The organism is Streptomyces sp. CB02959 (assembly GCF_002803155.1).
GTDB lineage: Bacteria > Actinomycetota > Actinomycetes > Streptomycetales > Streptomycetaceae > Streptomyces.
The window spans coordinates 1-57,039 of the sequence record NZ_NNBP01000036.1 but is presented as its reverse complement, the minus strand read 5'-3'; the positions used below and the strand labels follow the sequence as shown (position 1 = coordinate 57,039).

Below are 57,039 nucleotides of genomic sequence, written 5' to 3'. Positions count from 1 at the left end.
ATTCTGCGGTTCGTGACCCTGTCCGCTCTGCGTCACCGGGACTCCTACCATCGTGCAGACCTATGGAATCGTCGGCTGCACGCTACCGGTTCGCAGCAACGTTCGACCATGTGTCCTGGTCACCGCCCCGGTCCCCGGCCCGGAGCGGCACCGGTGCCGTCGAGCGTGCGGCGGGCGGGCCGGAAACCCGGCCCGCCCCGGCAGCGCACGGCCGAAAGCGCCTCGGCCCCTTCCTCCTTCCGCCCGTTCGCCGGCCTCCGTCGTCACGGCTCTTGAGGCGTTTGTCACGCCGCGGCGGCGCGGAGTTCCATCCGTGCGGTGAATTCCCTTACGACGGGTTCGTCCTGATACGGCTCCAGACGTTGCCGGAAGTCCTCCAGATACTCCGCACCGCGGTCCGAGCGCACCCCGCCCAGCAGCTCGATCGCCTGGGTCCCCGTATGGCACGCCAACTCGACCTCCCGCTGCTGCACCTGGGCGCTGGCCAGCAGCACCAGCCCGATGGCGCGGCGGCGCGCCCGGCCCACCGGATGCCCGTCCAGCGCCTCCTGCGCGCGCTGCGCGGCCGGGGCCGGCTGCCCCAAGTCGCGGTGGCAGTGGGCCAGTTCGTCGGCGAGGTAGGCCGGGTCGAAATGGGCGATCCAGTCCGGGTCGTCGCCCGTGTCGGCGGCCGCGTCGGCGCGCTCCATCGCGGAGAGCGCACGGCCCGCCACCGACTGGAAGGCCCGGGCGTCGCCCAACAGGGCGTGGCCGCGCGCCTCCGCGGCGAAGAACATCGCCTCCGCCCTGGGTGTGACCTGCCCCCGCGCACCCTCCTGGGCGGCCCGGGCCAGCTGGGCGATCTCCCGCGGATTGCCCAGGGACGCGGCCAGGTGGCTCATGCTGGCGGCCAGTACGTAGCCGCCGTAGCCGCGGTCGCCGGCCGCCTGCGCCAGCCGCAGCGCCTGGATGTAGTAGCGCTGCGCCAGGCCCGGCTGCCCGGTGTCGACGGCCATGTAGCCGCCCAGCTCCGTCAACCGGGCCACCGCGGCGAAGAGTTCCCGCCCCACCGCCTCGCGGTACGACCCCGCCAGCAGCCCCGAGACGACGCTGTTGAGGTAGTGCACGACGACCGGCCGGACGTGTCCGGCGCCGAAGCGGTGGTCCAGTTCGCTGAGCGCCGAGGTCATGGCCCGTACGGCTGCGACGTCCGAAACGCCCACCCGGGCACCGGCGTTGCGGGACACCTGGCTGTCCGCCCCGGTGATCAGCCAGTCCCGGCTGGGTTCGACCAGCGCGGAGGCGGCGACCGTGGACCCGTTGAGGAAGTCCCGCCGCCCGACGTCGCTGCGCCACAGCTCGCAGACCTGCTCGATGGCGCCCAGGACGGTCGGCGAGAACTGCAGCCCCACCCCGGACGCGAGGTTCTTCCCGTCGGCCATCCCGATCTCGTCGATGGTGACCGTGCGGCCCAGTTTGCGGCCCAGCGCCTCGGCGATGACGGCCGGCGCACGGCCCCGTGGTTGCTGTCCCCGCAGCCAACGGGCCACGGAGGTCTTGTCGTAGCGCAGGTCGAGGCCGTGTTCCGCGCCGCACATGTTGACGCGGCGGGCCAGCCCCGCGTTGGAGCAGCCGGCTTCCTGGATGAGCGCCTGCAGCCGTTCATTGGGCTGGCGCGCGACGAGTGGCCTGGCGGCCATGGTGTGTACCCCCTGTACTGCTGCTGCGCGTTCACCGGCGAACGCCGTCCTCGTGATCAATTCCCCGTACATATCCCGGATATCCGAGACATCCGGGATATGCGCGGTACGAGCCAGGGAGACGCACTTCGCAGTGGATGCCCGGGTATACGTGCGATGCGCCCGATGCCCGTGCATCGTCGTGCGGAGCGCGGCGTCCTGAAGTCCGCACTGGGAAGGGCTGGTCCACGAGGAGGGTGGCGCGCGGTGTCCGTGCACCGGTCGCGGCGTCGCGGCGCAGGGCTCCCCTGGTGCTCCGCGACCGACCGCCGGGCGGCCTCTCCGCCCGTCACGCAGGTGGCTACCCGCTCCCCGGGCCCCATCCGCACACGCGCCCCCACTGGTGCATCCATGCGCCCCACGTGCTGGAACGGTGCGCCGGGGCAGTCACCCATTCGGCCGTAACCCTTGGTGACAAGGGGAGTTGTCATCTCCGTGGAAGAGACCATCGGAGTCACAGGAGCCCCGCAGATCCCCAAGCAGCGCGGCGAGCAACTCATCGACACTGCGGTGCGTTACGCGGAGGAGCGCCATTGGGAGGTGTTCCCCGGCGCATGGCTGGAGCACGACGGCGACCGGCCGCGCTGCTCGTGCGACACCGTCAACTGCCCCCAGCCCGGCGCCCATCCGATCGCGCCGGGCTGGGCCGGCACGGCCACCGGCAGCGCCACCGCGGTCCGCCGGATGTGGGGCAGGCATCCGCGGGCCTCGATCCTGCTGCCGACGGGCCGGACCTTCGAGGCCCTCGACGTTCCCGAGATGGCGGGCTGCCTGGCGCTGGCCCGGATGGAGCGGCTGGGCGTGGCCCTCGGCCCGGTGACCCGCACCCCCGACCGCCGGATGCTCTTCCTCGTCCTCCCCGGTGCCTCCGCGAAGGTCCCCGACCTGGTGCGGAACCTCGGCTGGGCCCCGGCCGCCCTGGACCTGATCTGCCGCGGCGAGGGCGAGTACATCGCCGCGCCGCCGACCCGGGTGGGGTCGCACGGCGCGGTGCAGTGGGCGCGCCGCCCCACCGCCAGCAACCGCTGGCTGCCGGACGCGGAAGAGCTCATCAGCCCGCTGGCGTATGCCTGCGCGTGCGACGCGGCGGCACTTCGCACCCGCTGACGCGGTGCCGAGGCGGTTTGTCAGTGCCTGCCCGTATCGTGGGATGTCGGACGGGGGCCACGACCCGGCCCCTGCGGGGACGTCGAAGGGCAGGCCGTGGCCGGCGAACTGGAGAAGAAGCAAGAGCAGGACGGGTCCGTCGCGACCCGGGGCGGTGCCGTGAGCGGCCCGCCCGCGGTCCGCATCGAGGGCCTGTGGAAGAGGTTCGGTGAGCAGACCGCGGTCCACGGCATCGACCTGACGCTGCCCGCGGGCCACTTCATCGGCCTGGTCGGCCCCAACGGCGCGGGCAAGACCACCACGCTCTCCATGGTGACGGGCCTGCTGCGGCCGGACTCCGGTCTGGTCGAGATCGGCGGGCACGACGTCTGGCGGGACCCGGTGGCGGTCAAGTCCCGGATCGGTGTGCTGCCCGAGGGCCTGCGCCTGTTCGAGCGGCTCTCCGGGCGGGAACTCCTCGCCTACATAGGCAGGTTGCGCGGCCTTCCGGGCGCCGAGGTGGACAAGCGGGCCGGCCAGCTGCTGGACGTGCTCGACCTGTCCGGCTCGCAGCACAAGCTCGTCGTGGACTACTCCACGGGCATGCGCAAGAAGATCGGGCTGGCCGCCGCGCTGCTGCACAACCCGGAGATCCTCTTCCTGGACGAGCCCTTCGAGGGCGTCGACCCGGTGTCCGCGCAGACCATCCGCGGCGTCCTGGAGCGCTACACCTCCTCCGGGGCGACGGTGATCTTCTCCAGCCATGTGATGGAGCTGGTCGAGTCGCTCTGCGACTGGGTCGCGGTGATGGCCGCCGGGCGGATCCGCGCACAGGGCCCGGTCGCCGAGGTGCGCGGCGCGGCGCCCTCGCTCCAGAACGCGTTCCTCGAACTGGTCGGCGCGAACGGCCGCGCCGCCGGGCAGAACCTCGACTGGCTGGGCGGCGGCGCCCGATGAGCACCGAAGCCACCGCCACCCCCTCCTCCTCACTGGTCCCGGTCTTCGTCCGACTGAAGCTGACGCTGCTGCGCAACGGCCTGCGCCAGTCCCCCGGACGCACCGCGGCCTACGTCGTCTCGGCCGCCGCCGGCCTGGTCTTCGCCGCCGCCGCCGTCCTCGGCCTGGTGGCGCTGCGCGGCAATCCGCACGCCGGGACGCTGGCCGTCGTCCTCATCGGGATGCTCACCCTGGGCTGGGCGGTGATGCCGCTGTTCTTCCCCACCGGTGACGAGACCCTCGACCCGACCCGGCTGGTGATGCTGCCGTTGCGGCCCCGGCCGCTGATCCGTGCGCTGCTGGTGACGTCGCTGGTCGGCGTCGGCCCGATCACCACGCTCGCCCTGGTGACCGGCGCGGTGATCGCGGTCGCGGACGGGGCGGCCGCCGCGCTCGTCGGCGCCCTGGCCGTCGTCCTGGTGGTGCTGGTGTGCGTCGCCCTGGCGCGGGCCGTGGCCACCTCCTCGACGCGGCTGCTGACCAGCCGCCGGGGCCGCGACCTCGCCGTGCTGGGCGGTCTGTTCATCGCGCTCGGCGCCCAGGTCGTCAACATCGCGGCCCAGCAACTGGGCCGCCCGGACGGCCTGTCCGTATTGGAGCCGCTGGGCGGGGTGCTGCGCTGGGTGCCGCCGGCCGCCGCGCTCGGCGCCGTGGAGGACGCCGGGCACGGCGCCTACGGGCGCGCCGCCGCCGGCCTGGCGCTGACGGTGCTGGCCCTGGCGCTGATCCTGTGGTGGTGGCAGCGGACCCTGACCGCCCTGATGACGTCGCCGGACTCCTCCACCCTCCAGGCCGTGGAGAAGGACAGCGCGCGCCGGACCGGCGGCGAGGAGCTCGGGCTCGCGCGGCTGCTGCCCGGCGGGCGGACCGGCACGGTGATGCTGCGGACGCTGCGCTACGCCTGGCGCGATCCGAAGTCGAAGATGTCCTGGGCGATGGCGCTCGGCATCGGCCTGCTGCTGCCGATCGTCTACGCCGCCCAGGGCAACGGCAGCATCTACAGCTCCTTCTCGGCGTCCGCGCTGCTCGGCATGCAGATGTACAACCAGTTCGGCCAGGACACCTCGGCGTTCTGGATGGTCGCCTCGACGATCTCCACCCCGCGGGACGCCTTCGAGGAGCTGCGGGCGCGGGCGCTGAGCCTGGCACTGGTGGCCGTCCCGTACGTCACGCTGGTCGTCGTCGGCTCCGCCGCGTTCATCGGCCCGTGGTCGGCCTTCTTCCAGGTCTACGGGCTCTCGTTGGGCCTCCTGGGCGGGCTGCTCGCCACCGGGGCGATGGCGTCGGCGCTGTTCCCGTACTCCATCCCGTCGGAGGGCAACAAGAGCGTGGCGCCCGGCCAGGCCGGGATCGCCTGGATCAGCCTGTTCGGCGGCTTCCTGACGGCCGCGGTGTTGACCTCGCCGCTGCTGGGGCTGACCATCTGGCTCCATGTGGCGGGCCTGCAGAGCCTGTTGTGGGTGCTGCTGCCGGTCGGCGCGGTGTACGGAGTGGGCATCGCGACGCTGGGGCTGCGGCTGGCGGCTCCCCGGGTGGTGGCGCGGCTGCCGGAGATCCTGGCGGCGGTCAGCAAGGGGTGACGCGACGGCCCTCGGGGCCGACCTCGACCGCTTGACATCAAGTTTGGTTGAGGTTTGAGGGTATGGGGTGCCGGCCGGTGAACGGGTCGGCACCCCGACTCGTCTCTCCACTACGGGAGTTACCCATGCCGCCGACCTCTGCTCGGGTTCCCGGCCCGGCCTCCGCCTCCGCCTCCTCCTCCGCCACCGCCGCCGTTGCCGCCCCCGGGGCCGACGGGGCGGGTCCGCCCGGCCGCCGGCCGGACCCCGGCGACCGGCCCGCGCGAAGCGGCGGCCGGACTCCCCGTATCGCCGCCCTCGCCTCCGTCGTGGTGCTGGGCTCCCTGATGACCGTGCTGGACACCACGGTCGTGAACGTCGCGCTCAACCGGCTCTCCACGGACTTCCACGCACCGTTGGCGGCCATCCAGTGGGTGGTCACCGGCTACACACTCGCGCTGGCCGCCGTCATCCCGCTCACCGCCTGGGCGATCGGGCGGTTCGGCACCAAGCGCCTGTACTTGCTGGCGATCGGCGCGTTCGCCCTCGGGTCCGCGCTGGCCGGGCTCGCCTGGAACACCGAGTCGCTGATCGCCTTCCGGGTGCTCCAGGGGCTGGCCGGCGGCGCCGTGTCGCCGGTCGGCATGACCATCCTGATCCGGGCCTCCGACCCGGCGCACCGCGGCCGGATCATGAGCATCCTCGGCATCCCCGTCCTCGTCGGCCCGTTGATCGGCCCCGTCCTGGGCGGCTACCTGGTCGACCAGGTCTCCTGGCGCTGGATCTTCCTGATCAACATCCCGATCGGCCTCCTCACCCTCCTGCTCGGCGCCCGCCTCTTCCCCCGGGACACCCCGCAGCCCACCCGCCGGCTCGACGTGCCCGGCCTGCTGACCCTCTCCCCCGGTCTCGCGCTGCTGATCTACGGGCTGAGCACCGGCGCCGAACGGCACGCCTTCACCTCCCCCGCCGCGCTGCTGCCGCCCCTGCTCGGGGCCGTCCTCGTGGCCGCCTTCGTGGTCCGCGCCCTGACCGCGGCCGAGCCGCTGCTCGACCTGCGGCTGCTGCGGCACCGGCCGTTCGGCACGGCGGTCGCCACCCTGGCGCTGTTCACCGGCGGCTACTTCGGCTCGATGCTGCTGCTGCCGCTCTACTACCAGGTCGTCCGCGGCCAGAGCGCGACCGGCGCCGGACTGCTGGGCATTCCGCAGGTGCTGGCCACCGGCATCACGATGCAGTTCGCCGGCCGGCTCGGCGACAAGGTGGCACCGGGCAGACTCGTGCCCACGGGCGTGGCGCTGGCCGCCACCGGCTTCCTCACCTTCACCACCCAGGTGGCCGCCGACACCCCGTACGCGGTGCTGATGGCCGCGCTCGCCGTGATGGGCGTCGGCGTCGGGATGACGATCATGCCGACCATCGCCGCGGCGACCCGGCGCATCGACGGCGACCGCATCCCGGCCGCCTCGACGACCTTGACGATCGTTCCGCAGCTCGCCTCCTCGGTGGGCGGGGCGCTGATGTCCGTCCTGCTGGCCGGTGCGATGGCCGACCGCCTCCCCGGCTCGCTCTCCGGCGGCCTGGAGGCCGTTCACGCCCTGCCGGCGGCCGCGGTACGGCCCCTCGCGCCCCAACTGGCCGACGCCTTCCAGCACACGTATGGCTGGGCGGTGGCGCTGGTGGCTCTCGCCGTGCTCCCGGCGCTGTTGCTGCCGCGGCGGCGGTAGGGGGCGGGGGTTGCGGGACGGGGGTCGTGGGGCGGGGCGCCGCAAAGCCGCCCCGGCACCCACCGCACAGAGCGGCGGCACGGGCGCCCCGCCCGGCAAAACCCCAGGCCACACCGCAGGTCACACCGCAGGTCACCGGCTTTGCCCGGACGTTATCCACAGGGTTCCCCGGCCGGCGTACAAGCGCTGTAGCGTCATGGCGAGAACGCGAACGAGGGGTGGTGGGGGCGGTGCGGCACGCCGGAATGGTGCTGGTGCTGGGGTGGTTGGCGGTGCTGTTCACCGCCGGTGCGGCGCAGGCCGCGCCCGCGGGGCCGGACACCGCGAGCCAGTCCGCCTATCTCGCCGGGCAACTTCGGCACGACCCGGTCTACATCAGCGATCAGATGCCGCGCGTGGTGCCGCGCTCGACGGCCCCCGCCTTCGCCGCGGAAGCGAAGCGGCTGCACGTGCCGGCGTACGTCCTCGTCCTGCCGTCCGCCTCCTCCGGGGGCATGGGCTCCGGTCTGCTCGCCGGGATCCACGACCGCCTGGGCCGCAAGGGGCTGTACGTCACGGTGTCCGAGTCGGGCCTGTCCGATGTGCAGACCTACGGCGTGAGCCTGCCGGGCGCCGCGGACGCCAAGACCGCCACCTTGTACGAACTGCCCTACGACGCCACGCCCCGTGAGGTGTTCCGGCACTTCGTCGATGTGCTCACCTCGGGGCAGGCCCACCGGCGCGCCGAGGCCGCCCGCGCCACCTACGGCGGCGCGTACAACACCCACGAACCGCCCACCCTGCACACCACGCAGACCGACCGGGAGAACCAGAGCTTCCTGACCGGCACCGTGGTCGCCGGAGTGCCGCTGAGCGCGTTGCTGATCACCAGCCACGCGCTGCGCCGACGCCGGGTCCGCCGCCGGCCCGACGTCCCCGGCCCGGCGGGCGGAGCAAAGGACGGCAAGCGGAAGGACGGCACGGCGAAGAACGGCCGCACCCAGAAGAACGGCCGCTCCGTGAAGGGCGGTCCGGCCACGGCGGTCGGCGGGCCCGGGCCCGGGTCCGCGCCGCGCCGCGGATGGCTGCTGCCGCTCGGCGCTCTGGTGCTCGCCGGACTGCTGGCCTTCACCGCCTCGCGGGTCTTCTCCGACACCAGCACGGGCGACGGCTCGGTGCCGACCGCCGCCGATCTGCGGACCCGTGTCGACCGGGTCGCCGAGGGCCTGCGGCACGACCCGCTGTACGTCGATCCCGAGAGCCAGTCCCCCCTGGACTCCGCCCAGCGCGCCCAGTTGCACGAGCGGCTCGGGTCCCTGCCGGTCCCCGTCCTGATCGCCGCCCTGCCCAGTTCGCCGGACGACGAGTCCGGCGGCAACGCGGACCTGCTGGCCGAGTCGCTGCACAACCGGTTGCACCGCGACGCCCTGTTCGTGATCGCCGACTTGCCGAGCGGCTCCCTCTCGGTCGTCAACTACGGCACCCGTGTGGACACCAGCGCCCTCTACGGCGCGTCCCGCGAGCCCGCGGCCGGCTACCGCGACGCGAGCACGCTCGGCCCGTGCCTGGACAGACTGCTCGCCTCCGTCGCCAAGGCGCCGACGTCCAGGACGGCCGGCGAGCCGTTGCCGCCGTTGCCCGCGAAGTACCTCCTCGCCCAGCAGAAGCTGCCCGGCCTGTTCACCGGGGACTTCCACCCCGGGCTGTTCATCGGCGCACTCGCCGCGCTGCTGCTCTTCGGGCTGGTGGTGGCGGTGTGGGCGATCGTTGCGCGGCTGGGCCGCCGGGGTGCCCGGGCGATGGCCGAAGCGGCGGCGCCGGTCGAGCCCCGGCAGTCCTGGCTGCGGCGCACCGCGCGACAGGAACTCGCCGCGCTCACCGCCGAGTTGGAGTCGGCCGGTGATCTGCCGGAGGAGGCCCGGCGGCGGGCCTGGGAGTGCCTGGACGCCGCCGCGCTGCTGATCGACGGCGACAGCGACGGCCGCATCGACGACGACGCCACCCCCGCCGGCCTCGCCTGCGCGATCACGCTCGCGCGGGTCGGCCGGACCGCGGCCCGGGAGCCGTCCGCCGCGACGCATGTCTGCCACCGCAACCCGCTGCACGGCGCGGCCGCCGGGCAGACGGCGAAGCGCCCCGCCGGCAGCCGCAAGCCGCTTCCGCGGCCGGTGTGCGCGGCGTGCCAGGAGACGCCCGGCGAGATGCTGCGGCTCTACGGTTCGGACGGTTCCGGACGCCGGGGCTACAGCCCCTATCCGGTCCATCCCGGTCCGCTGGCAGCGCTCGCCAAGGGCGCCGGCACAGACCAACTCACCCGCGAGGTACGGGAGTCCTTCGGTGTCCAATGACCTTCGTCACCGCCGTTCGCTGCGGTCCGTCCTTGCCGTCGGCGCGGCCTCCGCCGCGCTGCTCTGCGCCGCCGCGGGGCCCGCCGCGGCCGCGCAGAGCCCGGGACAGAAGATCGCCGACGCGCTGCGCACCTCACCGGTGTACGTCGACCCGTCCCTCTCCGCGGCGGTCGACGCGGCCGACCAGCGGGCACTGGTGCAGCAGATCCAGCAGAGCCACCTGCCGATCCGGGTCGTCCTGGTCCCGCTGGTCGAGGGGGACAACTGGGCCGGCAAGCCGGAGCAGCTGACCGAGGTGGTGCACGACCGGATGGGGGGCGGCCCGGCCATCCTCATCACCCCGGGGGGCTTCACCGACGACATCGAGGCCCGCGCCTGGCCCACCCACTCCCACCAGGCGGAGAACGCCGCCGCCTCGGTCTACTTCGACGACTCGATGAAGGGCGCCGGGCTGGCCAAGCGGATCTCCCGGGCCATCGACGTCATCAAGGCCGGCAACGGCGACCAGGTCTACCAGCGGCTCACCGCCCACCTCGGCACGCCGAGCAGCAGGCCGTCGGGCAGCGGCACGCCGAAGTCCCCCACGGGGCAGGCGACTTCCCCGGTCGTGCGGATCGTGGCGCTGGCCGCCGGTCCGGTGCTGGTGGTCGCCGCGGGCTGGCTCCTGCTGCGGCGCCGCTCGCGACTGCGGGACTTCGGGACGCCGTTCGCGCTGCCCCGGTCGGTCTTCGCCGCCGCGCACAAGGCCGATGAGGACGGGCTGCGCGAGCGGGCCGGCGAGGAGGTGGTGCGGCTCGGCGAGGAGTCCCGTGCCGCCACCGGCGATCCGGCGGCCGTCGAGCGCGCCCTGGACGCCTATGCCGCGGCCGGCACGGTGCTGGACCGCGCACGCGGTGTCCCGGACCTGGCGGGCGTGTTCGCGCTGGTGGCCGAGGGGCGCGCGGCGCTCTCCCCCGCCCCGGCCGCGCTGCCGCTGTGCTTCTTCCACCCGCTCCACGGCCCCGCCGCCCGCCGCATACCCTGGCGGCCGCTGGGCCGCCGGGAACAACTCCGCGTCGCCGCCTGCGACACCTGCCTCCGCGCGGTCCGCGCCCGTCGCGCGCCGGAGGTCCTCACGGACCGTCTGGACGGCCATGTGGTCCCGTACTTCGAAGTGCCGGCGGAGCAGAGCCTCTGGGCCGCCACCGGCTACGGCTCCCTGCTGGCCGGCGACTCGCTCACCGTCCGGGTGCAACGCGGCGACTTCACCCGCACGTTGCCCTGACCGGGCCGGCCCCGCGGGACGGAGCGCCTCCGTCCCGCGGCACCCTCGCCCGGCTCGTCCCGGCGGCGGAGCCCACCGCGGAATCCCCGCACAAATTTTGTCCGGGCATTACCATTCGAGGGCGACGAGGCGACAATGCGGCTGAATTCAGCCCCAATTGGGCAGGTCCGGCGGCGGAATCCGCCGGCCGGTTTGCAGGAATTACGGTAAATCGACCGGGACGCTCCCAAGCCGCCTGAACAGAAGGCGGCGGACGCGTGCATTCCACGTTTCGACACGGGCGAAAGCGCGCTCTTATGCTCCGCTCTCACAGCCGTTCGCGAGCACTGGGCAACGGTGCTGCGCAACGGGGGAGAGCAAGAGCCGGGAGAACGCTTTGCTGCACACCAGGACCGCATGGCTGCGCGCCGCCGCGCCGGTTGCCGTACTGGCACTGGCGCTGACCGCCTGCGGTGGGAAGAAGGACGCGTCGGGTTCCGCCACCGGTTCCGGAGCGGACGCCGGGAAGAACGCCGTGGACACCGTGGCGAAGACCGACGAGAAGCCGACCGATCCGGTCGGCGGCGGTGCCCTGGAGTCCGGCCAGAGCGGCACCGGGCAGTACAAGGAAGAGTCCGGGAAAATCACCTACGAGGTCGTCGCGCAGAAGGTCCACGTCGGAACCGAGGACGAGGCGAAGAAAATGGTCCAGGCCGCCAATGGCCTGGTCCCCGCGACCGCATATGTGAAGTACACGAACAAGGGCCCCGCCGTCGTCAAGGGCCTGGCAAAGGTGGCCAACGGCACCGAGATCTATGCGGACGGCCAGCGCGGCGGCATGCTCATCGGCGCCCCGGACGACCTTCCCGGCTGCCAGGACCCGGTCGACTTCGACAACTGGCAGGTCGGCGAGAGCCACGTCATCTGCCAGACGTACATGATCCCCAAGGGCGCCAGGTCCCTGGAGGTCCGCTGGGGCGACGAGAGTGCCGCCGACCCGCTCGTCTGGAAGTTCGCCGACGCCGGCTGAGGACGGCCCGCGTCGGCGGCGCGGAAAGCCGGCCGACGGAGCCACCCGGCCCCACTCCGCGGAGCAGTCGGTCACCTGATCCGACGGGGCGTCAATTTGCTTGATTCACACGGTGGTTGCGTAGGCCCGGGCGGCGCCGGTCCTCCGCGGGAGCGCCGTGCCGAACGGGCCGGTGGCGGTCAGGGGTGGGCCGTCAGTGCACCGAGGAACGGCTCGATGGCCCGGCACCAGGCGTCGGGCTGCTCCCAGGGCAGCAGATGGCCGGCTTCGGGGATCTCGGCGTACTCGCCGCGGGGCAGCACCCGGACCATCTCCTGGGCCTCGGCGCGGCCCAGTTCGGCGTCGAGGCCGCGGACGACGAGGGTGGGGCAGGCGACCTGGGCGAGCTCCTCCCAGTGGGCGTCGTACACCCAGGTCTCGCGGGCGCTGAGCATCTGGCGGCGGGAGAAGACCGGGCGCCAGCCGTCGGCGCGCTCGGCCATCACCTCGGCGAAGAACTCCCCGCGGGCCGGCCGGGGACGCTCCAGGGTCGGATCGTCCTCCCCGAACCACTTGCGGACGTCCCCGAGGGTGGCGAACGGCACCGGCCAGGAGCGGAACCACTCCGCCCACTCGCGCTGCGAGGCCGCCCCGAGCGCCGAGGCCCGCATATCGCAGATCACCAGCGCGCTGACCAGGTCCGGGCGTCTGGCCGCCACCTGCCAGGCCGTCAGGGCTCCCATGGCATGGCCGACCAGGGCGGCCGGGCCCAGCTCCAACTGCTCAAGGGCGGCGATGGCGTCCTCGACGTAGGCGGTGCGGTCCAGGGGGCCCTCAAGGGGCTTCTCGCTGCGGCCGTGGCCGCGCTGGTCGAGGGCGACCGCGCGGTGCACCGCGCTCAGCCGGCGGGCGGTGTCCGCCCAGTGCGAGGCGCGTCCCATCAGGCCGTGGAGCAACAGCACACCGGGGCGCCGCCCGCGCTCCTCCAGCCCGCCGCCGCTCTTGGGCGGGTCGGTGAATTCCCAGGCCGCGAGCCGCACACCGCCGGATCCCGTCACATCGATACGCCGCACCATGTGCCCTGGCACCCCCAATCTTCCCCTGACCGGCCCCGCACGCCCCACACTATCGAACCTATATTCGAACGGATCGCTGCCGCGCCCAACACCCCACTTTCGAGTGACCTTGCTGCGGGATTGGCCACGCCCACCACGGGGAGACATCTGCCGGGAGGCGGGCCCTTCCGGGAAGGGGGCCCGTGGGGAACGACCCTGAGAGCTCGGGGCTCCGGGTCGTGACGGGGGGACATGGGGAGGCAGGGCCCCGGCTGCTCGCAGCGCCGGGGCCCTGACCGTCCTCGACCGGAACCACTGGACGCATCCCAGCCCCCTCGGCCGTCAGCGCATCACGCGGGAGTGACGACGCATGGCCATGCGTCAGCGCCAGAGTGACACGAGACCGGCCGATCCGCACGGATTCGCACAAGACCGTTCATCGCACCGAAAGTTGACGAGCCCGCCGGCGTGCGCATCGGCGCAGCTCAGCGGGCTCGTGGGGAGGTCGGCGGAGAGCAGGAATGTGCCGGCGGTCGATGCCGCGCGGGTCGTGCGCCGCTCAGCGCCCGGCGGCGCGGGGCTCAGCGCACGGTGACGCGGGGCTCAGCGCGCGGTGGCGCGGGGCTCAGCGCTTGGCGACGAAGACGTGGCTGGCGATCTCGGCGTCCAGCTCGGCGGCCTCGCCGCTGCTGCCGACCAGCACCCCGGCCGGGGACTCGGTCACGCTGACCACCGCGCCCGGCTGCACCCCGGCCCGCCGCAGCGTGTACATCAGCTGGGCGTCGGCCTGGATGGGCTCGCCGATCCGGCGCACCACGGCCGTCTTGCCGTCGGAGCCGGCGTCCAGATCCATCAGGCTCACCATGCCGGCGTCGAGGAACGGATCGGCCTCGGCCTTCTCGCCCAGCTCCTCCAGGCCCGGGATCGGGTTGCCGTACGGGGACTCCGTGGGGTGGCGCAGCAGTTCCAGGACGCGGCGCTCCACCGCCTCGCTCATCACGTGCTCCCAGCGGCACGCCTCGGCGTGCACCTGCTCCCACTCCAGCCCGATGACATCGACGAGCAGGCACTCGGCGAGGCGGTGCTTGCGCATCACCCGCGTCGCCAGTCGGCGGCCCTCCTCGGTCAGCTCCAGGTGCCGGTCGCCCGCCACCGTCAGCAGGCCGTCTCGCTCCATGCGCGCCACGGTCTGGCTGACCGTCGGGCCGCTCTGCTCCAGCCGCTCCGCGATGCGGGCGCGCATGGGGACCACACCCTCCTCTTCCAGTTCGAGGATGGTGCGGAGATACATCTCCGTGGTGTCGATCAGTCCGGACATGCGTGCCCCTCGATATGTCGTGCGGTGGCCCTGGATTCAATTCTGACGCATCCCACCGACAACGGTGCGTCCTCGTCCGCGCAGCGGACGCTCCGCGGACGGTTCGACGGGCGCGTTGCCCGGCGTATTGACAGCGCACTGGTCCAGACCGCAACGTGATCCGGGCCACTGATCCACGAGGCGGCGGCCGGGCGCCGACGACCGGTGCCGGCCCGCCGCAGATCCCACCCAGACGCGATGAGAGGGGCCCGCGGCCATGGCTGAGAGCGACCGGAGCGAGGGGCTGGCCGGGCGGTACTTCGACGCCGCGATCGACCTGTTGCGGCAGGTCCGCGACGCGGAGGGGGACCGGATCAGCGCGGCCGGACAGCTGATCGCGGACACCGTCGCGGCGGGCGGCCGGGTCTTCTCCTTCGGGGCCGGGCACTCGTCGCTGCCGGCGCAGGACACCGTGTACCGCGCCGGCGGCCTGGCGATCATGAACCTGCTGTCGGTCCCCGGGGTCGTCGGGGTGGACGTCCGGCCGGCGACGCTGGGCAGCGCACTGGAGCGGGTCGACGGGCTGGCCGGGGCGGTGCTGGACACCAGTCCGTTGGAGCGCGGCGACGTGCTGGTGGTCATCTCGCTCTCCGGGCGGAACGCGCTGCCCGTCGAGATGGCGATCAACGCGCGGGCGCTCGGCATCAAGGTCATCGGCCTGACGTCGGTGGCCTACGCGGACGAGACCCGGTCCCGGCACAGCTCGGGGACGTACCTCAAGGACCACTGCGACATCGTGCTGGACAGCCGGATCCCGGTGGGCGACGCGGAGCTGACGCTGCCCGGCATCGAGGCGCCGTTCGCCCCCGCCTCGACGGTCGTCACCAGCGCGATCATGCAGGCCGTGGTGGCGACCGCGGCCGGTGCGCTCGCCGAGCGCGGCGGGCAGCCGCCGCTGCTGCGCTCGGGCAACGTGGACGGCGGGCACGAGTGGAACGACCGGGTGATGCGGGGGTACGCGGACCGGATCTTCTACCGGCACTGAGGCGGAGCGGCCGGCGGCGGCGCGGGGCCGGTCTCCCGCCCGCCCGTGCGCGCCGGCCCGCCTCACGCCCCCGCCGCCCCCGCGAGGTCCAGGGCCGCGGCGATCCGGGCGGCGACCTCCTCGGCGTAGTCGGCGTCCGCGCGGTCGAAGGGGCGGCGGGCGGGCGTCCGCAGGAAGGTGGCGACCCCGACGGTGCGGCCCCGGCTGCGGAGCACCACGCACAGCCCGTGCACCGTGCCGTCCGGCCAGTTGCGGATGGCGGCCCAGCCCTCGGCGGGGGCCTGGCCGGCGCTGGCCCGCACCGAGCCGCGCCGCGCATACGCCTGGAGCGCCGGATGGCCCGGTACGTAGGCCACCGGGATGCCGGTCACCGGTACGGCCTCCGAGGGGCCGGGCACGCCCGCCGGGGAGGCCAGCGCCCGCACCAGCCGCGGCGCCCGGTCCGCGGCCCCCGGCCCGCCGGCCGCGGCGGCGCTCCCCGCGCCGGGGCCGTCGCCGGTGGGCGCCGGGTCCGCGTCCCACTCGGCGTCCGCGTCCACCGCGCCGTACGGGGCCGGGGCCGGGGTGCCGGCGAGATCGACCAGGGCGTGGTCGGCGAAGCCCGCCAGCGCGAAGTCGAGGTGGACCGCGGCGGCCTCGGCCGGGTCCGGGCACTCGGCGGCGGCCCGGCCCGCGCGGTGCAACTGGTGGGCGCGGAAGCGCAGCAGGGAGCCGTCCTGTTCGGTCCGCTTGGCGTCGGTGATGTCCTGGAAGAGCCAGGCGACGCCGAGCGGAACGGGCTCCTCCGCCAGCGGTGAGGCCAGCCGGATGAAGCCGCTGCGCCAGCAGCGGCGCGGGAGTTCGGACTCCCCGTCCCGCGGCGTCACCCACAGTTCGCTGATCGCCGGCGGCGGGCCCTCGGACAGGACGTGCTGGAGGGCGCCCTCCAACTCCTCGACCCCTTGGGCCAGGACGTCGCCCAGCGGGCGGCCCAGCAGCGCGGTACGGCTCATCCCGAAGGTGCGGGCGGCGTGCGCGTTGACGACCGCGGGCCGCAGGTCGGCGTCGATCAGCACCACGCCCCAGGTGGCGTCCTCGAAGAGCGCCTCGCTGAGCGCCACCGCCCGTTCCAGGTCGAGCTGGGTGTGCGACTCGCCGAAGGCACAGTACGCCCCGGCGACCCGCCCGTCGGGAGCGCGCACCGCGGAGGACTGGGTGCGGACCAGGACGCGGTGGCCGTCCTTGGCCAGGAGGGCGAAGTCGTGCACCTGGCGGCCGGGGGCGCGCATCGCGGTGTCCAGTGCGGCCCGCACGCCGTCCGCGTCCTCCGCGCGGACCGCCCAGCCCGTCAGGCCGCGGCGTCCGACCGCCTCCTCGGCGGTCCAGCCCAGGATGCGTTCAGCCTCGTGGTTCCAGTGGGTGACCGTCCCGTCGGCGGCGAAGGCCATCAGGGCGGCGTCCATGCCGTCCAGGAGGGCGGCGAGCAGCCCGGAGTCGTCGGCGTCCGGGGGCCGGTCGGGTTCGGTGTCCGCGGCGGCCCGCGGGGGCCCGGCGGCCGCCTGCCCGGGTTCGTTCGCCGAGCCGGGCGGGCCGGCGGACGCAGGCTGCTGCGACGACGAGGCAGACGAGGCAGAAGAAGCTGACGAGGCAGTCACTGGCACCCCTTACGAACGCGGCCGCACGTGCTCCACGTGGGGTCATTCAACTGGAACGTGACGTGGAACACACCCGATTCGCGGAAATCCCCGCCCGGTGAGTTCCGGCTCCGAAGAAAACCGGTTGTGCGGTGCCGGGCAGATTCCTAACGTATGGGGCACACGAGAAGGGAGGTGGTTCGGCAGATGATTTCGCACCGGACGTGTGAGGTGGCTGCGGGCTAGCAGCCCGTCGCTTCACCGGAGTGCAGCGCCGGAACCGCGCATACTGCAGATGCGCAGCCGGCCCAATCCCAAGCAGTCACCCGACCCGCGGGCTGCCGGTTCGTCCGACCGGCCCTTCGCGCCACCGAGCGCGGAGGAACCAGCCCGCGGGTCGTCTGCGTGCGCGGCCCCCATCGCCGCCGCGCACACCGCCCGCCCGTCCCGTCCCGTCAGGGCGCGAGGCGCTCCACCCGCCACCGGCCGGCCCCGGGCGCACCCTCGTGGACGTACCGCAGCCGGTCGTGGAGGCGGTTGAGCCGGCCCTGCCAGAACTCGATCGACTCGGCGGTGACGCGGTAGCCGCCCCAGTGCGGGGGCGCCGGCACCTGCTCGCTCTCCGGATAGCGGGCCGCCAACTCCGCGTAGGAGCGCTCCAGTTCTTCGCGGGATTCGACCGGCGCGGACTGGTTGCTGGCCCAGGCACCCAGCTGGGAGCCGTGCGGGCGGGTGCGGAAATAGGCGGCGGTCTCGTCCCGGCCGATGCGTTCGGCGGTGCCGGTCACGATGACCTGGCGGGCCAGCGAGTGCCAGGGGAACAGCAGCGAGATGTACGGGTTCTCGGCCAGGTCACGGCCTTTGCGGCTGGTGTAGTTGGTGAAGAAGACGAAGCCGCGCTCGTCGAATGCCTTCAGGAGCACGGTCCTTGAACTGGGCCGCCCGGCGGCGTCCGCCGTCGAGACGACCATGGCGTTCGGCTCGTGCAGCCCGGCTACGGCCGCGTCCTTGAACCAGCGCCCGAACTGGTCATAGGGGCTCGCGGCGAGATCGGACTCGGCGATTCCCTCGGCGCGGTAGTGCGCGCGCATGGACGAGGGGTCGGGGGTGTCGGCGGAGGGCATGTCGGCGGGATGCACGGCCTCATCTTGCAGCATCGGCCCCGTACGGGGCAGCCGGGTGGGCCGGAAGTCTGCCCCCCGTCGCCGGGGCGTAACCCTCCCGTCGGCCAATCGACCAGTGTGCCGGACGTCACGCTTCCCCGCTGCTGATGAACCCGCCAAAATCATGGCCCGGCCCACTGTGGCCCCCGGACAGCGGAAGCTATCGTGTCCGTCTTCAGGCCGCCGCGGCGCACCATGCGCGGCGGCCCGCGCCCGCGGGCCGACCACCGGCGGGCGGAACCGTCGCGTGGCCCCTGCCCCGGCGGGGCATCACCGGGGTGACCGGTACGGACCGCGAGCTGCCCGGCGCAGCCGCGTAACCGCACCGGCACCGCAACTGACTCGACCGCACGGCGACCGGTCACCGGCCGGCTGCCGTCCCCATCTTGAGGAGCCGCCTGATGTCCGACTTCGTTCCCGGGCTTGAGGGAGTCGTCGCGTTCGAGACGGAGATCGCCGAACCCGATAAGGAAGGCGGCGCGCTCCGCTACCGCGGGGTGGACATCGAGGACCTCGTCGGGCACGTGTCCTTCGAGAACGTCTGGGGGCTGCTGGTCGACGGGGCGTTCAAGCCGGGGCTGCCGCCCGCCGAGCCCTTCCCGATCCCGGTGCACTCGGGTGACATCCGGGTCGACGTCCAGTCCGCGCTCGCCATGCTGGCGCCCGTATGGGGCCTGAAACCACTGCTCGACATCGACGAGCGGACCGCCCGCGACAACCTCGCCCGGGCCGCCGTGATGGCGCTGTCCTACGTCGCCCAGTCGGCGCGCGGACAGGGCCTGCCGATGGTGCCGCAGAAGGAGATCGACAAGGCCGAGACGGTCGTGGAGCGCTTCATGAAGCGCTGGCGCGGCGAGCCCGACCCCAAGCACGTCAAGGCCGTCGACGCCTACTGGACCTCGGCCGCCGAACACGGCATGAACGCCTCCACCTTCACCGCCCGGGTCATCGCCTCCACCGGCGCGGACGTCGCGGCGGCGCTCTCCGGCGCGGTCGGCGCGATGTCCGGCCCGCTGCACGGCGGGGCGCCCTCCCGCGTCCTCGGCATGATCGAGGAGATCGAGCGGACCGGCGACGCCGCCGCCTACGTCCGGCAGGCACTGGACAACGGCGAGCGGCTGATGGGCTTCGGCCACCGGGTCTACCGCGCCGAGGACCCGCGGGCGCGGGTCCTGCGACGCACCGCCAAGGAACTGGCCGCGCCCCGCTTCGAGGTCGCCGAGGCCCTGGAGAAGGCCGCCCTGGAGGAGCTCCACAACCGCCGCCCCGACCGGGTACTGGCCACCAACGTGGAGTTCTGGGCGGCGATCGTGCTGGACTTCGCGGAGGTCCCGGCGCACATGTTCACGTCCATGTTCACCTGCGCCCGCACCGCGGGCTGGAGCGCGCACATCCTGGAACAGAAGCGGACCGGGCGCCTGGTGCGCCCGTCGGCCCGCTACGTCGGCCCCGCGGCGCGCAGCCCGCAGTCGATCGAGGGGTACGAGGGGATCGTCGGGCGGTCCGCTGCGCTTGGCTGAGCCCCCGCACGTTTTTGGCTGTCCCGCCGTGGGGGTTGCTCGCCGTTGCGCCTGGCGGCGCGGGCCCGCTCGTACGTTGCCGCCGTGCGGCGCCGTGTCCCCTGGCGGCGGGCTGTTGTCCGCTGCGCTTTTTTGGCCCCGTACGTTGTCGGCTGTCCCGCCGTGGGAGTTGCTGTTTTCCGCCTGCGGCGCTGGCTGTTGTCCGCTGCGCGGGGCTGTTGGGTGCGGTGTCGGGTCGGAGGGGTCGGTGTGCAGGACTGCTGCGCTTTACGTCCTGCACACCGACCCCTCCGCCCCGACCCCTCCCGGTGGTGGTGGGGAAAGACGGTGGGTGGGGGCTGTTGTCGAGTGGTCGCCTACTGGTTGCTACTCGACCCGGTCACCCAGTCGACCCGGTCACCACTCGACAGCGGACCCGCACCGTCCCACTACGAGCACCCCAACTCACCTGAATTCCACCCACCAACGGGAGGGGACGGGTCTGTGGGGTGGGGGTGTGCCGGACGTAAAGCGCAGCAGTCCGGCACACCCCCACCCCACAGACCCGGCACCGCACCCGACCAGCCCCGCGCAGCGGACCGGCCCCGCGCAGCGGACCCGCCCGCGCCGCCAGGCGCAAAACGCGAACCCCCACGGCGGGGACGCCGACAACGTGCGGGCACAACCGCTACACGGAAAGGGTCGAGTCGATGATCCTGGCCCACTGGGCCACCACGCGGTCCCGGCGGGCCGAGTCGTCGGTCAGCAGGTTGGCGAGGCCCAGGCCGCGGGCCATGTCGAGCAGGCCCTGCACGGTTTCGCGGACGCCGGGGACGGACTCGTCGGCGGTCAGCAGTGCGACCGCCGTGCGGTGCGCCTCGCGGCCGACCCGGGCTTCCAGGGCGGTGACGCGTTCGCGGAGCTGTTCCTCGTCGGAGGCGGCCACCCACAGGTGCAGCGCGGCCCGGAACAGCGGGCCGGTGTAGAGGCCGACCAACTCCTCGACGATGATCCAGGTGCGGGCGATGGACCCGGTGGGCGGCAGGTTGTGTGCCAGGGCCTTGAGCGCGCCCTGGCGTTTCTCGGCGACGTGCTCGACGGCCGCGGTGAACAGGTCCTCGCGGGTGCGGAAGTGGTGCTGGGCGGCGCCTCGGGAGACGCCCGCCCGTTCGGCGACGACGGAGACCGTGCTGCCGGTCCAGCCGCGTTCGGCGAGGCAGGCGACGGCGGCCTCCAGGAGCTTGAGCCGGGTGGCGCGGCTGCGCTCCTGCTGGGGTTCCTTGGAGCCGCGGGCCGGGGTCAGCGCACCCATGCCGGGTCCCGTCGTTCGAGGAAGGCGGTCATGCCCTCGCGGGCCTCCGCGGAGCCGAAGAGCCGCGCGGACTGTTCGGCGAGCGCGTCGGTGTCCCGGTCGAAGGCGGCCAGCACCTCGGCAGTGACGAGTTTCTTGGACTCGGCCAGTCCTTGGGGGGAGCCCTTGCGGAGGCCGTCCAGGAGGGGCGCCAGGCCGGTGTCGGCGTCGTCGGCGGCGAGCGTGACCAGTCCGATCCGGGCTGCCTCGGCCGGGCCGAACTTCTCGCCGGTGAGGTAGTAGCGGGCGGCGGCACGGGCGTCCAGCCGGGGCAGCAGCGGCAGCGAGATCACCGCGGGGGCGAGTCCGAGCCGGGCCTCGGTGAAGGCGAAGGTGGCCTCGGGGCCGGCGACGGAGAGGTCGCAGGCGCCGAGCAGTCCGAGCCCGCCGGCCCGGACGTGGCCGGTCACCCGGGCGACGACCGGTTTGGGGAGCTCCACGAGGGTCCGCAGCAGCCGGGCGAGCCCCAGGGGGCCGTCCTTGGCGGCGCCCGAGGCGGCCTCGGAGAGGTCGGCGCCGGCGCAGAACGTGCCGCCGGTGTGGGTGAGCAGCACGGCCCGGACGGCGTCGTCGGCGGCCGCGTCCGCGAGGGCCTGGTGCAGTTCGGTCACCAGGCGGGTGGAGAGGGCGTTGCGGTTGTGGGGGGAGTTGAGGGTGAGGGTGGTGATTCCGCGCTCGTGGGCGCGCTCCACGTACGTCATCGGTCCGTCGAACTCCTTTCCCTGGCGCGGAGTTCGCGCCGCAGGATCTTTCCGGTGGTGGCCCGCGGCACGCTGTCCAGGAATTCCACGCGGCGCACCTTCTTGTACGGGGCAACTCGCTCTGCAACGTAGGCGATGATCTCGTCCGCGGTGAGTTCGGCCCCCTGTTGGCGCACGACGAACGCCTTGGGGACCTCGTTGCCGTCCGCGTCGGTGACGCCGATGACGGCCGCGTCCGCGATGGCCTGGTGGGCGAGCAGCAGTGCCTCCAGGTCGGCGGGGGCCACCTGGTAGCCCTTGTATTTGATCAACTCCTTGACGCGGTCGACGACATACAGCCAGCCGTCGGCGTCGGTGCGTCCGATGTCGCCGGTGTGCAGCCAGCCGTCGGGGTCGACGATCGCGTCGGTCTCGGCGGGGCGTCCCAGGTAGCCGCGCATCACCTGCGGGCCCCGGATGACGATCTCGCCGCTCTCCCCCGGTCCGAGGTCCCGTCCGGTCTCCAGGGAGACGATCCGCAGCTCCGTACTGGGGAGGAGGGTGCCGACCGCGCCCGGTGGCGGGAGCGGAACTGCGGCGCGTGGCGACGGGGTTGCGGGGTGGTCGCCGGGTGACGGGTGGGCCGCGTGGGGCGGTACGACGTGGCTGGCCGGGGAGAGTTCGGTCATCCCGTACGCCTGGAGGACGGCGGGCAGGCCCAGCCGGCTGGCGCAGGCGGCGGCGAGTCCGGCGTCCAGGGGTGCGGCGGCGCACAGCATGCGCCGGAGGGAGGAGAGGTCGAACTCCGTCACCATCGGGTGCTTGGCGAGCGCCAGCACGATCGGGGGTGCGGTGTAGATCTCGGTGATCCGGTGCCGCTCGATCGCGGTGAGGAACTGGCGCAGGTCGAAGCGGGGCAGGACGACGACGGTGGCGCCGTTGCGCAGGGGGGCGTTCATCAGGGCGGTGAAGCCGTAGATGTGGAAGAACGGGAGTACCGCCAGGATGCGGTCCCCTGGGCCGTTGGCCATCACGGGGGCCAGTTGGGCGAGGTTGGTGGCGAGGTTGCGGTGGGTGAGCAGCACGCCCTTGGGGGTGCCGGTGGTGCCGGAGGAGTACGGGAGCGCGGCCAGGTCGGTCGCGGGGGCGATCTCCGGTTCGGGCTCCGGGTGGTCGTCGTCGAGCAGGTCGAGGACGGAGCGGTGGCCGTCGGCGCGGTCGCAGAGGAGGATCTCGGCGATGCCGCCGGCCTGGCGGGCGGCGCCCCGGGCGGTGTCCAGCAGCGCCGCCGCGGTGACGATCCGGGACGCCCCGGAGTCGGTCAGCTGCCGGGCGAACTCGGCCTCGGTGGCGAGCGGGTGGACGGGGGTGACCGCCGCCCCGCAGCGCGAAACGGCGTAGCACACCACGGGGAAGAGCACCGAGTTGGGACTGTGCAGGGCCAGTACGTCGCCCTTGCGGAGCCCGGAGGCGGCGAGCGCGGCGGCCAGGCGGCGGCTGAGGTGGTCGAGCCGGGCGTAGTCGAGTGTGGTGCCGGTGAGCGCGTCGACGAGGGCGGGCTGCGCGCCGTACGCGGCGGCCCGCCCGAGGACGGCTTCGTGGAGCGGCAGTTCCACGGGAGCGACGTCGGGGTACGCGCTGCGGAAGACGCGGGAGCGGTCGGAGCGGGGCGAGTGGCCGGGACGGTCGGAGTCGGCGGAGCGGTCGGAGCGGTGGGAGCGGTCGGAGCGGTGGGACGCCTTGGATGCCATAGGGACCTTCCCCTGGGTGCGGCAGTGGGCGGCGGTGGCGGCGCAGGACGGCGGTGGGACTTCCCCCTGTACGGCGGGTGTCGGTGCGCCGTGCCCGGTGGTGCCGGGGCCGGCGCACCGACCGCTTCCTCAGTACGACTTCGGCAGCCCCAGGGACTGGTGGGAGATGAAGTTGAGGATCATCTCCCGGCTGACCGGTGCGATCCGCGCGACCCGGGCGGCGGTGATCAGGGACGCCAGCCCGTATTCCTGGGTGAGGCCGTTGCCGCCCAGGGTGTGCACGGCCTGGTCGACGGTGTGGACCGCGGCCTCGGCCGCCGCGTACTTGGCCATGTTGGCGGCCTCGCCGGCGGCCATGTCGTCGCCCGCGTCATACAGCAGCGCCGCCTTCCGCATCATCAGCCCGGCCAGTTCCAGTTCGACGTGGCACTGGGCGAGCGGGTGGGCGAGGGCCTGGTGGGCGCCGATCGGCTCCTTCCAGACCTGGCGGGTGCGGGCGTAGTCGACGGCCCTGGCGAGCGCGTAGCGGCCCATGCCGAGGGCGAACGCGGCGGTCATGATGCGTTCCGGGTTGAGGCCGGCGAAGAGTTGGAGCAGTCCGGCGTCCTCGTCGCCCACCAGGGCGTCGGCGGGCAGCCGGACGTCGTCCAGGGTCAGTTCGAACTGCTTCTCCGGGGCGGCGAGTTCCATCGCGACGGGGCTGCGGCCGAAGCCTGGGGCCTCGCGCGGGACGATGAACAGGCAGGGCTTGAGCTTGCCGGTGCGGGCGTCCTCGGTGCGGCCGACGATCAGCGTCGCGTCGGCGATGTCGACGCCGGAGACGAAGATCTTCCGCCCGTTGAGGATCCAGTCCCCGCCGCTCTCCTTGCGGGCGGTGGTGGTGATGCGGTGCGAGTTGGATCCGGCGTCCGGTTCGGTGATGCCGAAGGCCATCTTGCGGCTGCCGTCGGCCAGTCCGGGCAGCCAGGTGCGCTTCTGCTCCTCGGTGCCGAAGCGGGCGATGACCGTGCCGCAGATCGCCGGTGAGACCACCAGCATCAGCAGCGGGCAGCCGGCCGCCCCCAACTCCTCCAGTACGAGGGAGAGTTCGGTGATTCCGGCGCCTCCGCCGCCGTACTCCTCGGGGAGGTTCACGCCGAGGTAGCCGGCCTTGGCGGCGTCCTGCCACAGCTCGTCGGTGTGCTTGCCCTCGGCGACGACGGTGGTGAAGTACTCCCGGCCGTAGCGCTTGCCGAGTGCGGCGACGGCGGCGCGCAGGGCGCGGTGTTCCTCGGACTCGATCACGGAGTTGCTCAGGGCGTTGCTCATGACGGCTCCTGGGGCGGTGAGTGAGTGCCTGCGGATGGCGGGTGCCAGGTGATGGGTATCGGTGGCGGGTATCGGGTGGCGGGTGCCGATCGGGCCTCAGTCGGTGACGACGGCGAGCAGTGTGCCCACCTCGACCTGCTGTCCCGTGCGGGCGGGCAGGGCGGTCAGGGTGCCGGCCGCCGGTGCGGTGATCCTGTGTTCCATCTTCATGGCCTCCAGCCACAGCAGCGGCTGGCCGGCCGTGACGCGGTCGCCCTCGGCCAGCCCGTCCGCGATCCGGACGACCGTGCCGGGCATCGGGGCGAGCAGCGACCCGGGCTCCGTACGGGCGGTGGGGTCGGGGAAGCGGGGCAGTGCGGTGAGGGTGCGGGCGCCCAGCGGCGAGTCGACGTGGACCCGGTCGCCGTAGCGGGCGACCGCGAACGTCCGCCGCAGCCCGTCGACGTCCAGCACCACCTGGTCCGCGGACAGGCCGAGGAGCCGGACGCCGGGGAAGTCCTCGGCGGTGAGTCCGGTGCGCCCGAGCCGGTAGCGGACCTCGTGGGTGGTGCCCGCGCAGGCGTAGCTCTTGACCTGCGGGCCGGCGGGGACGTTGCGGAAGCCTCCGAAGCGGGAGCGGCCGTGCGCGTCGGCGAGGGCGGCGGCCAGCGCGCACAGGCCGTCCCCGGCCGCACGGGTCCCGGCCGTACCGTCCCCGGCAGCGCCGGCCCCGGTGAGGGCGTCGAGGTTGCGGTCGTAGAAGCCGGTGTCCAGTCCGGTGGCGGCGGCGAATTCGGGGTGCCGCAGCGAGCGGACCAGCAGGTCGCGGTTGGTGACCGGGCCGTGGATCCGGGCCCGTTCCAGCGCGCCGGCCAGTTTGCGCACGGCCTCGGCGCGGGTGGGCGCCCAGGCGATGACCTTGGCGAGCATCGGGTCGTAGTGGACGGTCACGGTGTCGCCGTCGGTGATGCCGGAGTCCAGGCGCACGCCGTCCGGTACGCCGATCCGGTGCACGGTGCCGGTCTGCGGCTGCCAGCCGGCCGCCGGGTCCTCCGCGTAGAGCCGGGCCTCGACGGCGTGGCCGTGCGGTTCGGGCAGCGCGGCGGGCAGCGGCCGCCCCTCGGCGACGCCGATCTGGAGGGCCACCAGGTCGAGCCGGTAGATCTCTTCGGTGACCGGGTGCTCCACCTGGAGGCGGGTGTTCATCTCCAGGAAGTACGCCCGGCCGGAGGCAGGGGTCCGCCCGCCGGGGTCAGCGGGAGAGACCAGGAACTCGACGGTGCCCGCGCCCCGGTAGTCGATGGCCCGCGCGGCCTGCGCGGCGGCCCGGTGCAGGGTGTCCCGGAGCGCGTCGGGCAGTGCGGGGGCCGGGGCCTCCTCGATGACCTTCTGGTGGCGCCGCTGGAGCGAGCAGTCGCGGGTGCCGAGCGTCCAGACCGCGCCGTGGGCGTCGGCGAGGACCTGCACCTCGACGTGGCGCCCGCCCTCCACATAAGGCTCGACGAACACCTCCCCGTCCCCGAACGCGGCCGCCGCCTCCGCCCGCGCCGACGCCAACTCGCCGTCCAGCGCCGCCAGTTCGCGCACGACGCGCATGCCCCGCCCACCGCCGCCGGCCGCCGCCTTCACCAGCAGCGGCAGGTCCCCGGCGGTGGCCGCGGCCGGATCGACCGGTGCCAGCAGCGGCACCCCGGCCGCCGCCATCAGCTCCTTGGCGCGGGTCTTGGAGGCCATCGCCTCGATGGCGGCGGGCGGCGGCCCGATCCACACCAGCCCCGCGTCCGCGACCGCGGCGGCGAACGCATGGCTCTCGGAGAGGAACCCGTATCCGGGGTGGACCGCGTCCGCCCCGGCCGCCAGCGCCGCCTTCACGATCAGCTCACCGCGCAGATAGGTGTCCGCGGGCGCCTCTCCCGGCAGGCGGACCGCGCCGTCCGCCTCCCGTACGTGCGCGGCGTCCGCGTCCGCGTCGGAGTACACGGCGACGGTGGCGATGCCCAGCTCCCGGCAGGTGCGGAAGATGCGGCGGGCGATCTCACCGCGGTTGGCGACGAGGACCGAGCGGATCTCGGGGCGGCCGGCCGCCCCGGGATCGGTCCCGGGCGCGGACCCGGCCATGGGCACCGCCCCGGAATCAGTCCCGGTCATGGTCACTGCCGCGGAATCGTTGGTGGTCACGAAACCTCACATCCGAAAGACGCCGAAGCCGCCCCGCGCGCCCTCGACCGGCGCGGTGTGGACGGCGGACAGACACAGGCCGAGGACGGTGCGGGTGTCGCGCGGGTCGATGACGCCGTCGTCGTACAGCCGCCCGGACAGGAACATCGGCAGCGATTCGGCTTCGATCTGCTGCTCCACCATGGCGCGCAGCGCCGCGTCGCCGTCCTCGTCGTACGGCTGCCCCTTCGCGGCCGCGGAGGCGCGCGCCACGATGGAGAGCACCCCGGCGAGCTGCTGCGGCCCCATCACCGCGGATTTGGCGCTCGGCCAGGCGAACAGGAACCGCGGGTCGTAGGCCCGTCCGCACATCCCGTAGTGCCCGGCCCCGTACGAGGCGCCCATCAGCACCGAGAGGTGCGGCACCCGCGAGTTGGACACCGCGTTGATCATCATCGCGCCGTGTTTGATGATGCCGCCCTGCTCGTACTCCCTGCCGACCATGTAGCCGGTGGTGTTGTGCAGGAAGATCAGCGGGATGTCCCGCTGGTTGGCCAGCTGGATGAACTGCGCCGCCTTCTGCGACTCCGCGCTGAACAGCACGCCCTGCGCGTTGGCGAGGATCCCCACCGGATAGCCGTGCAGCTCGGCCCATCCCGTGACCAGGCTGGCCCCGTACAGCGGTTTGAACTCGTCGAAGTCCGACCCGTCCACGATCCGGGCGATCACCTCGCGCGGATCGAACGGCGCCTTGAGGTCGCCCGGGACGATCCCGAGCAGCTCCTCCTCGTCGTACTTCGGCGGCTCGGCCGGGCCCGGATCGCCGTGCGCCTTGCGCCAGTTGAGCCGGGCCACCACCCGCCGCGCCTGCCGCAGCGCATCGGGCTCGTCGACCGCGAAGTAGTCCGCGAGCCCGGAGGTCCGGGCGTGCATCTCGGCCCCGCCGAGCGACTCGTCGTCGCTCTCCTCACCGGTCGCCATCTTCACCAGCGGCGGCCCGCCGAGGAAGACCTTGGCCCGCTCCTTCACCATGATCACGTGGTCCGACATCCCGGGGACGTACGCGCCGCCGGCCGTCGAGTTCCCGAAGACCACCGCCACCGTGGGGATCCCCGCCGCGGACAGCCGGGTCAGGTCCTTGAAGAGCGCCCCGCCCGGGATGAAGATCTCCTTCTGGCTGGGCAGGTCGGCGCCGCCCGACTCCACCAGGCTGACCACCGGCAGCCGGTTGGCGTACGCGACCTCGTCGGCCCGCAGCGCCTTCTTGAGCGTCCACGGGTTGCTCGCCCCGCCGCGCACCGTCGGATCGTTGGCGGTGATCAGGCACTCCACGCCTTCGATCACCCCGATCCCGGTGACCAGCGACGCGCCCACCGCGTAGTCGCTGCCCCATGCGGCGAGCGGCGACAGCTCCAGGAACGGCGTGTCCGGGTCCACCAGCAGCTCGATCCGCTCGCGGGCCAGCAGCTTGCCGCGCTTGCGGTGCCGGGCGACGTACTTCTCCCCGCCGCCGGCGAGTGCCTTGGCGTGTTCCGCGGCCACCTCGTCCAGCTTGCCCAGCATCACCGCCCGCCGCTCGGCGTACTCGGCACCGCTCGGGTCCAGCGCGCTCCTGAGCACGGTCACAGCAACACCTCCGGTATCTCCACATGACGGGAGCGCAGCCACTCCCCCAGTGCCTTGGCCTGCGGGTCGAACCGGGCCTGCGACGCGACGCCCGCCCCGAGCAGCCCCTCGACCGTGAAGTTCAGCGCCCGCAGGTTCGGCAGCACCTCCCGGCGGACCTCCAACTCGCCAGCCTCCGGCAGGAGTTGACGGAATCTGGCCACCGTCAGCTCGTGCGCGAGCCACCGCCACGCCCGGTCCGTCCGGACCCACACCCCGACGTTCGCCGACCCGCCCTTGTCCCCGCTGCGGGCCCCGGCGACGGCCCCCAGGGGTGCCCGCCGGGTCGGCCCCTCCGGCAGCGGCACCGGAAGTTCCGCCGCCACGGCGGCCGGCTCCCGCGCCGCCACCGGACCGGACCCCGGCGGGATCTCCACCCGCTCGCCGTCCGGCAGCACCGCCACCTGCCGCACGTCCCCCACCGGCACATACGCCGCCTCGAACACCCCGTACGGCGCGCCCTTCCCCGGCGGCGCCGTCACATGGAAGCCCGGGTAACTGGCCAGCGCCAGCTCGACGGCCGCCCCGCTCACCGCCCGCCCGACGACCTCCGGATCGGCGTCCCGCACCACCAGCCGCAGCAGCGCACTCGCCTCCTCCTGCACCGCCGCGTCCCCGTGATCGGTCCGCGCCAGCGACCACGTCACCTCGCGCGGGCGGCTCCCGGCGCGCGCCAACGCGTCCTCCAACTGCCCCCGCACCAGCGCCGCCTTGGCCTCGATGTCGAGCCCGGTGAGCACGAACACCACCTCGTTGCGCCAGCCGCCCATCCGGGTCAGCCCGACCTTCGCGGTCGCCGGCGGCGCCTCGCCCCGCACCCCGTCGATCCGCACCCGGTCCGGCCCGGCCCCGGTCAGCCGTACGGTGTCCAGCCGCGCTGTGACATCCGGCCCCAGGTAGCGCGCACCGGCCGTCTCGTAGAGCAGCTGGGCGGTCACCGTCCCCACCGTGACCGCGCCCCCGGTCCCCGGATGCTTGGTGATCACGGCGCTGCCGTCCGGGTGGATCTCGGCCAGCGGAAACCCCGGCCGCCGCACGTCCCCCAACTCCCCGAAGAACGCGTAGTTGCCGCCCGTCGCCTGCGTTCCGCACTCCAGCACGTGCCCCGCGACCACCGCGCCCGCCAGCCGGTCGTAGTCGTCGGCCGCCCAGCCGAAGTGCGCCGCGGCCGGCCCGCTGACCAGCGCCGCGTCCGTCACCCGCCCGGTGACCACCACCTGCGCCCCGCCCCGCAGGCACGCCGCGATCCCCGCACCGCCCAGATACGCGTTGGCGGTGAGCACTCCCCGGCCCCACTCCCGCCCGACCAGGTCATCGCCCTCGACGTGCGCGACCCGCACCGGGACCCCGACCCGCTCGCTCAACTCCCGTATGGCATCGGCGAGTCCGGCCGGATTCAACCCGCCCGCGTTCGTCACGAGTTTCACGCCCCGCTCGACGGCGAGCCCCAGCCCCTCCTCCAGCTGCCGCAGGAAGGTCTTGGCGTACCCCAGTCGCGGGTCCTTTTGCCGGTCCCGCCCGAGGATCAGCATCGTCAGCTCGGCGAGGTAGTCCCCGGTGAGCACGTCCAGCGGCCCCCCGGTCAGCATCTCCCGTACGGCATCGAAGCGGTCGCCGTAGAAGCCGGACGCGTTCCCGATCCGCAGCGGCCGCTCCGCGCCGGTCATCTGCGCGCCGGTCACCGCCGCACCTCGCCCGGCGCCCGCCCCGGCCCCGCCGGTCCGGCGAAGGACTGCGCGATGCCCAGCCACCGCTCGGCGTCCGCCCCCACCGCCACCAGGGACACATCGTCCCGGTGTACCCGCTGTGTCACCAGCAGGCAGAAGTCCAGCGCCGCCCCCGTGACCCGCTGCGCGGCCCCCGCCGGTCCGAACGCCCACTCCTCACCGCCGGGCCCGGCCAACTCGACCCGGAACTCCTCCCCCGGCGGCGTCAGCCCGCGCACCGCGTACGCGTAGTCCCGGGCCCGCACCCCGATCCGGGCGACGTGCCGCAGCCGCGCGGTCGGCACCCGCCGCACGCCCAGCGCGTCCGCGACGTCCTGCCCGTGCGCCCAGGTCTCCATCAGCCGCCCGGTCGCCACCGACGCCACGCTCATCGGCGGCCCGTACCAGGGCAGCTTCGCGCCCGCCGGCTGCGCCGCCAGCACCTCCAGCAGCTCCGCCCGGCTCGCCCGCCACCGCGCCAGCAGCTCGGCGGGCGCCATCCGGGCGCCCCGCTCCGCCCCCTCGTCCACGAACGTGTCGGGCGACTGAAGCGCCGCCGCCACCTCCCGCCCGAACCCCTCGGGATCGACCGCGGACTGCACGGCCCGCTCGTCCGTCCACAGCAGGTGCGCGATCTGGTGCGCGATGCTCCACCCGGCCGCCGGGGTCGCCCGCCCCCACTCGGCTTCGGGCAGCCCCGCCACCAGCCCGTCCAGCTCCTCACCCTCGGCCCGCAGGTCCGCAAGGACCTCCCGAACCTCCTGCGGATCGGCCATCGCGCGCTCTCCTCATCCACGCCGGACGCCCATGTCCCTTACGGACAGGGCACGTTGACAGCTGCGGTGATGCGAGAACCGAGCGTGGCAGCGCCACCAGAAACAATCAAGCACGCATGCATGATTTTTTGCCATGGCGCACCGAGCCCCCTCGACGCGCCCGCCCCGCCCGGACTACCGCCGCACGGACGCGACGTCGACGGCGTAGCGGAGGAAGGCGGCCCAGGTGGTGGGGGTGAGGGTCAGGTGGGGGCCGGTTGCGTCCTTGGAGTCGCGGACGCGGGTCACATGAGGCTGGAAAGCCACCTCTACGCAATCGGCGGCCTGCGGGCCGCTGTAGCTGGACTTCATCCATGCAAGTTCGCTCTTCATGACTTACCAGCCAACTCCTCGATGAATTGCAAGGATTCGTTGAGGGCCAGGGCCTGTGTTCGGATCATGTCATAGCGCTGCGCCATGCGGTTGACCTTCTCGCGGTCGGATACGAGCAGTCCATGGGCCTGGCCTTCAACGTAGACCACTGTGCGCCGGTCCGGCATATCCAGCAGGGTCATCGCGCCGTCCAGGCCGGGATGCGCCACGTTCGTCGGCATGACCTGGATCGATACATTGCGCAGCTGTACCCACTCCAGCAGCTTCTCGATTTGCCCCCGGTGGATCTTTCGCCCGCCCATCGGACGCTCCAACGCGGCCTGCTCGACAACGAAATGCACGGCGGGGCGGTCATCGCGGGTGAGCATTGCCTGACGATCGAGCCTCGCACCCACCAGCCGGGCCACCTCATCCTCCGTGAAGGCCGGGATGTACCAACCGATCACCGCGCTTGCGTACGCCTCCGTCTGCAGCAGCCCCGGCACACAGTGCGGATCGTACGAGTAGCGCTTCGTGCACTGCTTTTCGAGCTTGGGCAAGTCCCGGAAGAACTTCGGGTATTGCACCTCCTCCAGCAGCGGAATCGCCGCCCGCAGCACTCCCTTCGCTCCCAGCAGTTCGTCAGCGCGCTCCACCGTCGCCGGTTCCGGGATGCGCTGGGCGAGCTCGTAGGACTTGATCGTGTGGGAGGCATAGCCCAGCTGCCTGCCCAGTTCCTCTCGACTCATCGAGGCCAGCTCCCGGAAAAGCTTCAGCTGTCCGCCGAAGACGCGCAGCGCCGTCGGCACCCGCTCCCCATTGCCGTCTACATTCACCATGCCTCCTCGGGTGCAGGTACGCGCACTCTCCGTACGCGCGCCATTACTTTTCAGGCTAGGCAGGCGCGCCGACGATGGGAGCCATGAATCAGAAAGACCCCTCATCCGGGGACAGTGCTTTGGCCCAAGGGCAGCGGGCCGCAGAGGAGTTGGCGTCCGCTCTCGCCGCCGTGGGGTTCGTATTCCCCTCGCTCCGCGGCGGTTATCCCGTTCTGGAGCGGGGGCGGGTCGAACTGGGCGGGATTTCCGCTTCCGAGGTGTTCCGGCTGGCCGCGTGGATTCGCGAGCGTACGGAAATGCGGCGGGGGCGGGCCCGGTGAAGATCAGCCCGCGTCGGATGACGCTCTCGGTGTACCGGGTTTCGGCGGCCGGTGAGCGCACCCCGCTCCGTACGGTCGTCGTGCGGACCGACGATCCGATGCGGCTCGTCGACGACATGCCGGGGCGCTATCCGCCCTGCGAGTGTCCGGCGTGCAGGCCCACCGGCGGGAAGTCGGCGACGGCGTAGGCCGGAGGGGATGTCCCGGGGTGCGCCCGCAGGATCTGGAGCGAACGCCGGGGCATTCCTCATCTGACTGACCAGAAGCGCCCGCACCGAGGACGGACCCCGGGGCAGCCCCTCCGGCCCCACCCGCCGGGCGAAACCGGAGGCCACCGCGACCACCGCGGCGGAACAGCCGACAACGTGGGCGGCCCGCATCCTCAGCGGCGCGACCCGCTCAAGACCGCCCCCGCGCTGGCCACCACCACCAGCCCGATGGCCACCAGCTCCATCCAGCCCAACGCCTGCCCCAGCACCAGGAACCCGGCCGTGGCCGCCGCGGCCGGCTCCAGGCTCATCATCACCGCGAACCCCGACGCCGGCAGCTTCCGCAGCGCCAGCAGCTCCAGGGTGTACGGCAGCACCGACGACATCAGTGCCACGGCCGCCCCCAGCCCGATCGTCACCGGGTTCAGCAGCGCCGTCCCGGCACTGAGCGCCCCGAGCGGCAGGCTCAGCACCGCCGCCACCGTCATGGCCAACGCCAACCCGTCCGCCTGCGGGAACCGCTGCCCGGTCCGCGCCGACAGCAGGATGTACGCGGCCCACAGCCCGCCCGCGGCCAGCGCGCAACCGGCCCCGACCAGATTCAGCCCGTCGAACCCCGCGCGCCCCAGCAGCACCACGCCACCCAGGGCCAGCATCGCCCACACCACACTCAGCAGCCGCCGTGACGTCGCCACGGAAAGGATCAGCGGCCCGAGGAACTCCAGGGTGACCGCGGCGCCCAGCGGAATGCGGTCGATCGCCTGGTAGAAGAGCGAGTTCATGCCGACGAGCGCCACGCCGAAGGCGACGACCGTCGCCCAGTCCCCCCGCCCGTAGCCCCGCACCTTCGGGCGGCAGGCGATCAGCAGCACCAGCGCCGCGACGACCAGCCGCAGCGTGACCACGCCCAGCGCCCCGGCCCGCGGGAACAGCAGCACCGCCACCGACGACCCGAACTGCAGCGAGACGATCCCGCCGATGACCAGCCCCACCGACACCAGCCGGCCCCGCGCCCGCGCCGCGCCCGTATCGCCCACGCCCCGGGCCGCGGCCGAAGCCTCGGCGGACAGCACCTCGGGCGAGGGCGGCACGGGCCGAGGTATCCCGGAGTCGGATATATCGGACGCAGGGGAACCGGCGGAGGAGTCAGCGGAGGGACCGGCAGAGGAACCGGCGGGAGACGCGGAGGAAGCATTCACACCCCCACGCTACGACCCGCATTCGCGCACGTGAAATGCCATTTCGCCGGTTGTTATGCTCCGCAGGCATGAGCATCGAGCTGCGTCATTTCCGCTGCTTCCTCGCCATCGCCGACACCCTGAGCGTGACCCGCGCCGCCGAACGCCTCCACCTCACCCAGCCCGCCGTCTCCCGCACCCTCCGCCAGCTGGAGGACGCGCTGGGCGTCCGCCTCGTCGACCGGACCACCCACCACCTCGCGCTCACCCCGGACGGCCGGGCCTTCCGGGACCGGGCCGCCCTCGCGGTCGCCGCCTTCGACCGTGCGCTGGCCTACGGCCGCCACACCGGCTGGCCGCTCCGCCTGGGCCACGCCTGGTCGGCGGCGGGCGCCGGCACCACCACCCTGCTCCGCCGCTGGCACGAGCAGCACCCGGAGACCCCGCTCGAACTCCTCCGCATCGACGACCGCACGGCCGGCCTGGCCCGCGGCGACGTGGACGCGGCCCTCCTCCGGGGCGAGGTCAGCGCCCCCGGCCTGGTCACCGAGGAGCTGACGACCGAGCCCCGGGTGGCCGGGCTGCCCGCCGACGACCCGCTGGCCCGCCGCCCGAACCTCTCCCTCGCCGACCTCGCCACCCGCACCATCGCCCTGAACACGGTCTCCGGGACCACCTTCGTCGATCTCTGGCCTCCCACCGCCCGCCCCACCTCGACGATCACCATCGGCAACACCGACGACTGGATCGCCGCCATCACGGGCGGCCGCGCGGTCGGCGTCACCACCTCCGCCACCGCCGGGATGCACCCGCACCCGGCGATGGCGTACGTCCCGCTGACCGACGCCCCGCCCGTCCCCGTCGTGATCGCCTGGCGCGACGGCCCCGGCCACCCCCGCATCCCGGACCTGGTGGCCCTGGCACGCGAGGTCATGGGCTGACCGCAGCTGTCGTTGCGCGCGGTCACGGCTGCTCTTGTGGATGCCCCTCGGCTCCCGGACCGTGCGGTCGCCGGTCGTTCTCCGACGCGTTGCGCCTTCTCAACTCCGCCCAACTGACTCGCTCCGCCGGCCGCAAGGCGTCCCGACAGAGCCGCGTGATGAAGTGGTCGGCTCCAAGAAGGCGCAACGCGTCGGCATGAGCTCTGGCAGCAAGGCTGGAAGCCCTCTCCATGTCTCCGTTCAGCCCCATCATCCGAGCCAGGTCCGCGGTCGCTTGGATGGTGAAGGGATGGTGCTCCCCCAGCACCGACGTCCGAAAGTCGACCACCGCACGGATCTCTCCGATAGCAGCTTCCTTGTCGCCGCGCTCCCAGCAAACGACCGCGAAGTTGTGCCGGGCAGTGGCCGTGAGCGGATGAGAAGGGCCAAAGTGTGCGACGTAGGTGCGAACGGTTTCTCGGGAAAGTTCCCAGACCTGATCCCAGCTGAGCGCCCGCACTGCATCATCGACAAGGGCTTGCGGGCCCCGGGCCGCAATCAACGCTTCCCGCATCGCCGCCGCACAGTTCAGAAGAGCGAGTGCGGCAACCTCATCGCTTCGTTGGCCGTGCAGACGCGGTAGTAGATCTACAAGTCGCTGAGCGAGCTGAACGGCTTCCCCGAAGTTCCCGAGATGAAAATGGGATTCCACTTGCAGGTGGATTGCCTCAGCGGTGTCAGCGTGCGTCGGCCCCAGGAGGCGTTGCCTGGTCTCGTAGGCCTGAGCGCCGAACTTCAGAGCGTCCGCGGAGCGCCCACGTCTGCCGTACAGAACCACCGCCTGGACTTGCGCCTGGGCCAGAAGTAGCGGTGACTCCTCCGCCCACGCCGTTGCAGCGTCCAATGCCTCTTCGATAATTGGCTCCGCGCCAGCAAAGTCCCCCATCATGACGATGATCCTCCCCAGCGCCATCAGGTCAGCGACCTTGTCGATGCCCCTGGCCTTGCCCTCTTGAGCGGTCGCCTCCACAACACCTGCCGCGAAGGGCAGAGCGTCTGCCCACTGCCCCGCAGAATCATGCGCATCACGCACTCGGCGCGCCGCGTCCACCACCTGCCCAGCGGTGCTCCTGGCCTTGAGCAACGTCAGGAGGTGGGGTTCAACAAGTCGCGTATTCCCTACCTCTCCTGTCTGGGGCACGGCCCGGTTCACCAGCCTCGCGACAGCCGCGAACAGCTCTGCGCGCTGCTGCCGCGGAACTCCCGCCGCAACCGTTTCCAGGAGCAGCCCATGCGCAGTAACGCACCGCACAGGCCCGCGCCCCCCGTACCCCGGTACCTCAATGAGGTCTGCCAGCGAAGCGGACAGCAGCCCGCGCAGTCCCGCCTCGATCCGTTCTGCCGGAAGCCCTGGTGCACCCACAGCAAGCACCGCCGACGGGGCCAGTAGCGCGACAGGCACCGGCGCGGGCGCCAGGCACGCCAACAGCCTGAGCACGCCTAGCGCTTCGGGCAAGCCGCGCTGCGCCAGCGCATCGAGCGAGAGCTGCCACGTGCGGCTCAGTCGTTCCCTCGCCCCGCTTTCCAGCCCTGCGCCACGGTCCAGCAGCGCGACGGGATCCTCCCCCAGCCGCTCCAGGTATTCCTCTACCGTCCAGCTTTCGAGAAGCTGTTGGGAGAGGAAGCCTCCCGCGAGGGTCAGCGCCAGCGGATGACAGCCCAGCCGCTCAGCAAGTCGCAGTGTCGCTTCGGGCTGGTGGTCTCCGGGAGCCAGGTCGTGGAGCAGTTCCGCAGCTTCTGCCACGGGCAGGACGTCCACGCGGTGCATCCGCGCCCGTACCCCCCTCCAGGCGGGGTCATCGGCCTGCCGGGAGGTCACCAGCACCGTTCCGCGGGCGGAGGTACGGAGCCAGCCGTCCCGCAGAGGCTTCGGGTCATCAGCATTGTCCAGCACCAGCAGCCAGGGTTCGGGGGAATCGTCCAGGCGCTGCCATACCAGGTCGGCGGCAGCACGCCGACCCTCCTGCGCGGCCCGTACCTCCTCCGGTGACGCTCCCCGGTCTGCGGCTACCGCGAGCATGCCGGCGCGAAGTTGCGACTCGCGCGAAGCGTCCACCCACAGCGCCACCCGCGAAGATGCCGTCCGATCGAACAGCCATCGGGCCACTGCGGTCTTCCCACACCCCCCGAACCCGTGCAGCACATGCACTCCGCCACCGGAACCCACCGAGGCCAGGAGTTCCTCCCGCAGCTCCTCCCGGTCACGGAGCGCCGCCCGCAGGGGCGGGGACAGCGCTACGCGCACCGACGCAGGTCCGGTTGCCGACGCTGACGGGATCTCTGCCCCGTGATGGTGGTGTTCGGTGATCTGGATGTCCCGCTCGGCCTGGAAGATCCGTCCCTGCTCATAGGCCGCAGCACGCAGCGAAGCGTCCTCGCTCATACGCCCTCCACCCCGCCGATCCGCATATCACGCCCGGCTTGGTAGACCCGCGCTTGCCCGGAGGCGGTGGCGTCTTGGGCCACCGAAGGCACCACGGCGTCGACCGCCGCCAACTCATCGAGCATTACCCGTAGTTCGTCAGAGAGTTCAGGGCAGGCCGTGAGCAGGCGCCGGATCCGGCCCTGCCACTCCACGCCCAGCTCGGCTTCGATCTCTCGGTCACCGGCGGACTGTGCCCCGAGGAGTTCGTCCCTGGTTGTTTCGATTTCGTCAGCGATGGCCGGTGCCCTGTCCGGGCGGGCCCGCTGCCACAGTGAAACAACCCTGTCCCTGACGTTCTGCCAGGTCTCGGTCGTCAGCAATGTGACCAGCGTCGTACCCGCGGTACCCGCTAACGCCGCGATCTCCGGATCCATAGCCATCCCCCTCCGTCACACATTGCGAGCAGGGCATCACCCTAGGGCGCGCGCCCCGGGCAGGGCACCTGCCAATCAGTCGTCCTCCGAGAAGCCCTCGCGTAGGGAGCGTCCGACGTGCCCGTCCCGCCCGACGTTTCACCCGCTTCGGCCACACCGACCAATCGCCCCACCCAAAGCGACTGAGCAGGCGGGATGGCGGCTACCCGCCAGCCGGCGCAGCTACAGCACGAACCGGAACGCCCCCGCCCGAACCAGGCCCCGCCCCGGCTCACCGGCCCGCCCCCTCCTCCCGGTCCAGCCCCTCCGCCAGCACCTCCGCCAGGTGCCGGCCGCGGCGCTCGCCGAGCTGGGCGAGCTGGGTGCGGCAGGAGAAGCCGTCGGCGAGGATCTCGGCCTCCGGGGCGGCCTCCCGCACGGCAGGGAGGAGTTGATCCTCGGCGCAGGCGACCGAGACCTCGTAATGGCCGCGTTCGAAGCCGAAGTTGCCGGCCAGGCCGCAGCAGCCGCCGCTCAACGCGCCCTCCAAGCCGGCCCGTTCGCGGAGTCGGCGGTCGGCGGCGTCGCCGAGGACCGCGTGCTGGTGGCAGTGGGTCTGGCCGGCGACCGGGCGGTCGAGGCGGGGCGGGGTCCAGTCGGGGGCCAGCTCCTCCAGCACCTCGGCGAAGGTGCGGACGGCGGCGGCGAGCCGGGCGGCGCGGGGGTCGTCGGCGAGCAGCTCCGGCAGGTCGGTGCGGAGCGCCGCGGCGCAGCTCGGTTCGAGGACGACCAGGGGGCGGCCGGGGCCCACGAGGGGGCCGAGCACCTCCACCGTCCGGCGCATGACGGCCCGGGCCTGGGTGAGCTGGCCGGTGGAGACGTAGGTCAGGCCGCAGCAGAGGCCGGGGCGGGGCAGCGGGAGCGGCGGGCGGGCCGACAGGGGCGCGCTCGGCGGCAGCAGGGGCCGCAGTCCGGCGGCCTCCAGGACGCGGACGGCGGCCCGCCCCACCTCCGGGGAGAGGTGGTCGGTGAACGTGTCGGGCCACAGGACGACGGTCCGGCCGCCCGTCGGCGCACCCGTCGTCGCATGCCGGCGCCACCACCACCGGCGGAACGTCTCCCCCGCCAGCTCCGGGATCTCCCGCTCCGGCGCGATCCCGCCGAGCCGCTTGGCGACCGCGGCCAGCGGGGTGCGGGCGAGCGTGTTGAGGACCGGCGCCGCGGGGGCGGCGGCGCGCAGCCAACGGGGCAGGCGGCCCATGGCGTAGTGGGCGGCGGGGCGGAGCCGGCCCGCGTAGTGGTGGTGCAGGAACTCCGCCTTGTAGGTGGCCATGTCGACGCCCACGGGGCAGTCGCTGCGGCAGCCCTTGCAGGACAGGCAGAGGTCGAGGGCGTCGCGCACCTCCGGGGAGCGCCAGCCGTCGGTGACCACCTCGCCGGCCAGCATCTCGTGCAGCAGCCGGGCGCGCCCGCGGGTGGAGTGCCGCTCCTCGCCGGTGGCCCGGTACGACGGGCACATGACGTCCGCCGCGCCCGAACCCAGCTTCTCGGTACGGCATTTGGCGACGCCGACGCAGCGGCGGACGGCGGCGGAGAAGTCGCCGCCGTCCTGCGGGTAGCCGAACTCCACCGGGACCGGGCCCTTGGGCAGCGGGGCGAAGCGGAGGTTGTCGTCGAGGCGGGCCGGGCGGACCAGCATGCCGGGGTTGAGGCCCGCGGCCGGGTCCCAGAGGTCCTTGAACCGGCCGAAGAGGCCGACCAGTTCCGCACCGTACATCGCGGGGAGGAGTTCGGCGCGGGCCTGTCCGTCGCCGTGCTCGCCGGAGAGCGAACCGCCGTGCGCCACCACCAGGGCGGCCAGGTCGGTGGAGAACTCCCGGAAGCGGCGGATGCCGGGCGGGGTGAGCAGGTCGAAGTCGATCCGGACGTGGATGCAGCCGTCGCCGAAGTGGCCGTAGGGGGTGCCGCGCAGGCCGTGCTGGGCGAGCAGGGCCCGGAAGTCCCGGAGGTAGCGGCCCAACCGGGCGGGCGGGACGGCGCAGTCCTCCCAGCCGGGCCATGCCTCGCTGCCGTCGGACAGCCGGGTCGCGGTCCCGGAGGCGTCCTCGCGGATCCGCCAGAGGGCGCGCTGGCCGGCCGGGTCGGTGACGAGGGTGTGGCCGGTGGCGCCGTCCGTCCTCGCCGCGCGGCACAGCGCCTCGGCGCGGGCGGCGGCCTCGGCGGGGCTCGCCCCGCCGGTCTCGACGAACAGCCAGGCGCCGCCGTCGGGCAGCCCGGTGGCGCCCTTGCCGACCAGATCGGCGGCCATGCCCTCGACGGTCAGCGGCCGGTGCGGGAGGAGGGTGTGCGCGGCCTCGGCGGCGGCGGCCTCGTCGGGGTAGGCGAGGACGGCCAGCGCGCGGGCCGCGGGGGCCTCGACGAGCCGGACGGTGGCCTCCGTGACGACCCCGAGGGTGCCCTCGCTGCCGGTGAGGGCGCGGGCCAGGTCGGTGCCCGCCTCGGGGAGCAGGGCGTCCAGGGTGTAGCCGGAGATGCGGCGCGGGAGGCCGGTCGGGTAGCCGGTGCGCAGCAGCGTCGACTCCCGGTCCACGAGGGCCTTGACGCCGTCCCGCAGGCGGGGCGGGAGGCCGGTGGGGCGGCCTTCGGGATCGGTGCCGCGGCCGGCCCGGACCGGTTCGCCGCCGTAGGTGAGCAGGTCCAGGGTGTGGACGTTGTCGGCGGTGGTGCCCCAGGCGACCGAGTGCGCGCCGCAGGAGTTGTTGCCGATCATGCCGCCGAGGGTGCAGCGGCTGTGGGTGGAGGGGTCGGGGCCGAAGGTCAGCCCGTGCGGGGCGGCGGCGGCCCGGAGGTCGTCGAGGATGACACCGGGCTGGACGACGGCGGTGCGGGCCGCGGGGTCCAGGGCGACGATCCGGCGCAGGTGGCGGGTGAAGTCCAGGACGACGCCGGTGCCGGTGGCCTGTCCGGCGATGCTGGTGCCGCCGCCGCGCGGCACCACCGGGACGCCTCGTTCGCGGCAGACCCGTAGCGCCGCGGCGACGTCCTCGGCGTCCCGGGGCGCGACCACCGCGTCCGGGACCCGCCGGTAGTTGGACGCGTCCATCGTCATCAGGGCCCGGTCGGCGGCGGTGGCCGAGACCTCGCCCCGTACCGCCGCGGTGAGTTCGCGCGCCAGGTCCCGGCGGGCGGCCGCCGCCCGCTCGGCTCCCCGTCCGCCCTTGCCGGGTCCGCCGCCGTTCCGCTTGTCCTTCTCCGTGCGCTCAGCCATGTCACCAGACTGCCCTCGGGGGGAGGGGTCGGGGCAAGGGCTGTGGACAACGGTGTCGCCGCCTAGCATGGAACGCATGAGCGACGACGCGTCCGGTGGCACCTCGCACCACACGGCCCACCACACCTCCCACCACTCGTCGGACGATTCCTCCCCCTGGCAGCCGCACCGGTCGTCCGGCAGCCTGCCGTCGCTGGACACCCTGCGCCGCGCGGCGCGGTGGGAGACCCTCGCCATCCTCGTGGCGCTGATCGTGCTGGCGGCCGTCTTCAGCTAGCCCTACGGGCGGCGGCCGTTCGGCCGGACGGCGGACGCGCGGCAGGCGAACGGGCGCCGCCCGTACGGGCATCAGGCGTACACGGCTCACGCAGCGGGCTCACGCCTCGTACGGGTGGAAGCGGAAGACGTTCTCCGGGTCGTGCGTGGCCTTGAGGTCCGCCAGCCGGGACCGGGCCGCCGTCCCGTGGGTGCTGCGGGCCACCTCCGCCGCGTCCGCCCGCCCCCGCTGCTCGCCCAGTAGGAAGTTGACGCTCCGTCCGATCCGCCAGGGCTCGACCGCCGCCAGCGCCGCCGCGTGCACCTCCCGTGCGGTCGCCAGGTCGTCTTCGGGGGCGGCGTCGCCCAGCGGGGACAGCACCCGCAGCGCGAACCGGGCGTCCCGGTGGCCCACCGCCCCGGCCCCGCCGCCGGTGGAGCCGGTCGCCAGCGCCCCGCCCAGGTGGTTGAGCTGGACCACCACCATCAGCGGCGCGGCCGGCCCGGTCAGTGCCGCCACCCGTTGCAGTGCCGCCGCGTCCAGGCCGTCGAGCAGCGCGTTGTCGCCGTTGTAGGAGTGCGGGTCGCTGGGGTCTCGGTGGATGGTGTGGGACTCCTCGTAGGGCATCTCGCGCAGGTCGTCGCCGACCACCGGGCCGACCGCGCGCAGCGGCGCCACCAGGCGCGCGCCCTCCTCCGCGGAACCGGTGTACGCGATCCGGATCTGGAGCAGGTGGCGGCCGCGCAGCGGGGCCGGCAGCTGCGGCAGGTCCGGGTAGACGATCAGGGCGAGCGAGGAGGTCAGGGTGTCGGGGACGGTCTCGGTCCAGCGCAGGTACGCGGCGAGCGCGTCGTCGATCTGCTCGGCGCCGAAGACGAGTTGCCCGCCGTAGAGCCGGGCCACCGGCATCAGCCCGAACTCCATGCCGGTGACCACGCCGAGGCCGTGTCCGCCGCCGAGCAGCCCCCAGAAGAGGTCCGGGTCGGTCTCGGCGGTGACCCGGACCCGGCGCGCGTCGGCGGTGACCAGCTCGACGGCCCGGACGTGGTCGGCGGCGAACCCGTAGGTGCGGGCCAGCACCCCGACCCCGCCCCCGAGGGTGTACGAGACCACGCCTACGCCGGGCGAGGAGCCGTTGAGCGGGGCGAGCCCGTGCGGGGCGGCGGCCGCGACGACCTGGCCCCAGACGACGCCCGCGGCGACCGTTGCGGTGCCCGCCGCGGGGTCCACGGTGACGTCGGTCATCCGCCGCGTGCTGATCAGCAGTCCGCCGTCGGTGGCGGTCGAGAGGCCGTGCCCGGTGACCTGGACGGCGACCGGCAGCTGCTGGGCGCGGGCGAAGCCGACCGCGGCGGCCACGTCGGCGGCGTCCGCCGCGCCGACGATGACGGCGGGGCGGTGCCGGTAGCCGGCCTGGAAACCGGACCGCTCGGCGTCGTAGCCCTCGTCACCGGGGCGGAACACCGGCCCGCGGACCTGCCGTACGAGGTCCGCCACCGCCTCCGGGGCGAGCGGGGTGGCGGCGGGGCGGGAGAGGGGGGCGAGTGCTTCGGTCGTCGTCATGCGTCGCACTCTCGGCCCATAACTTGACATCGGCCGTCATATTTAAAAAGGAGTTCGGCGGCGGGATATAAACCGGGGGTGAAGGCCGACCGTCTGCTCTCGATCCTGCTGCTCCTCCAGACCCGCGGCCGGGTCCCGGCGAGCGAACTGGCCGCGCGCCTGGAGGTCTCCACCCGCACCGTCTACCGGGACGTCGAGGCACTGTCGGCGTCCGGAGTGCCGGTCTACGCGGAACGCGGCCGGCACGGCGGGATCGCGCTGCTCCCCGGCTTCCGCACCGACGTCACGGGGCTGACCACCGACGAGGCCCGGGCGCTGTTCATCCTGGCCGCGCAGGGCGCGCACCAGGCGCTCGGCCTGGACGGCGCGCTGGGTTCGGCGCTGCGCAAGGTGATGGCGGCGCTGCCGGCCCCGCACCGCCCGGCCGCCGAACTCGCCGGCCGGCGCATCCTGGTGGACCCCGACCGCTGGCTCGGCGGCCCCCGCCCGGCGGTGGACCTGGACGAGCTGCAGACCGCCGTCTTCACCGACCGGCGGCTGCGGATCCGCTACCGGCACAGCGGCGAGACCCGGCTGCGCACCTACACCGTCGACCCGTACGGGCTGGTCGCCAAGGCCGGGACCTGGTACCTGGTCGCCGACCGACGCGGCCGGCCGCAGCTGTTCCGGGCCGACCGGGTCGCGTCGGCGGCCGTCACCGACGCCCCGGTGCGGCGGCGGCCGGGCGCGGAGCTGGCGGAGGTCTGGGCGCAGCTGCGGCGGCAGGTGGAGGAGCGGCCGGCGCCGGTGCGGGTGACCGCCCGGATCCGCCGGGAGCGGTTGGACCTGGCGGTGCGGATCCTGGGCGGCGCGCTGACCGGGCCCCCGCGGACGGGCGACGCGGCGGACGGGGAAGAGGGGGCTGGCGGGGACGGCGGGCCACGCCACGCGGCCGGAGCCGCGGACGGGTGGGCGGTCCTGGAGCTCGGCTATCCGGTGCTCTCCGCCGTCCGCCAACTGCTCCAGTTCGGTGACTCGCTGGAGGTGCTGGACCCGCCCGAGGCCCGCCGGGTGCTGGCCGACGCCGCGGCGGCGCTCACCGGCCTCTATGCGGCGGACGGCACGGCGGACGGCGCGGCGGACGGCGCGTAGCCGCCCCCGCGCCCGTCCGGCGTGCGGTACCCGTGAGGCGCCTGTGACGTCCCGTGTCCACACTCCGACCGCAGGTCATCTCACCCGCTGGACGCTCCACCCGACCCCCGCGCGACCCCTTAGGCTTCCCCCGTGGCTGATATCGAGATCCCCGCTGACCTCAAGCCCGCCGACGGACGCTTCGGCGCGGGCCCCTCCAAGGTGCGTACGGAGGCGCTCGACGCGCTGGCCGCCACCGGTACCTCGCTGCTCGGCACCTCCCACCGCCAGGCCCCGGTCAAGAACCTGGTCGGCAAGGTGCGGCAGGGCGTGCGCGACCTCTTCCAGCTCCCCGAGGGCTACGAGGTCGTCCTCGGCAACGGCGGTTCCACCGCGTTCTGGGACGTCGCGACGCACGGCCTGATCGAGAACAAGTCGCAGCACCTCTCCTTCGGCGAGTTCTCCTCGAAGTTCGCCAAGGCCGCCAAGCTGGCGCCGTGGCTCGCCGAGCCCACCGTCATCTCCGCCGACCCGGGCACCCACCCGGAGCCGGTCGCCGAGGCGGGCGTGGACGTCTACGCCTTCACCCACAACGAGACCTCGACCGGTGTCGCGGCCCCGATCCAGCGGGTGGCCGGCGCCGACGAGGGCTCCCTGGTGCTGGTCGACGCCACCTCCGGCGCCGGCGGTCTCCCGGTGGACATCACCCAGACCGACGTCTACTACTTCGCGCCCCAGAAGTCCTTCGCCTCGGACGGCGGTCTGTGGCTCGGCGTCTTCTCCCCGGCCGCCCTGGAGCGCGCCCGCGCCGTCCACGCGTCCGGCCGCCACGTCCCGGAGTTCTTCTCGCTCCCCACGGCGATCGACAACTCCCTGAAGAACCAGACGTACAACACCCCCTCCCTCGCCACCCTCTTCCTGCTCAACGAGCAGCTGGAGTGGATCAACGGCCAGGGCGGCCTGGACTGGGCGGTCGGCCGCACCGCCGCCTCCTCGGGCGCCCTCTACGGCTGGGCCGAGGACTCCAAGTACGCCACCCCGTTCGTCACCGACCCGGCGAAGCGCTCGCAGGTCATCGGCACGATCGACTTCAACGACGACATCGACGCGGCGGCGATCGCCAAGGCGCTGCGCGCCAACGGCATCGTCGACACCGAGCCGTACCGCAAGCTCGGCCGCAACCAGCTGCGGATCGCGATGTTCCCGGCGATCGACCCGGCGGACGTCCAGGCGCTGACGGCCTGCATCGACTACGTGATCGGCCAGCTGTAACGGCACCCCGGCGACACACCCGGACGGGCCCCGGCGGGCAGCAGCACCGCCGGGGCCCGTCCGCGTACCGGGTCCGCCGGAACGGCCGGATCCACCGGAACCGCCGCGTCCGCTAGAACCGCCGGAGCCACACGTCGTCGAGGTTGCCCGCGCCCACCTCCGACCGGCGGACGCGGAAGGTGGAGACCCGCCGGTGCTCGACCCCGCCGCCGGCGAGCGGGCCGTGCAGCCCGAGGGCCAGCAGGCCGAGGTCGGACCAGACGCGGTCGCGGGGCTCGTCGTCGAGGTCGAAGCCCGCCTCCGCCGCCTCCTCACGCCCGATGCCGAGCGCGCGCAGCAGGCCCTCCGGGTCGCCGACGAAGCTCCAGCCTTCCTCGTCGTCGCAGTCCCACCCGCCGGCGAACACCTCCTCGCCGGTGGGCAGGACCACGTGGTCCTCCAGGTAGCTGTTGCCGTAGTCGAGCTCGACCGACCCGACGATGCGGGCCTCCGGGTGCCGTTCGCGCTGCCGCGCGACCTCTGCGGTCATCGCCTCGCAGAGCAGGTCGCTGCCCAGGGCCGGTTCGAAGACCGCCACGACGTTGCCCCAGCAGCCGACCGAGACGAAGTCGAGGTCGGCGCGCACCTCCGGCCACGCCAGGTCCCCGACGGGGCGGTCCGGCAGCCGCTCCAGGACCTCGGCGACGGTGCCCAGCTCCTCGACGACCCGGCGGGCCCGCACCGGGTCGTGCGGGGGCAGCGGCCGGCGCTCGGCGGCGGCCGGGTCGGGGAACGGCGGGAAGAGCAGGGTGAGGTTGACGTCGCTGTGCCGCCAGGGCGTCACCTCCTCCTGCGGGTCGGGGGCGTCGTCGTGGCCGTGCGTGGCGTCCTCGTGGACGTCGGCGTTCGTCATGCGGGAACCGTAACTGCCGCCACTGACAGCGCAGTTCGGGCACCAAACGCCTCGTGGGGGCGCGGCGTCGGCGGCTCGGGCACCGGCGGCCGCCCCGGCCGGGGCCCGGAGCCCGGCCTCGCCCCGGCTCCCCCGACCGCGCCCCCGAACGGACGCACGGCGAGCGGCCGCCGCACGGGACGCACCGCGACGAGACGTGACGAAACGGGCCGGATGTGCCTCCATGGAGCCATGCGGACCCCTCCCAGCCCCGGCCTGGCCCCCTTCGAACGACAGGGGACGATCCTGCTGACCACCTACAAGAAGGACGGCACCGGCGTCGGCACCCCGGTCAACCTCGCGGTGGACGGCGACCACGCCTACTTCCGCACCTTCGGCAGCGCCTGGAAGGTCAGACGGATGCGGAACTTCCCCGAGGTGGAGTTCTGCGCCTCGACCTGGCGCGGGAAGCCCACCGGCCCCGCCGTCCGGGCCCGGGCCCGGCTGCTCGACCCGACCACCCGCGAATACCGGCGCGCCGAAAGGTCGTTGACGCGGAAGTACCCGCTGATCCACGGGCTGGTGGTGCCGCTCGTCCACCGGCTGCGGCGGGAGCGCACGCTCCACTACGAGCTGCGGCCGGTCGAGGACGCGCCGGCGGGGTAGCCGCGACGGCAGGGCCCCGCACCGGTCGACGGACCGACGGGGCCCCTAGCGGCGGCCCCGCCGCAGCAGGCTCCGGAGGGCCAGGACCAGTGCCGTCGCGCCCGCCAGCACCAGCGCCCCCTTGCCGTAACTGGGCGCCTGGTCGCCGGACCGCCCGCCCGGCGCGTCCCCGCCGGACGCGTCCCCGTGGGCCGCGCCGTCGTCCCGCCGGGCCGTGTCGGGGAGTTGCTCCCCGCTGAGCGCCACCGGCTCGACCTGGCTGCCGCGCCCCTCCGACCCGTACATCAGCGTGCGGCCGTCGCGGGTGAAGCTGACCGACTCGCCCTGCCGCTGCAGCGGCACCGCCACCCCGCCGAGGTCCTCCGGGCGGCCGTCCCGCCAGCGGTACATCCGCGCCCCGAAGTAGCCGCGCAGCACCAGCCGGGTGCCGTCCGGGGAGAACGCGCCGTCGGTCACCCACAGGTCCACCGGGGCGACCTTGCGGAAGGTGTTGCTCCCGGAGGCGGACAACCGGGCCGGTCCCTCGTAGAGCGCGGCCCCACCGCCCTGCTTCTTGCTGGCGAGGTAGACCCGGCCGGTCTTCGGGTGCACCATCAGCGCCTCGGCGTCCCGCGGCCCGTCGGCGTACCGGACGGTGAACTGCTCGGCGGTGACGGTGGTGTCGCGCAGCCGCTCCGGCTCGGGGAAGCGGTAGATCCAGACGTGGTCCCAGCTGCCGCCGAGGTTGTCGCCGATGTCGCCGACGTAGACCCGGCCGTCCGGGCCGACCGAGATCGCCTCGACGTCGCGCGGCGCCCCGATGCCGCGCAGGGTGACGGTGGCGACCGTCCGGCCGGTGGCGGCGTCGACGGCGTAGATGTAGGGGCCGTCGTCGCTGTCGTTGTGGGTCCAGTAGACGCCGGGGTGGGCGCGGCTGGCGGCCAGGCCGCTGGACTCGGTGATCCGGGGGTCGGTGAGGGTGAATCCGTCGGGCTCCGCGGCCGCGGCCGGGCCGCCCGCCGCGGTCAGCAGCGCGAGCACCGCGGCCGTCACCCCCGCCGCGTACGGCAGCGGACGACGCGGGCTCCTGGGGCGGCGCACGGCGGGATACATGGGGCACAGCCTGCCATGGCGGCCGTCCGCCCCGGGGCGGCGTGGCCAGCGTCACGTACCTGCCGGTAGCGTTCTCGGCCATCATGTCCGGATGAGGATCATGTGCGTCGGGGACTCCATGACAATCGGCAGCTCCGGCGACTTCACGTGGCGCTACCGGATGTGGCAGCACCTCAACGCGACGTACGCCGGCCCGTACCGCATCGTCGGACCGCGCCGCACTCTCCACGACCCGGCCACCGACACCGCGGACTCCCACGCGTACGCCGACCCGGACTTCCCCGAGAAGGCGCAGTGCCACCTCGCCGGCTGGGGCGAGGGCTGGCTGCACATGGCGCCGCTGATCGAGGACGCGGTGCGGGAGCACCGGGCCGACACCCTGCTGGTGTCGCTGGGACTGATCGACCTCGGGTTCTACACCGACCCGGAGCAGACGGCGGAGAACGTGCGGCACTTCGTGGCCCGCGCCCGGGCGGCCCGGCCGCACATCCGGGCGGTGCTGATGCCGGTGATACCCAATGTGCGGACGCTGATGGACCCGGACTTCGGCGCCCAGTGCACGCGCTTCAACGAGTTGCTGGCCAAGGCGGTGGCCGACCTCTCCACGCCCGGCTCGCCGCTGCTGCTGGCCTCCGTACCGGAGGGCTGGGAGATCGACACGGCCACCTACGACGGCACCCATCCGTCGGTGCTGGGCGAGCACCTGCTGGCCGGCGCGTTCGCCGACGCGATGCACCAGGCGTGGGAGGTCGGCGACCACTACGCCCCCTGACGCTTGCTTCGAGCGGGCTCCAAGGGCTTGGCTGGACGACCATGGAGTACACGCAGCTGGGACGCACCGGACTCAAGGTCGGCCGCCTCGTCCTCGGGACGATGAACTTCGGGCCGCAGACCGACGAGGCGGACAGCCACCGCATCATGGACGCCGCGCTGGACGCGGGCATCAACCTCTTCGACACCGCCAACGCCTACGGCTGGGGCGCGAACAAGGGCCGCACCGAGGAGATCATCGGCTCGTGGTTCGCGCGGGGCGGCGGCCGGCGGGACAAGACCGTGCTGGCCACCAAGGTGTACGCCAACATGAGTGCGGACGGCGAGCCGGTCTGGCCCAACCACGACAAGCTCTCCGCGCTCAACATCCGCCGCGCGGTGGACGCCAGCCTGACCCGCCTGGGCACCGACCACATCGACCTGTACCAGTTCCACCACGTCGACCGGGACACGCCCTGGGACGAGATCTGGCAGGCCGTCGACGTCCTCGTCCAGCAGGGGAAGATCCTCTACGCGGGCTCCTCCAACCACGCCGGCTGGCACCTCGCCCAGGCCAACGAGGCGGCCGCGCGCCGGGGTTCGTACGGCCTGGTCAGCGAGCAGTGCCTGTACAACCTCGCGGAGCGGCGGGCCGAGATGGAGGTCATCCCGGCCGCGCAGGCGTACGGCCTCGGGGTCATCCCCTGGTCGCCGCTGCACGGCGGCCTGCTGGGCGGGGTGCTCAAGAAGGGGGTCGAGGGCGGGCGCCGGGCGTCCGGCCGGGCCGCGGACGCCCTCGCCGACCCGGCCGTCCGGGCCCGGATCCAGTCCTACGAGGACCTGGTCGACAAGCACGGCCTGGAGCCGGGCGAGGTGGCCCTGGCATGGCTGCTCGGCCGGCCCGGGGTGACCGGCCCGATCGTGGGTCCGCGCACCGCCGACCAGCTCGCCTCGGCACTGCGCGCGGTGGAGCTGGAGCTGCCGGCGGAGCTGCTGACGGGTCTGGACGAGGTCTTCCCCGGGCCGGGGCCGTCGCCGGAGGCGTTCGCCTGGTGACGGGGCCGCCCGGCCGATCGGCGGCCCGCGCCGGGCGGGCGGTTCGGGTCAGCGCAGCGCCGCCGCCACGATGACGACGATCAGCAGCACGGCGAACAGACCGGACATGATCCGGTTACGGGTTTTGGGATCCACCCTTTGAGCGTAACCGGGGCGGAACCGGGCCCTTCGCCGACCCGGGTGTTCGGCTCACTCCCCCAGCGGCCACCGCGCCACCGGCTCGTAGCGCGGCTGGCTGCCGGGGACGCCGGGCGCCGGCGAGTGGCTGCGCACCAGGGCGATCTCCTCGACCGTCCAGGGGCTGCTCTCGAAGTCGGCCAGGGCCTCGGCGTACGGGACGAGGTCGAGGCCGCCGGTGCGGTTCCGGGCGAGGGTGAGGTGCGGGGTGTACGGGCGGTGCTCGCCCATCCGCAGGCCCGCCCGGCGGCCGACCGCCTCGGCGGCGTCCGCGAGGTGGCGCATGGCGGGCCGGTCGCCGTCCGCCCCGGCCCACACCACCCGGTCGCCGAACCGGCCGCCGCCGGCGATCCGCAGGTCGTAGGGGGCGTGCCGGTGGGCGGCTCGGGCCAGGCGCTCGTGCAGCTCGGGCAGGACGTCCTCGGGCACCTCGCCGTAGAAGGCGAGGGTGAAGTGCCAGCCGTCGTGACCGGTCCAGCGCAGCCGGTCGGCGTCCGGGAGCTTCTTCAACCTGCCCACTTCCGAAGCCAGTTGGCCGAGGGAGTGGGCCGGGGGCAGCACGGCGGCGAAGAGTCTCATGGGGCCAGTGTTGCCCCACGCCCGCCGCCGTGCCCGGCAAACCGCTACGCCGCCGGTGCCAGCTCCTTCTCCGCCGCCTCACCGGCGGCGCCCATCCGCGGGACGAACGCCACGTGCTGGCGCCCGCGCCGCAGATCGATCTTGAGGCGCAGTCCGCCGGCCCGGGCCAGGACCAGGCCGACCAGGCCCGCGGCCGCCATGGAGATCACCCCGCCGGCGAGGAAGCCGACCCGGGGGCCGTAGACGTCGGTGACCCAGCCGAGCAGCGGCGCGCCCAGCGGCGTACCGCCCATGAAGACCATCATGAACAGGCTCATCACCCGGCCGCGCATCGCCGGGTCGGTGGCCATCTGGACGCTGGAGTTGGCCGTGACGTTGATCGTCAGGCCGACCAGGCCGATCGGGGCGAGCAGCGCCGCGAAGACCCAGAACCCCGGCGCCAGGGCCGCGACGCACTCCAGCAGGCCGAAGACCAGCGCCGCCCCGACCAGCATCCGCAGCCGGGAGCCGGCCCGGCGGGCCGCGAGCAGCGCACCGATCAGCGAACCGGCCGCCATCAGGCCGTTGAACAGCGCGTACGTGCCGGCCCCGGCATGGAAGACCTTGTAGGTGAAGGCGGTCAGCCAGATCGGGAAGTTGAAGCCGAAGGTCCCGATGAAGCCGACCAGGACGATGGGCCAGATCAGTTCGGGGTGCTGGCGGACGTAGGCCAGACCCTCCCGGAGCTGCCCCTTGCTGCGCGGGACCCGGTCCACCTTGTGGAGTTCGGCGGTGCGCATCATCAACAGGCCGGTGATCGGGGCGACGAAGGACAGGCCGTTGAAGAGGAACGCCCAGCCGCTGCCGAACGCGGTGATCAGGACACCGGCGACGGCCGGGCCGATCAGCCGGGCGGACTGGAAGTTGGCGGAGTTCAGGCTGACCGCGTTGCGCAGGTCGCGCTGGCCGACCATCTCGGAGACGAACGCCTGCCGGGCCGGGTTGTCGACGACCGTGACCAGGCCGAGGAGGAAGGCGCCCGCGTAGACGTGCCAGACCTGGACCTGGCCGCTGAGCGTGAGGCCGGCCAGCGCCAGGCCGGTCAGGCCCATCGCGGACTGGGTGCACAGCAGCAGCTTGCGCTTGGCGAAGCGGTCGGTGAGGACGCCGCCGTAGAGGCCGAAGAGGAGCATCGGCAGGAACTGGAGCGCGGTGGTGATGCCGACCGCGCCGGACGAGCCGGTGAGGCTGAGCACCAGCCAGTCCTGGGCGATGCGCTGCATCCAGGTGCCGGTGTTGGAGACCACCTGGCCGGTGGCGAAGAGGCGGTAGTTGCGTATGCGGAGGGAGCTGAACATGCCCGTGCGCGGTGTGGCGGCGTGGCCGGCGGGTGTGCCGGCGGTGGCAGTCGCGGCGGCAGCCGTTCCTGCGGCGGCACCGGGGGCCTTGGTGGAGCCCGGGGTGGTCGCGGTCGCGTCGTCGGTGACCGTGTCGTCGTGGGAGTTCGGTGCGGGGGCGGAGTGTGCTCCGGATCCCGTACTCAAAGTGGGTTCGCCTCCTTGGGCCAGGGGTCTACAGCTGTGCGAGTTTCTCCAGAACCGGCGCGGCGTCCCGCACCTTGGCCCACTCGTCCTCGTCCAGCCCGGAGGCCAGCTCGGCGAGCCACGCGTTGCGCTTGCGGCGGCTCTCTTCGAGCATCGCCTCGGCCTGTTCGGTCTGGGTGACCACCTTCTGGCGGCGGTCGTCGGGGTGGGCTTCCAGCCGGACCAGTCCCTTGGCCTCCAGCATCGCCACGATGCGGGTCATCGACGGCGGCTGTACGTGCTCCTTGCGGGCCAGCTCGCCGGGCGTGGCCCGGCCGCACCGGGCGAGGGTGCCGAGCACCGACATCTCGGTGGGGCTGAGCGACTCGTCGACCCGCTGGTGTTTCAGGCGGCGCGAGAGGCGCATCACGGCGGACCGCAGGGAATTCACGGCGTCAACGTCGACACCGTTGGACAGTTCCGGCATAGTCTTTAGCATAGCTCATTAGCCTTTCTAAGGAAAGCGGCGGTCCGGAGCCCGTTCCGCGCCGCCCCGGCATCACCCGTACGAGTGAGGACGTCGCGGAAAGCGACACACCTGACCGCGTTGTGCGGGGACCGTGTCGGTATGGGATCGAGAGTGCTCAGCCTGCGCGTCGACGGGGAGCTGCTGGAGCGCCTTCGGCAGCATGCCGCAAAACGCGGAATGAGCGTCCAGGACTATGTCGTCCGGACGCTCATCCGCGAGGACTTCGATGAACGGTTGTCGAGCTCGGTCGACGAGACCGAGCGGCTGCAGGTCTGGGGGCCCTAGCGAACCCCGAGCACCTGCTCGATCGGGTTGAGCAGGAAGTAGACGAGGAAGCAGACCCCGACCGCGTTCAGCAGCCACGGGATCTCCTTGAAGCGGCCGGTCGCCGCCCGCAGCAGGATGAAGGCCAGCACGCCGATGCCGATGCCGTTGGTGATGCTGTAGGTGAACGGCATCGAGACGACGGTCAGGAACGCCGGGATGCCGACGGTGAAGTCGCCCCAGTCGATGTCCCGGACGTTCGAGGCCATGATCAGGAAGCCGACGACCAGCAGCGCGGGCGTGGCGGCCTGCGAGGGGACGACGGTGGCCAGCGGCGTGAAGATCAGCGCCAGCAGGAACAGCCCGCCGGTGACCAGGTTCGCCAGGCCGGTGCGGGCCCCCTCGCCGACGCCGGCGGTGGACTCCACGAAGCAGGTGTTGGCGGAGGCCGAGCCGAAGCCGCCGGCGGCGACCGCGATGCCGTCGACCATCAGGATCCGCCCCATGTTCGGCAGGTTGCCGGTCTCGTTGTCCAGCAGCCCGGCCTCCTCGCCGACGCCGATGATGGTGCCCATCGCGTCGAAGAAGCCGGACAGCAGGACGGTGAAGACGAAGAGGCAGCCGGTCAGCACGCCGACTTCCTTGAAGCCGCCGAAGAGACTGATCTGCCCGATGAGTCCGAAGTCGGGCGCGCCGACGATCTTGTCCGGGACGTTCGGGACGGCGAGCCCCCAGGCCGCATCCGGGATGGTCGCCACCGCGTTGATGATGATCGCGACGACGGCCATGGTGACCATGCCGATCAGGATGGCGCCCCGGGTCTTCCGGACGGTCAGCACGAACATCAGCGCCAGGCCGAGGACGAACACCAGCACCGGCCAGCCCTTGAGCTGGCCGCCCTGGCCGAGACTGAGCGGGACGGTGGTGTGCGCGGCGTCCGGGTTGCGGGACACGAAGCCCGCGTCGACCAGGCCGACCAGCGAGATGAACAGGCCGATGCCGATCGCGATGGCCCGCCGCAGCCCGCCCGGGATGGCGTCCATCACCCGCTGCCGCAGCCCGGAGGCGACCAGGATCATCAGCACCAGACCGGCGAGCACCACCATGCCCATCGCGTCCGGCCAGCTCATCTTGGGCGCGAGCTGGAGCGAGACCACGGCGTTGATGCCCAGGCCGGCCGCGACGGCGATCGGGACGTTGCCCATCACGCCCATCAGGACCGTGCCCAGACCGGCCATCAGGGCGGTGGCGGTGACCAGCTGGCCGTTGTCCAGATGGTGGCCGTATTTGTCGACGCCGGCGCCGAGGATGATCGGGTTCAGCACCACGATGTAGGCCATCGCGAAGAACGTGGCCAGTCCGCCGCGCAGCTCGCGACTGACCGTCGAACCCCGCTCGGTGATCTTGAAGAAGCGGTCGAGACCGTTCTTGGGCGGCTGTGGGCCGGGACTCTTCAGGGCGTCGACCGGCGAGGGGGTCGAGGGCGACATGCGGGACCTCAGTCGTACGGGCCGGAACAGGCGCGACGGCCTCGGGGTCTGCCCCAAGGCCGGGACACGCACAGGCGGCGGGACAGCAACCAATGGACGGGAACAGTGTGGAGGGATCAGATTGGAGGAATCAACGATCCGAACCAGTCAGTTCCGGAAAGGTTCAGTATGAATAAACAATTCGTTGATCGCTATCTCCGCGCGTAGACCCCTGGGGTGCCCACCCGAAGGACCCGGCGCGGCGCCGCCCCCGGCCCCGTAAGCTGGCCCCCATGTGGAAGAAGTCCGAACTGCGCGAGGCCCCGGCGCCCCTCGAAGGTCCCGTCGTCGGCACGATCACCGGCGGCACCGTCATCTGGTTCGTGCTCTTCCTCGCCCAGCTGCCCTTCTACGGCTGGTACTCCGACCACGGCCACACCTGGCTCGTATGGACCTGCCTGGCCGGCGGCGGGCTCGGCCTGCTGGGCATCTGGTACGTCCGCAGGCGCGGCGCCGCGATCAAGCGGGCGGCGGCCACGGCCGCCCCGGACGCCGCGAACGCCGCCTGACACCTCCGCCCCACCGGACCACCCCCTTCTCCGGCCCTCCGCCGCCCTCCCCCGGCCCGCCACCGGACGCCGTCCGCGCGCCCGGGGTTGCCGCGCGACCGGACAGAACTCCCACACCACTCCTGTCGGCCGCCGGCGGGTGAAGCGGGCATTACGCCCGTAACGTCTAGGGCATGACGGACCCGGCGCAGACCGAAGTCGAGCAACCGGAGCCCGGCGGCCGGCCCGCCGGCGGGAACGGCCGGGAGGTGGCCCGGGGCGGACTGACCGCCGCCGAGGTCGCGGAACGGGTCGCCCGGGGCGAGGTCAACGACGTCCCCGCGCGGTCCTCCCGCTCCACCGCGGACATCGTCCGCGCCAACGTCTTCACCCGGTTCAACGCCATCATCGGCGTGCTCTTCGTGATCATCCTGATCGTCGGCCCGATCCAGGACGGCCTGTTCGGCTTCGTCATCGTCGCCAACACCGGCATCGGCATCATCCAGGAACTGCGCGCCAAGAAGACCCTGGACAGCCTGGCCCTGATCGGCGAGGTCCGGCCGACCGTCCGCCGCGACGGGTCCGCCGTCGCGGTCCCCACCTCCGAGGTGGTCCTCGACGACGTCATCGAACTCGGCCCCGGCGACAAGGTCATCGTCGACGGCGAGGTGCTGGAGAGCGACGGTCTGGAGATCGACGAGTCGCTGCTGACCGGCGAGGCGGACCCGGTGGTGAAGAAGCCCGGCGACCCGGCGATGTCCGGCAGCTTCGTGGTCGCGGGCAACGGCGCGTTCGCCGCGACCAAGGTGGGCCGGGCGGCCTACGCGGCGCAGCTCGCCGAGGAGGCCAGCCGCTTCACCCTGGTCCACTCCGAACTGCGCACCGGCATCAGCCGGATCCTCAAGTACGTGACCTGGATGATGATCCCGACCGCGCTCGGCCTGATCCTCAGCCACCTGCTGACCCTGGGACTGCCGGCCGACGACGCGGTCCGCCGGATGGTCGCCGGGATCGTGCCGATGATCCCCGAGGGGCTGGTACTGCTGACCTCGGTCGCCTTCGCCATCGGCGTCGTCCGGCTCGGCCGCAAGCAGTGCCTGGTGCAGGAGCTGCCGGCCATCGAGGGCCTGGCCCGGGTCGACGTGGTCTGCCTGGACAAGACCGGCACCCTCACCGAGGGCGGCATGGACGTCAGCGAGCTGCGGCCGCTGGGCGACAGCACCCTGCCGTCGCAGGGCGACAGCGAACCGGCCCGCGTCCGGCGGGTGCTCGGCGCCTTCGGGGCGTCCGACCCGCGCCCCAACGCCTCCCTCCAGGCCGTCGCCGACGCCTACCCGGCCCCGGACGGCTGGCGGTGCACCGGCACGCTCCCGTTCTCCTCCGCCCGCAAGTACAGCGGCGCCGCCTTCGAGGAGCCCGGTGGGGAGCCCTCCGCCTGGCTGCTCGGCGCGCCGGACGTACTGCTGTCCGGCGACGACCCGCTGCTGCCGGAGATCGACCGGCTCAACGCCCAGGGCCTGCGCGTACTGCTGCTGGCCCGCGCCGGCCGGCCGCTGGACCACCCCGACGTCGTCCGCGAGGTGCGGCCCGTCGCCCTGGTCGTCCTGGAGCAGCGGCTCCGCCCGGACGCCCCCGACACCCTGCGGTACTTCGCCGAGCAGGGCGTGCAGGCCAAGGTGATCTCCGGTGACAACGCGGTGTCGGTGGGGGCGGTCGCCGGCAAGCTGGGGCTGCCCGGCGCCGACTCCCCCGTGGACGCCCGGCAGCTGCCGCACGACGACCCCGAGGCGATGGCCCGCGCCCTCGAAGGCGGCGCCGTCTTCGGGCGGGTCACGCCGCAGCAGAAGCGGGACATGGTGGGTGTGCTCCAGTCCCGCGGCCACCACGTCGCGATGACCGGTGACGGCGTCAACGACGTGCTGGCCCTCAAGGACGCCGACATCGGCGTCGCGATGGGCTCCGGCTCCGAGGCGACCCGGGCGGTGGCCCAGATCGTGCTGCTGAACAACAGCTTCGCGACCCTGCCGTCGGTGGTGGCCGAGGGCCGCCGGGTGATCGGCAACATCACCCGGGTCGCCACTCTCTTCCTCACCAAGACCGTCTACTCGGTGCTGCTGGCCGTCCTGGTGGCCTGCTGCCAGATCCCCTACCCGTTCCTGCCCCGGCATCTGACGCTGCTGTCCACGCTGACCATCGGCGTCCCCGCCTTCTTCCTCGCGCTGGCGCCCAACAAGGAGCGGGCCCGCCCGCACTTCGTCCGCCGGGTGATGCGCTACGCCGTCCCCTCCGGACTCATCACCGGCCTCGCCGCGTTCGCCACCTACCTGCTGGCCCGCTCCTACTACACCGGCCCGGACGCCCTCGGCGCGCAGACCAGCGCCGCCACCCTGACCCTCTTCCTCACCGCCCTGTACGTGCTGGCGATCATCGCCCGCCCGTACACCTGGTGGCGGATCGGCCTGGTCCTCCTGATGGGGCTGGGCTTCCTGATCGTCCTGGTGACGCCGTGGCTCCAGCACTTCTTCGCCCTGCGGCTGGTGGGCACGACGCTGCCGTGGGCGGCGGTGGCGATCGCGGTGGTGGCGGCGCTGCTGCTGGAGACCACCTGGCGGTGGGTGGGGCGGCGGTTCCCCGCGTAAACCGCGCCGGGGCGGGCCGGGCGGCCGCGGGGCTGCGCGGCGCCTAGGTCGTTTCTGATGGCT

At 73.2% G+C, this 57,039-nt stretch carries 46 protein-coding genes; 20 read left to right on the top strand and 26 right to left on the bottom strand.

Annotated features, from left to right (window positions below):
* Window positions 1-284: 284 nt before the first annotated feature.
* Entirely contained in the window at window positions 285-1,679 is a 1,395-nt protein-coding gene (locus tag CG747_RS39825) for a transcriptional regulator (RefSeq protein ID WP_100606772.1), read from the bottom strand.
* Between the two features lie 474 nt (window positions 1,680-2,153).
* Between CG747_RS39825 and CG747_RS39820 the strand changes: the two genes are divergently transcribed.
* From CG747_RS39820 to CG747_RS39790, 7 genes are all read left to right on the top strand, one after another.
* Window positions 2,154-2,825: a bifunctional DNA primase/polymerase gene (locus tag CG747_RS39820; RefSeq protein WP_100606771.1), complete on the top strand. Its 672-nt coding sequence runs from the start codon at window positions 2,154-2,156 to the stop codon at window positions 2,823-2,825.
* A 108-nt stretch (window positions 2,826-2,933) separates the two neighbouring features.
* Complete coding sequence (locus CG747_RS39815) at window positions 2,934-3,761, top strand: ABC transporter ATP-binding protein (RefSeq protein WP_374701878.1); 828 nt, start codon at window positions 2,934-2,936, stop codon at window positions 3,759-3,761.
* On the top strand, window positions 3,758-5,380 hold the full coding sequence (locus tag CG747_RS39810) for a transporter (RefSeq protein WP_100606769.1): 1,623 nt from the start codon (window positions 3,758-3,760) through the stop codon (window positions 5,378-5,380). Before CG747_RS39815 ends, CG747_RS39810 begins: the two co-directional genes overlap by 4 nt.
* A 125-nt stretch (window positions 5,381-5,505) precedes the next feature.
* Entirely contained in the window at window positions 5,506-7,086 is a 1,581-nt protein-coding gene (locus tag CG747_RS39805) for a DHA2 family efflux MFS transporter permease subunit (RefSeq protein ID WP_100606768.1), read from the top strand.
* Window positions 7,087-7,316: 230 nt separating this feature from the next.
* Entirely contained in the window at window positions 7,317-9,413 is a 2,097-nt protein-coding gene (locus CG747_RS39800; RefSeq protein WP_257981043.1) for a hypothetical protein, read from the top strand.
* Window positions 9,403-10,677, top strand: a complete 1,275-nt coding sequence (locus CG747_RS39795) for a hypothetical protein (RefSeq protein WP_100606767.1) — start codon at window positions 9,403-9,405, stop codon at window positions 10,675-10,677. Before CG747_RS39800 ends, CG747_RS39795 begins: the two co-directional genes overlap by 11 nt.
* 376 nt (window positions 10,678-11,053) lie before the next feature.
* Window positions 11,054-11,686 (top strand): hypothetical protein, encoded by a 633-nt coding sequence (locus CG747_RS39790; RefSeq protein WP_100606766.1) that lies wholly within the window; start codon window positions 11,054-11,056, stop codon window positions 11,684-11,686.
* Between the two features lie 179 nt (window positions 11,687-11,865).
* On the opposite strand, the gene CG747_RS39785 is transcribed toward CG747_RS39790, so the two are convergent.
* Together CG747_RS39785 and CG747_RS39780 are read right to left on the bottom strand one after the other, a co-directional pair.
* Window positions 11,866-12,741, bottom strand: coding sequence for an alpha/beta fold hydrolase (locus CG747_RS39785; protein WP_100606765.1), 876 nt, complete (start codon window positions 12,739-12,741; stop codon window positions 11,866-11,868).
* Window positions 12,742-13,345: 604 nt separating this feature from the next.
* Window positions 13,346-14,038, bottom strand: a complete 693-nt coding sequence (locus CG747_RS39780) for a metal-dependent transcriptional regulator (RefSeq protein ID WP_100606764.1) — start codon at window positions 14,036-14,038, stop codon at window positions 13,346-13,348.
* A 256-nt stretch (window positions 14,039-14,294) separates the two neighbouring features.
* Between CG747_RS39780 and CG747_RS39775 the strand changes: the two genes are divergently transcribed.
* Window positions 14,295-15,062, top strand: coding sequence for an SIS domain-containing protein (locus tag CG747_RS39775; protein WP_100606763.1), 768 nt, complete (start codon window positions 14,295-14,297; stop codon window positions 15,060-15,062).
* A gap of 62 nt (window positions 15,063-15,124) precedes the next feature.
* Here the strand turns inward: CG747_RS39775 and CG747_RS39770 are convergent, their stop codons facing one another.
* Window positions 15,125-16,696 carry a PAS domain S-box protein gene (locus CG747_RS39770; protein ID WP_100606762.1) on the bottom strand — a complete coding sequence of 524 codons (1,572 nt, stop codon included), beginning with the start codon at window positions 16,694-16,696 and terminating at the stop codon, window positions 15,125-15,127.
* A 434-nt stretch (window positions 16,697-17,130) separates the two neighbouring features.
* Window positions 17,131-17,832, bottom strand: coding sequence for a pyridoxamine 5'-phosphate oxidase (gene pdxH / locus CG747_RS39765; protein WP_257981042.1), 702 nt, complete (start codon window positions 17,830-17,832; stop codon window positions 17,131-17,133).
* 407 nt (window positions 17,833-18,239) lie between these two features.
* On the opposite strand from pdxH, the gene CG747_RS39760 reads away from it, so the two are divergent.
* Complete coding sequence (locus tag CG747_RS39760) at window positions 18,240-19,358, top strand: citrate synthase 2 (protein WP_180985913.1); 1,119 nt, start codon at window positions 18,240-18,242, stop codon at window positions 19,356-19,358.
* Between the two features lie 667 nt (window positions 19,359-20,025).
* On the opposite strand, the gene CG747_RS39755 is transcribed toward CG747_RS39760, so the two are convergent.
* The 10 genes from CG747_RS39755 to CG747_RS39710 all read right to left on the bottom strand — a co-directional run bounded on the left by CG747_RS39755 (window position 20,026) and on the right by CG747_RS39710 (window position 31,900).
* Window positions 20,026-20,649: a TetR/AcrR family transcriptional regulator gene (locus tag CG747_RS39755; protein WP_100606760.1), complete on the bottom strand. Its 624-nt coding sequence runs from the start codon at window positions 20,647-20,649 to the stop codon at window positions 20,026-20,028.
* On the bottom strand, window positions 20,637-21,389 hold the full coding sequence (locus tag CG747_RS39750; protein ID WP_100606759.1) for an enoyl-CoA hydratase family protein: 753 nt from the start codon (window positions 21,387-21,389) through the stop codon (window positions 20,637-20,639). The genes CG747_RS39755 and CG747_RS39750 overlap by 13 nt, the downstream gene beginning before the upstream one ends.
* Window positions 21,386-23,119: a 4-coumarate--CoA ligase family protein gene (locus CG747_RS39745; RefSeq protein ID WP_100606758.1), complete on the bottom strand. Its 1,734-nt coding sequence runs from the start codon at window positions 23,117-23,119 to the stop codon at window positions 21,386-21,388. Before CG747_RS39745 ends, CG747_RS39750 begins: the two co-directional genes overlap by 4 nt.
* Before the next feature lie 129 nt (window positions 23,120-23,248).
* Window positions 23,249-24,427, bottom strand: a complete 1,179-nt coding sequence (locus CG747_RS39740) for an acyl-CoA dehydrogenase family protein (protein ID WP_100606757.1) — start codon at window positions 24,425-24,427, stop codon at window positions 23,249-23,251.
* 96 nt (window positions 24,428-24,523) lie between these two features.
* Window positions 24,524-26,524 (bottom strand): biotin carboxylase N-terminal domain-containing protein, encoded by a 2,001-nt coding sequence (locus tag CG747_RS39735; RefSeq protein WP_257981045.1) that lies wholly within the window; start codon window positions 26,522-26,524, stop codon window positions 24,524-24,526.
* A 66-nt stretch (window positions 26,525-26,590) separates the two neighbouring features.
* Window positions 26,591-28,189 (bottom strand): acyl-CoA carboxylase subunit beta, encoded by a 1,599-nt coding sequence (locus tag CG747_RS39730; RefSeq protein ID WP_100606756.1) that lies wholly within the window; start codon window positions 28,187-28,189, stop codon window positions 26,591-26,593.
* Window positions 28,186-29,895 (bottom strand): acyclic terpene utilization AtuA family protein, encoded by a 1,710-nt coding sequence (locus CG747_RS39725; RefSeq protein ID WP_100606802.1) that lies wholly within the window; start codon window positions 29,893-29,895, stop codon window positions 28,186-28,188. Before CG747_RS39725 ends, CG747_RS39730 begins: the two co-directional genes overlap by 4 nt.
* An 11-nt stretch (window positions 29,896-29,906) precedes the next feature.
* Window positions 29,907-30,710 carry a TIGR03084 family metal-binding protein gene (locus CG747_RS39720; RefSeq protein ID WP_100606755.1) on the bottom strand — a complete coding sequence of 268 codons (804 nt, stop codon included), beginning with the start codon at window positions 30,708-30,710 and terminating at the stop codon, window positions 29,907-29,909.
* A gap of 174 nt (window positions 30,711-30,884) precedes the next feature.
* On the bottom strand, window positions 30,885-31,082 hold the full coding sequence (locus CG747_RS39715; RefSeq protein ID WP_100606754.1) for a DUF397 domain-containing protein: 198 nt from the start codon (window positions 31,080-31,082) through the stop codon (window positions 30,885-30,887).
* A complete protein-coding gene (locus CG747_RS39710; RefSeq protein WP_180985912.1) occupies window positions 31,079-31,900 on the bottom strand; it encodes a helix-turn-helix transcriptional regulator in 822 nt (273 codons plus the stop codon). Before CG747_RS39710 ends, CG747_RS39715 begins: the two co-directional genes overlap by 4 nt.
* A 337-nt stretch (window positions 31,901-32,237) precedes the next feature.
* Here CG747_RS39710 and CG747_RS48500 point away from each other — a divergent pair, with 337 nt between their 5' ends.
* Window positions 32,238-32,408: a hypothetical protein gene (locus CG747_RS48500; RefSeq protein WP_180985911.1), complete on the top strand. Its 171-nt coding sequence runs from the start codon at window positions 32,238-32,240 to the stop codon at window positions 32,406-32,408.
* A gap of 194 nt (window positions 32,409-32,602) precedes the next feature.
* On the opposite strand, the gene CG747_RS39695 is transcribed toward CG747_RS48500, so the two are convergent.
* Window positions 32,603-33,520 carry a DMT family transporter gene (locus CG747_RS39695; RefSeq protein ID WP_257981041.1) on the bottom strand — a complete coding sequence of 306 codons (918 nt, stop codon included), beginning with the start codon at window positions 33,518-33,520 and terminating at the stop codon, window positions 32,603-32,605.
* Between the two features lie 176 nt (window positions 33,521-33,696).
* Here CG747_RS39695 and CG747_RS39690 point away from each other — a divergent pair, with 176 nt between their 5' ends.
* Window positions 33,697-34,548, top strand: coding sequence for a LysR family transcriptional regulator (locus CG747_RS39690; protein WP_100606750.1), 852 nt, complete (start codon window positions 33,697-33,699; stop codon window positions 34,546-34,548).
* A gap of 22 nt (window positions 34,549-34,570) precedes the next feature.
* Here the strand turns inward: CG747_RS39690 and CG747_RS39685 are convergent, their stop codons facing one another.
* The 3 genes from CG747_RS39685 to CG747_RS39675 form a co-directional block, all read right to left on the bottom strand.
* Complete coding sequence (locus tag CG747_RS39685) at window positions 34,571-36,970, bottom strand: tetratricopeptide repeat protein (protein ID WP_100606749.1); 2,400 nt, start codon at window positions 36,968-36,970, stop codon at window positions 34,571-34,573.
* Window positions 36,967-37,386 (bottom strand): hypothetical protein, encoded by a 420-nt coding sequence (locus CG747_RS39680; RefSeq protein WP_100606800.1) that lies wholly within the window; start codon window positions 37,384-37,386, stop codon window positions 36,967-36,969. The genes CG747_RS39685 and CG747_RS39680 overlap by 4 nt, the downstream gene beginning before the upstream one ends.
* A gap of 271 nt (window positions 37,387-37,657) precedes the next feature.
* Entirely contained in the window at window positions 37,658-40,633 is a 2,976-nt protein-coding gene (locus CG747_RS39675) for an FAD-binding and (Fe-S)-binding domain-containing protein (protein WP_257981040.1), read from the bottom strand.
* Window positions 40,634-40,709: 76 nt separating this feature from the next.
* Here CG747_RS39675 and CG747_RS39670 point away from each other — a divergent pair, with 76 nt between their 5' ends.
* Window positions 40,710-40,910 carry a hypothetical protein gene (locus CG747_RS39670; protein ID WP_100606748.1) on the top strand — a complete coding sequence of 67 codons (201 nt, stop codon included), beginning with the start codon at window positions 40,710-40,712 and terminating at the stop codon, window positions 40,908-40,910.
* A 99-nt stretch (window positions 40,911-41,009) separates the two neighbouring features.
* On the opposite strand, the gene CG747_RS39665 is transcribed toward CG747_RS39670, so the two are convergent.
* Window positions 41,010-42,452 (bottom strand): FAD-binding oxidoreductase, encoded by a 1,443-nt coding sequence (locus tag CG747_RS39665; protein ID WP_100606747.1) that lies wholly within the window; start codon window positions 42,450-42,452, stop codon window positions 41,010-41,012.
* Between the two features lie 78 nt (window positions 42,453-42,530).
* On the opposite strand from CG747_RS39665, the gene CG747_RS39660 reads away from it, so the two are divergent.
* Both CG747_RS39660 and serC read left to right on the top strand, forming a co-directional pair.
* Window positions 42,531-43,583: a YafY family protein gene (locus CG747_RS39660; protein WP_100606746.1), complete on the top strand. Its 1,053-nt coding sequence runs from the start codon at window positions 42,531-42,533 to the stop codon at window positions 43,581-43,583.
* Between the two features lie 132 nt (window positions 43,584-43,715).
* On the top strand, window positions 43,716-44,834 hold the full coding sequence (gene serC / locus CG747_RS39655; protein ID WP_100606745.1) for a phosphoserine transaminase: 1,119 nt from the start codon (window positions 43,716-43,718) through the stop codon (window positions 44,832-44,834).
* 112 nt (window positions 44,835-44,946) lie between these two features.
* On the opposite strand, the gene CG747_RS39650 is transcribed toward serC, so the two are convergent.
* A complete protein-coding gene (locus CG747_RS39650; RefSeq protein ID WP_100606744.1) occupies window positions 44,947-45,726 on the bottom strand; it encodes a DUF6333 family protein in 780 nt (259 codons plus the stop codon).
* A gap of 231 nt (window positions 45,727-45,957) precedes the next feature.
* Between CG747_RS39650 and CG747_RS39640 the strand changes: the two genes are divergently transcribed.
* Window positions 45,958-46,371, top strand: coding sequence for a PPOX class F420-dependent oxidoreductase (locus CG747_RS39640; RefSeq protein WP_100606742.1), 414 nt, complete (start codon window positions 45,958-45,960; stop codon window positions 46,369-46,371).
* A 45-nt stretch (window positions 46,372-46,416) separates the two neighbouring features.
* On the opposite strand, the gene CG747_RS39635 is transcribed toward CG747_RS39640, so the two are convergent.
* Window positions 46,417-47,463, bottom strand: coding sequence for an esterase-like activity of phytase family protein (locus tag CG747_RS39635; RefSeq protein WP_257981039.1), 1,047 nt, complete (start codon window positions 47,461-47,463; stop codon window positions 46,417-46,419).
* Window positions 47,464-47,563: 100 nt separating this feature from the next.
* Between CG747_RS39635 and CG747_RS39630 the strand changes: the two genes are divergently transcribed.
* Together CG747_RS39630 and CG747_RS39625 are read left to right on the top strand one after the other, a co-directional pair.
* On the top strand, window positions 47,564-48,235 hold the full coding sequence (locus CG747_RS39630) for a GDSL-type esterase/lipase family protein (RefSeq protein ID WP_100606740.1): 672 nt from the start codon (window positions 47,564-47,566) through the stop codon (window positions 48,233-48,235).
* A gap of 41 nt (window positions 48,236-48,276) precedes the next feature.
* Entirely contained in the window at window positions 48,277-49,269 is a 993-nt protein-coding gene (locus CG747_RS39625) for an aldo/keto reductase (protein ID WP_100606739.1), read from the top strand.
* Between the two features lie 189 nt (window positions 49,270-49,458).
* Here CG747_RS39625 and thpR read toward each other — a convergent pair whose 3' ends face one another.
* From thpR to CG747_RS39610, 3 genes are read right to left on the bottom strand one after another with little or no spacing between them, the layout of a single operon-like run.
* Window positions 49,459-50,025, bottom strand: coding sequence for an RNA 2',3'-cyclic phosphodiesterase (thpR, locus tag CG747_RS39620; RefSeq protein WP_100606738.1), 567 nt, complete (start codon window positions 50,023-50,025; stop codon window positions 49,459-49,461).
* 44 nt (window positions 50,026-50,069) lie between these two features.
* Window positions 50,070-51,548, bottom strand: a complete 1,479-nt coding sequence (locus tag CG747_RS39615; protein WP_100606737.1) for an MFS transporter — start codon at window positions 51,546-51,548, stop codon at window positions 50,070-50,072.
* A 28-nt stretch (window positions 51,549-51,576) separates the two neighbouring features.
* Entirely contained in the window at window positions 51,577-52,014 is a 438-nt protein-coding gene (locus CG747_RS39610) for a MarR family winged helix-turn-helix transcriptional regulator (RefSeq protein ID WP_100606736.1), read from the bottom strand.
* A gap of 141 nt (window positions 52,015-52,155) precedes the next feature.
* Here CG747_RS39610 and CG747_RS39605 point away from each other — a divergent pair, with 141 nt between their 5' ends.
* Complete coding sequence (locus tag CG747_RS39605; RefSeq protein ID WP_100606735.1) at window positions 52,156-52,341, top strand: ribbon-helix-helix protein, CopG family; 186 nt, start codon at window positions 52,156-52,158, stop codon at window positions 52,339-52,341.
* Here CG747_RS39605 and CG747_RS39600 read toward each other — a convergent pair.
* A complete protein-coding gene (locus CG747_RS39600; protein WP_100606734.1) occupies window positions 52,338-53,810 on the bottom strand; it encodes an NCS2 family permease in 1,473 nt (490 codons plus the stop codon). The genes CG747_RS39605 and CG747_RS39600 overlap by 4 nt on opposite strands.
* Before the next feature lie 272 nt (window positions 53,811-54,082).
* Between CG747_RS39600 and CG747_RS39595 the strand changes: the two genes are divergently transcribed.
* Both CG747_RS39595 and CG747_RS39590 read left to right on the top strand, forming a co-directional pair.
* Window positions 54,083-54,358, top strand: coding sequence for a DUF2530 domain-containing protein (locus CG747_RS39595; protein ID WP_100606733.1), 276 nt, complete (start codon window positions 54,083-54,085; stop codon window positions 54,356-54,358).
* 173 nt (window positions 54,359-54,531) lie between these two features.
* Window positions 54,532-56,976 carry a cation-translocating P-type ATPase gene (locus tag CG747_RS39590; RefSeq protein WP_100606732.1) on the top strand — a complete coding sequence of 815 codons (2,445 nt, stop codon included), beginning with the start codon at window positions 54,532-54,534 and terminating at the stop codon, window positions 56,974-56,976.
* Window positions 56,977-57,039: the final 63 nt, after the last annotated feature.

Bases quoted from the DNA above. Each gene is read 5' to 3' on its own strand.
- CG747_RS39825 (WP_100606772.1), bottom strand. From the start codon at position 1,679: ATGGCCGCCAGGCCACTCGTCGCGCGCCAGCCCAATGAACGGCTGCAG.
- CG747_RS39810 (WP_100606769.1), top strand. From the start codon at position 3,758: ATGAGCACCGAAGCCACCGCCACCCCCTCCTCCTCACTGGTCCCGGTC.
- CG747_RS39805 (WP_100606768.1), top strand. From the start codon at position 5,506: ATGCCGCCGACCTCTGCTCGGGTTCCCGGCCCGGCCTCCGCCTCCGCC.
- CG747_RS39785 (WP_100606765.1), bottom strand. From the start codon at position 12,741: ATGGTGCGGCGTATCGATGTGACGGGATCCGGCGGTGTGCGGCTCGCG.
- CG747_RS39780 (WP_100606764.1), bottom strand. From the start codon at position 14,038: ATGTCCGGACTGATCGACACCACGGAGATGTATCTCCGCACCATCCTC.
- CG747_RS39775 (WP_100606763.1), top strand. From the start codon at position 14,295: ATGGCTGAGAGCGACCGGAGCGAGGGGCTGGCCGGGCGGTACTTCGAC.
- pdxH (WP_257981042.1), bottom strand. From the start codon at position 17,832: ATGCTGCAAGATGAGGCCGTGCATCCCGCCGACATGCCCTCCGCCGAC.
- CG747_RS39760 (WP_180985913.1), top strand. From the start codon at position 18,240: ATGTCCGACTTCGTTCCCGGGCTTGAGGGAGTCGTCGCGTTCGAGACG.
- CG747_RS39755 (WP_100606760.1), bottom strand. From the start codon at position 20,649: ATGGGTGCGCTGACCCCGGCCCGCGGCTCCAAGGAACCCCAGCAGGAG.
- CG747_RS39750 (WP_100606759.1), bottom strand. From the start codon at position 21,389: ATGACGTACGTGGAGCGCGCCCACGAGCGCGGAATCACCACCCTCACC.
- CG747_RS39745 (WP_100606758.1), bottom strand. From the start codon at position 23,119: ATGGCATCCAAGGCGTCCCACCGCTCCGACCGCTCCCACCGCTCCGAC.
- CG747_RS39740 (WP_100606757.1), bottom strand. From the start codon at position 24,427: ATGAGCAACGCCCTGAGCAACTCCGTGATCGAGTCCGAGGAACACCGC.
- CG747_RS39735 (WP_257981045.1), bottom strand. From the start codon at position 26,524: ATGGCCGGGTCCGCGCCCGGGACCGATCCCGGGGCGGCCGGCCGCCCC.
- CG747_RS39725 (WP_100606802.1), bottom strand. From the start codon at position 29,895: ATGACCGGCGCGGAGCGGCCGCTGCGGATCGGGAACGCGTCCGGCTTC.
- CG747_RS39720 (WP_100606755.1), bottom strand. From the start codon at position 30,710: ATGGCCGATCCGCAGGAGGTTCGGGAGGTCCTTGCGGACCTGCGGGCC.
- CG747_RS39715 (WP_100606754.1), bottom strand. From the start codon at position 31,082: ATGAAGAGCGAACTTGCATGGATGAAGTCCAGCTACAGCGGCCCGCAG.
- CG747_RS39710 (WP_180985912.1), bottom strand. From the start codon at position 31,900: ATGGTGAATGTAGACGGCAATGGGGAGCGGGTGCCGACGGCGCTGCGC.
- CG747_RS48500 (WP_180985911.1), top strand. From the start codon at position 32,238: ATGACGCTCTCGGTGTACCGGGTTTCGGCGGCCGGTGAGCGCACCCCG.
- CG747_RS39690 (WP_100606750.1), top strand. From the start codon at position 33,697: ATGAGCATCGAGCTGCGTCATTTCCGCTGCTTCCTCGCCATCGCCGAC.
- CG747_RS39685 (WP_100606749.1), bottom strand. From the start codon at position 36,970: ATGAGCGAGGACGCTTCGCTGCGTGCTGCGGCCTATGAGCAGGGACGG.
- CG747_RS39680 (WP_100606800.1), bottom strand. From the start codon at position 37,386: ATGGATCCGGAGATCGCGGCGTTAGCGGGTACCGCGGGTACGACGCTG.
- CG747_RS39675 (WP_257981040.1), bottom strand. From the start codon at position 40,633: ATGGCTGAGCGCACGGAGAAGGACAAGCGGAACGGCGGCGGACCCGGC.
- CG747_RS39670 (WP_100606748.1), top strand. From the start codon at position 40,710: ATGAGCGACGACGCGTCCGGTGGCACCTCGCACCACACGGCCCACCAC.
- CG747_RS39665 (WP_100606747.1), bottom strand. From the start codon at position 42,452: ATGACGACGACCGAAGCACTCGCCCCCCTCTCCCGCCCCGCCGCCACC.
- CG747_RS39650 (WP_100606744.1), bottom strand. From the start codon at position 45,726: ATGACGAACGCCGACGTCCACGAGGACGCCACGCACGGCCACGACGAC.
- CG747_RS39640 (WP_100606742.1), top strand. From the start codon at position 45,958: ATGCGGACCCCTCCCAGCCCCGGCCTGGCCCCCTTCGAACGACAGGGG.
- CG747_RS39635 (WP_257981039.1), bottom strand. From the start codon at position 47,463: ATGTATCCCGCCGTGCGCCGCCCCAGGAGCCCGCGTCGTCCGCTGCCG.
- CG747_RS39630 (WP_100606740.1), top strand. From the start codon at position 47,564: ATGTGCGTCGGGGACTCCATGACAATCGGCAGCTCCGGCGACTTCACG.
- CG747_RS39625 (WP_100606739.1), top strand. From the start codon at position 48,277: ATGGAGTACACGCAGCTGGGACGCACCGGACTCAAGGTCGGCCGCCTC.
- thpR (WP_100606738.1), bottom strand. From the start codon at position 50,025: ATGAGACTCTTCGCCGCCGTGCTGCCCCCGGCCCACTCCCTCGGCCAA.
- CG747_RS39610 (WP_100606736.1), bottom strand. From the start codon at position 52,014: ATGCCGGAACTGTCCAACGGTGTCGACGTTGACGCCGTGAATTCCCTG.
- CG747_RS39605 (WP_100606735.1), top strand. From the start codon at position 52,156: ATGGGATCGAGAGTGCTCAGCCTGCGCGTCGACGGGGAGCTGCTGGAG.
- CG747_RS39600 (WP_100606734.1), bottom strand. From the start codon at position 53,810: ATGTCGCCCTCGACCCCCTCGCCGGTCGACGCCCTGAAGAGTCCCGGC.
- CG747_RS39595 (WP_100606733.1), top strand. From the start codon at position 54,083: ATGTGGAAGAAGTCCGAACTGCGCGAGGCCCCGGCGCCCCTCGAAGGT.
- CG747_RS39590 (WP_100606732.1), top strand. From the start codon at position 54,532: ATGACGGACCCGGCGCAGACCGAAGTCGAGCAACCGGAGCCCGGCGGC.